Source organism: Janthinobacterium sp. EB271-G4-3-2 (assembly GCF_020858035.1).
GTDB classification, from domain to species: domain Bacteria; phylum Pseudomonadota; class Gammaproteobacteria; order Burkholderiales; family Burkholderiaceae_D; genus Janthinobacterium; species Janthinobacterium aestuarii.
Genome location: NZ_JACYMG010000008.1, coordinates 227,016 through 281,986, shown reverse-complemented (window position 1 = coordinate 281,986; position 54,971 = coordinate 227,016). Strand labels below are relative to the sequence as shown.

The following is a 54,971-nucleotide window of genomic DNA, read 5'->3' as shown; positions in this document are numbered from 1 at the left end:
GGTCTCCTCGATAGTCAGTGAACAGGTATCTGTGTGGAGTCAAGCTGTCGCTCATCGTACATCAGTTTGCGCGCCCGCCTGGACTTTTTCTGCACGTATTCAGCGCCGCGGCGGCTAGGGCCTCAGTGCCCCAGGGGGCCGACCTTGCCGTGCAGCTTGTCACGGCGCTGGCGTCGGATCACTGCGCCAAGCAAGCATATGCCCAAACCCATCATGGCGTAGGTGTGCGGCTCCGGGACCGGTGCTGGCCACATTTGATGCTGTTTCAGATCGACACCTTGGTGTGCCATGAAGCTGATGTCATTCAACCAGACACTTCTCGTATTGCTGAAGGTGAAGGAGAAGTTCTTTTCAAGCGTCCGGCTATCCTTCCACGTGCCGAGCTTGCTGCTAAGGAAATCAAAGCTATCGGCGGATCCGGATCCGGGGTAACCGCTTCTCAGGCTAATGCTGGTGGTAGCGCTAGCGTAGTCGCCGCTCATCGGGTGGCCGAACACGCCGCCATCGACATCGATGGAAAGCGATATATGCCCTGTGAAGGTGACTGAAGTGTGCGGTGCGAGCGAGAATGCGGTGTAGAACGAGGTGCCGCTGAACGTGGCGCCCGGAACCCCGAGGAAGGCGGCCGAACTACCTCCTCCCAGGGTGCCACCGGAGCGGTAGAATTGCGCTGTGCCCCTGTTCAGGCTGATGGCGCCTTCTGCGCCGTCGAGGCCGTCGTTACGCTGCGAGAACCCGCTTTCCTCGATCTCGGGAAACTTTTCATAGGATGCGATGTAGCTCCGGCTGTCGGTATAGGTCTTCGACAGGTCGAGACGCAATGCAGGCGTAATGCCATCATTCGGTGCGAGATCCTTGAGTTTGTATTCGATATTGCTGATCGAAGCAGTGGCGCTTTTGACGGTCGGGCTGACGGGGCTGGCTGCGGCAGGTTTGGCGTGGAGAGCGGCCAGGAGAAGGAAGACGGGCAGGTAAACTCGGAGCGGGGCGTGCATAGGAATCCTTGGGCGCTGCGGTGCTGGTCGAGGAAAAAGGCAGTCAGCGATGGTCATCGCTGAAATCCTGCCTGGGAAAGACGGCGGTTTTTTATCCGTCAATGTTATTTTACATCCATAAATATCTTTTTAAGTACTCTTTTTTATAACTAATCTGATGACTATTGACTCCATTGGCCAGTGTGATTTGATCGAGGCAGCTGGCGTATGAGCAAGACCATCCTGCTGGTGGAAGATGAGCAGGCGATTGCCGACAGCATCGCCTATGCGCTGCGCACGGATGGCTTCACGCCGCAGCACGTGATGCTGGGCGAGCAGGCGCTGGCCGCGCTGCGTCCCGGCTCTGGCGGCGCCGCAGCCATGCCTGTGCTGGTGGTGCTGGACGTGGGCTTGCCCGACATGAGTGGCCTGGAGGTGTGCCGCCGTCTGCGCCAGTTTTCCGACGTGCCGGTGATCTTCCTGACGGCCCGCAGCGATGAGATCGACCGCATCGTGGGCCTGGAAATCGGTGCTGACGATTACGTCACGAAGCCGTTCTCGCCGCGCGAACTGGTGGCGCGCATCCGCGTCATCCTGCGCCGCGCGGGTGCCGCGCCAGCGCCGCGCGCGACTGGCATGATGCTAGCCGCCCCAGCCGGCGAGTCAGCGCCGGCGCCGGCGCGCTTCGAGCTGCGCGCGCTCGAAGCGCGGGTACTGTTCCACGGCCAGCCGCTGGACCTGACCCGCTATGAATACCTGTTGCTGAAAACCCTGCTCGAGCATCCGGGTCACGTGCTGTCGCGCGCGCAGCTGATGGAGCGCGTGTGGAGCGGGGCGCCCGACACGCTCGAGCGCACCGTCGACGCGCACGTGAAATCGCTGCGCGCCAAGCTGCGTGCCGTCGATGCGCAGGTCGACCCCATCCACACCCACCGTGGCCTCGGCTACAGCCTGGCCGGCGCATGAAGATCGGCCTGCGTATCCTGCTCGGCTACTTCCTCATCGTCGGGCTGGCCGCGTGGTTCTTGCTCAATGTTTTCATGGAACAGGTCAAGCCCGGCGTGCGCTCGACCCTGGAAGACACCCTGGTCGACACCTCGCAACTGCTGGCCAGTCTGGTGGCGCCCGACGTGAAGGCGGGCACGCTGGCGCAGTCGCCCGTGGCCGAACGCATGCAGGATTACGCGCGCCATGGCGTGGACGTCAATATCAATGGCGTGCGCAAGCGCACGCTTGATTACCGCATCTATATCACGGACCGGCACGGCATCGTGCTGTTCGATTCCAGCGGACGCGACGTGGGGCGCGACTATTCGCGCTGGAATGACGTATATCTGACCTTGCAGGGCAAGTATGGCGCGCGCAGCACGCGCAGCCGGCCTGACGACGAGATGTCGACCGTGATGCACGTGGCCGCGCCGATTCGCGACGGCAATGAGGTGATCGGCGTGCTGACGGTGGCCAAGCCGAACGCCAGCGTGCAAGCGTTTGTCGAGCGCAGCCAGCGCAAGATCCTGCAGCGCGGCGCCGTGCTGTTGCTGCTGTCGCTGCTGATCGGCCTGGCGTTCGCCTGGTGGCTGCACCATGCGCTGGGCAAGCTGATGGACTATATCGGCGACGTGGAAGCGGGGCGCAAGGTGGCGCTGCCGGCGCTGGGCACGAACGAGATCGGTACGCTGGGCAGGGCGCTGGAGGCGATGCGCACGCGCCTGGAAGGCAAGGAATATGTGGAGCAGCTGATGCATACCCTGGCGCATGAATTGAAAAGCCCGATCGCGGCCATCCAGGCCTCGGCCGAACTGCTGCAGGAAGACATGCCGCCGGCCGAGCGGCGCCAGTTCCTCGCCAGTATCCTGGAGCAGAATGCGCGCCAGCGGCAGCTGATCGACAAGCTGCTGGCCCTCGTGCGCGTGGAAAAGCAGCAGCGCCTCGATCACCCCGAGCGTATCGCGCTGGGGCCGCTGCTGGCGCAAGTGGCGCAGGATGGCGCGGCCACTTTGGCGGCGCGCGGCGTGCGCGTGCATCTGCAACACGACGAGGCGAGCGTGGCCGGGGACGCCCTGCTGCTGCGCCAGGCGCTGGGCAACCTGCTCGACAACGCGGCCGGCTTTGCGCCGCCGGGCAGCTGCATCGACCTGACGGCACAGCGTCACGGCAGCCAGGTGGAAATTGTCGTGCGCGACCGCGGCGAGGGGATTCCCGCGTATGCGCTTGAACGTGTCTTCGAGCGCTTTTATTCGCTGCCGCGCCCGAGCGCCGGCAAGAGCACGGGCCTGGGCCTGCCCTTCGTGCGCGAGGTGGCCTCGCTGCATGGCGGCACGGTCGAGGTGCTCAATCACGCGGAGGGCGGCGCCTGCGCGCGCCTGTGCCTGCCGCTGCTGGCTTAGCGCACTTTATTTGCCGGCTTCACACAGACTGCATCGTCAGCGCATACAGCTTTTTTACACTGGCCGCCTTACTTCAAGGATGCGCCATGCAAAAAACCCTCTTAGTCAAAGCGTTGATCGTGTTCGGCCTGATGTTGCTGATCGGCCTGCCTTTGCTGATGATTCAGGAAACGATCAAGGAGCGGATGGAATTCCGCCAGGAAGCCGTCAACAGCATCGCCGCCGATTCGGTGCGCGAACAAACCATCATCGGCCCCATTCTGGTGATTCCCTACACGGAGCAGTACGAAGAGCGCGTGGAGGTGGCCAAGGGCGATGACAAGGAAGCGAAATCGCCGGTGCGCACCGAGTTGCTGCGTCGCCTGGTGCAGCGCCGCCTGATCGTGTATCCGAACGATCTGCAGATCAGCGGCAACATCGAGACGGACCGCCGTTACCGCGGCATCCACCAGGTGCTGGTCTACAGCGGCCAGCACGCGTTCAAGGGCGACTTCACGGTGCCGGCCAGCAGCCAGCTGCCGCGCAAAACGCCGGACTCGCGCGTGACCCTCGGTGCGCCATTCGTGGCCCTGTCCATCGAGGACGTGCGCGGCATCCGCAATATTCCGAAAATCGACTGGGGCGGCCAGAAGATCGAGTTCGAGCAGGGCACCGACCTGTTTGCCTTCCGCAGCGGCCTGCATGCGCCGCTGGGCGCCATGCCGCTGGCGGCGCCGCAGCAGGTGCGCTTCAGCTTTGACCTGGGCCTCGATGGCATCGAACGCCAGCATTTCGTGCCGGTGGCGAAAAACAGCCAGATCAGCATCAAGTCGAACTGGCCCCATCCGCAGTTTGGCGGGCGCTTCCTGCCGTCGCCGAAGAATCGCCAGATCGACGCCCAGGGTTTCAATGTGGCGTGGAATATCTCGTCGCTGGCCACCAATGCGCAAACCCAGCTGAGCACCATCGAGGGCGAATTCAAGGTGCCCGACAGTGCGCCGCTGGGCCAGATCGACCGCTTCAGCGTGGGCTTCATCGAACCAGTGAACGTGTATTCGCAATCGGACCGGGCCACCAAATATGGCTTGCTGTTCGTGGCGCTGACCTTTGCCGCCTTCTTCATCTTTGAAATCCTGAAGAGTCTGCCGATCCATCCGGTCCAGTATCTGCTGGTGGGTCTGTCGCTGGTGATCTTCTTCCTGCTGCTGGTGGGCCTGGCCGAGCACATCGCCTTCCTGTCCGCCTACCTGATCGCCAGCGCCGCCTGTATCGTGCTGACCAGCTTTTACCTGGTGCACGTGCTGCATAACGCGTGGCGCGGCATCGGCTTCGGCGTGGCGCTGACCATGCTGTATGGCGCGCTGTATGGCTTGCTCAGTTCGGAAAACAATGCGCTGGTGATGGGCAGCATCCTGCTGTTCGCCGTGCTGGCGGCCATCATGGTGGCGACGCGCAAGGTGGACTGGTATCAGATTGGCAAAGGAGCGCCGCAGGAATAGGAGCGGCCCGGGCGCCATGCGCCGTAACGCTCGCAGCCAGTCCGGACGGTGATCTGTCCGGGCTGGCTTTTTATTTGGCGCGGAAAGTGCGGCATCAATAATTGGTAGTTGGTTGGTATTGTTTACGGTATTCTATTGGCATTGCTTTTTAAGTAATGGCGGGCGTCGCGGCGCCTGCCCGGGGCGGTGCGAGGATGGCGTGTCGTTCTGGTTGTTCTTCCATCTGATAAACGGAGATGAAATATGATCAAGAAGTCGATGGCTTTCCTGTTTGCGCTGGGCTTGAGCGCCTCGTATGCGTTTGCCGCTGGCGATGTCACGCAGTGCTATAGCGAGTGCGGACAAAAAGTGGCCAATTGCCGCGCGCACCTCGGCGGCAGCCCCATCTGCGAAGATCTGTACCAGCATTGCCTGATCAACTGCCAGCAATAAGCTTTTTCAAGCGTCACGCCCGGGAGGGGCAGGGCAGGGCGCGCAAGCCATTGCGCGCCCTGTGTGTTTCTGCCATTGCCCGCCAGGGCGCATGGCGCCGTGCTTTGCGCCCGTCAAGTTGGCTCGCGGCGGCATTTTTCCGGCGCGCCGACAACTCCCGCAGGGGCGTCGCGCAACACTTTGACATACCTCGTGTTAACTTGTTGCGTCAAGGGTTTTTGTGCTATATACTAGCCGGCTTCGGTATGGATTCGTCTTTTTTGAGTCCTACGTTACTTTGTAGTTAAACAAGCCCCGCCCAATCGCAGGTGGGAATGGAGAAAAAATGAGCCTAGGCCTTCTCGGTCGCAAGGTTGGTATGATGCGCATTTTCACGGATGAAGGGGATTCGATTCCTGTCACCGTGTTGGACGTATCGAACAACCGTGTTGCGCAAATCAAAACCCCTGAAACAGATGGCTACTCCGCTGTTCAGGTCGCATTCGGTCAACGTCGCGCTTCCCGCGTGACCAAAGCTGTTGCTGGTCATCACGCTAAAGCTGGCGTTGAAGCCGGTACTCTGTTGAAAGAGTTCCGTGTCGACGCTGCCAAAGCCGCTGAGCTGAAAGCTGGCGATGTTGTCGCTGCTTCCCTGTTCGAAGTCGGTCAAAAGATCGACGTGCAAGGCGTTACCATCGGTAAAGGCTATGCAGGCGTTATCAAACGTTACCACTTCGCTTCTGGCCGTGCAACGCACGGTAACTCGCGTTCGCATAACGTTCCAGGTTCCATCGGTATGGCACAAGATCCAGGTCGCGTTTTCCCTGGTAAGCGCATGACCGGTCATCTGGGTGACGTTAACCGTACGATCCAGAACCTCGTGATCGCCCGTATCGATGCCGACCGTCAGCTGTTGCTGGTCAAAGGCGCGATTCCAGGTGCGAAAAATGGCCAGGTAGTTGTCTCGCCAGCCATCAAAACCAAAGCCAAGAAGGGAGCTTAAACGATGGAACTCAAGCTTCTGAATGCGCAAGGTCAAGCCGCCTCGAACGTTGCTGCAGCCGATACGATTTTCGGCCGTGACTACAATGAAGCGCTGATCCACCAAGTCGTCATCGCTTATCAAGCGAATGCACGTAGTGGTAACCGCAAGCAAAAAGACCGTGAAGAAGTTCACCACACGACGAAAAAGCCATGGCGCCAAAAAGGTACCGGCCGCGCTCGTGCTGGTATGTCGTCGTCGCCACTGTGGCGCGGCGGTGGTCGGATTTTCCCGAACTCGCCTGACGAAAACTTCACCCACAAAGTGAACAAAAAGATGTATCGCGCAGGTATCTGCTCGATCCTGTCGCAGCTGGCTCGCGAAGAGCGCCTGATCGTCATCGACGATCTGACGATCGACGCGCCAAAAACCAAGCTGCTGTCGCAAAAATTGAACGGCCTGGGCTTTGATTCGGTTCTGATCATCACCGACGTTCTGAACGAAAACCTGGAACTGGCATCGCGCAACCTGCCTAACGTACTCGTCGTTGAGCCACGTCACGCAGACCCGATGTCCCTGGTGTTCTACAAGAAGATCCTGGTCACCAAAGCTGCATTGGCCAAGATTGAGGAGATGCTGGCATGAGCGCGATTTTGAAACATAGCGAAGAACGCTTGATGAAGGTGCTGTTGGCGCCCGTGATTTCCGAAAAGGCCACCATGGTCGCGGAAAAGAACGAGCAAATTGTATTCCGCGTACTGCCGGATGCAACCAAGCCTGAAATCAAGGCAGCGGTCGAACTGCTGTTCAAGGTTGAAGTTCTGTCCGTGCAAACTGCAAACCGCGAAGGTAAGCAAAAGCGCACCGGCAAGTTCAACGGTCGTCGTAACCATACCAAGCGTGCTTTCGTGTGCCTGAAGCCTGGCCAGGAAATCAACTTCTCCGAGGAGGCTGCATAATGGCACTCGTTAAGATGAAACCAACCTCGCCAGGCCGTCGCGGCATGGTGAAGGTGGTGAATGCCGACCTGTACAAGGGTCGTCCATTCGCTGCTCTGGTTGAAAAGAAATCCAAGACCGCTGGTCGTAACAACAACGGTCACATCACCACCCGTCATATCGGTGGTGGTCATAAGCAACACTACCGCTTGATCGACTTCAAGCGCACCAAAGATGGTATTCCAGCGAAAGTGGAACGTATCGAATACGATCCAAACCGCACCGCGAATATCGCTCTGCTGTGCTACGCCGACGGCGAACGTCACTACATCATCGCAACCAAAGGCATGGCCGTTGGCGACAGCGTGATGAACGGTTCGGAAGCACCGATCAAATCGGGTAACTGCTTGCCAATCCGTAACATCCCAGTCGGTACCGTGATGCATTGCGTTGAAATGCTGCCAGGTAAAGGTGCCCAAATGGCACGTACCGCCGGCGCTGGCGTTGTGCTGATGGCCCGTGAAGGTACCTACGCTCAAGTGCGTCTGCGCTCGGGTGAAGTACGTCGCGTGCACATCGAGTGCCGTGCAACGGTTGGTGAAGTCGGCAATGCCGAGCACAGCCTGCGTAAAATCGGTAAAGCTGGTGCGATGCGCTGGCGCGGTGTTCGTCCTACCGTTCGCGGTGTGGTCATGAACCCGGTCGATCACCCGCACGGTGGTGGTGAAGGTAAAACAGCAGCTGGTCGTCATCCAGTTTCGCCTTGGGGCCAACAGACTAAGGGTAAGAAGACACGCAGCAACAAGCGTACTACTTCCATGATCGTCTCGCGCCGCGGCAAGAAATAAGGGGTAGCACATGACACGTTCATTGAAAAAAGGGCCGTTCTGTGACGCCCACCTGGTGAAAAAAGTTGAAGCCGCGCAAGCAGCCAAAGACAAAAAGCCAATCAAAACCTGGTCGCGTCGTTCGACAATCATGCCTGACTTCATCGGCCTGACGATCGCGGTTCATAACGGCAAGCTGCACGTGCCGGTTTATGTTTCCGAAAACATGGTTGGTCACAAGCTCGGCGAATTCGCACTGACCCGTACGTTCAAGGGCCATGCAGCTGACAAAAAGGCTAAGAAATAATGGAAACTAAAGCTATCCTCAAAGGTGTGCGCCTGTCGGACCAAAAGGGCCGCCTGGTTGCTGACCTGATCCGTGGCAAGAAAGTTGACGCTGCACTCAACATCTTGCAATTCAGCCCGAAAAAAGGTGCTGCGATCATCAAACGCGTTCTGGAATCGGCAATCGCCAATGCGGAACACAATGATGGCGCGGACATCGACGAATTGTTCGTGAAAACGATCTACGTCGAAAAGGGCCCGGTCCTGAAGCGCTTCACCGCGCGTGCAAAAGGCCGTGGCGACCGTATTTCGAAACAATCCTGTCACGTTTACGTGACTGTCGGTAACTAAGGAGCCACGATGGGTCAGAAAATTCATCCAACCGGTTTCCGTCTGGCGGTCACCCGTAACTGGGCTTCGCGCTGGTATGCAGGCAACGGTAATTTCGCTGCCATGCTGAACGAAGACTTGAAAGCACGTGCTTACCTGAAAAAGAAACTGAAGAACGCATCCGTTGGCCGCATCGTTATCGAGCGCCCAGCCAAGAACGCGCGCTTCACGATCTACAGCTCGCGCCCGGGCGTGGTCATTGGTAAAAAAGGCGAAGACATCGAAGTACTGAAGTCCGCTTTGACCAAGATCATGGGCGTGCCTGTTCACGTGAACATCGAAGAAATTCGCAAGCCTGAAATCGACTCGCAACTGATCGCCGATTCGATCTCGCAGCAGCTGGAAAAACGGATCATGTTCCGCCGCGCCATGAAGCGTGCAATGCAAAATGCAATGCGCCTGGGTGCACTCGGTATCAAGATCATGTCGTCCGGCCGTCTGAACGGTATCGAAATCGCACGTAAAGAATGGTACCGCGAAGGCCGCGTGCCTCTGCATACCCTGCGCGCAGATATCGACTACGGTACCAGCGAAGCGTCGACCACCTACGGCATCATCGGTGTCAAGGTGTGGGTATACAAAGGTGACCGCGCGCCTAACGGCGATGCACCAGTCATCGATACCCCAGCTGACGAGAAGAAAAGCCGCGGCCCACGCCGTGACGATGGCAAGCCAGCTGGCCGTCCACGTCCAGCCGGTGCCGGTGCGAAACCATCCACAGCACCAGGTGCACGTGTGCGTACCGCCGCTAAACCGGCCGCCGCAGCAGCACCAGCTGAGAAAGCAGGAGAATAATCATGCTGCAACCAGCACGCAGAAAGTATCGTAAAGAGCAGAAAGGCCGTAACACCGGTATTTCGCACAGCCGCGGCACCGCCGTGTCGTTTGGCGAATTCGGTCTGAAGGCAGTTGCGCGCGGTCGTATCACTGCGCGTCAAATTGAAGCGGCGCGTCGTGCAATGACGCGTCACATCAAGCGCGGTGGCCGTATCTGGATCCGTATTTTCCCGGACAAACCGATTTCGAACAAACCGGCTGAAGTCCGTATGGGTAACGGTAAAGGTAATCCTGAGTACTACGTCGCTGAAATTCAGCCAGGCAAAGTACTGTACGAAATGGATGGCGTTGATGAAGCGCTGGCACGGGAAGCATTCCGTCTTGCCGCCGCTAAACTGCCACTGGCGACGACGTTTGTCATCCGCCAAGTCGGCCAATAATTGGAGTTGTATATGAAAGCATCTGAACTCCGCGGCAAGGACCAGCCAGCTCTGCAAAAAGAGCTGAATGACCTGTTGAAGGCACAGTTCGGCCTGCGCATGCAAATCGCTACGCAGCAGCTGAGCAACACTTCGCAGCTCAAGAAGGTACGCCGCGATATCGCGCGTGTGAAGACGGTAATGAATCTGAAGGAAGCCAAATGAACGAACCAGTGAAACAGTCGCTCAAGCGCACGCTGATCGGTAAAGTGGTTTCGGACAAGATGGACAAGACCGTTACCGTTCTGATCGAGCGCCACGTAAAACATCCTTTGTATGGCAAGATCATCATGCGCTCGAACAAGTATCACGCGCATGACGAGACCAACCAAGTCAAGGCCGGTGACACGGTCGAGATCCAGGAAGGTCGCCCGATCTCCAAAACGAAGGCATGGACGGTGACACGTGTGGTTCAAGCCGCACCAACCGTTTAAATAAAAACCACCGTTTCGGCGGTGGGTTTTAATTAGTACTTGCAGGCCCGCAAATTGTATGTAATACTTGCGGGCTTCGTTCATGTAACGCCGCAAAGTGTCTGGCCACAGACAGTAGCATTCGCGGTCAGTTGATGTATGAAGGTCATGCACCCAAACAGTGAAGCCCAGCAGGGCGGCTCTGGCGGGACCAAGACTGACCGTGGGTCTACATTGTGTGGATTCTTCGGCTTAAGTTGGGAAAGAGAATACTATGATTCAAACTGAAAGCCGGCTCGAAGTGGCTGACAATACCGGTGCCAAAGAAGTAATGTGCATCAAGGTATTGGGCGGCTCCAAGCGCCGTTATGCTGGCATTGGCGATGTGATCAAGGTAACCGTTAAGGTTGCTGCGCCACGTGGCCGTGTCAAAAAAGGTGAAATTTATAACGCCGTGGTTGTGCGCACCGCTAAAGGTGTTCGCCGCCAAGACGGTTCCCTGGTGAAGTTCGACGGCAACGCCGCCGTTCTGTTGAACGCCAAGCTGGAACCGATCGGTACCCGTATTTTTGGACCTGTCACACGCGAACTGCGTACTGAGAAGTTCATGAAAATCGTGTCCCTGGCACCGGAAGTCCTGTAAGGAGTCGTAATGGATAAGATTCGTAAAAACGACGAAGTCATCGTTCTGACCGGGAAAGACAAGGGCAAACGTGGTGTGGTACAGCAGCGTATCGATGCTGAACATATCGTGGTTGACGGCATTAACATCGCTAAAAAAGCGACTAAGCCAAACCCGATGACTGGCGTAACTGGTGGTATCGTCGATAAGACCATGCCAATTCACGTGTCCAACGTTGCATTGTTTAATGCAGCGACTGGCAAGGCAGATCGCGTGGGTTTCAAAGAAGTGGACGGCAAGAAAGTTCGCATCTTTAAATCCTCCGGCGAAGTAGTGAAGGCTTAAGAAATCATGGCACGTCTCCAAGAATTCTATAAAGAAAAAGTCGTTGCCGACCTGACCAGCAAGTTTGGTTACAAGTCGGTAATGGAAGTTCCACGCCTGACCAAGATCACCCTGAACATGGGTGTTGGTGAGGCTATCGCGGATAAAAAAGTTCTCGAGCACGCAGTTGCTGACTTGACCAAGATCGCCGGCCAGAAGCCAGTGACCACCAAGTCCCGCAAAGCGATCGCAGGCTTCAAAATCCGTGAAGGTTACCCGATCGGTACGATGGTCACCCTGCGCGGCGCTCGCATGTACGAGTTCCTGGATCGCTTCATTACCGTGGCTCTGCCGCGCGTACGCGATTTCCGTGGTGTGAACGGCCGTGCATTTGATGGTCGTGGCAACTACAACATCGGTGTCAAGGAACAGATCATTTTCCCTGAAATCGAATACGACAAGATTGACGCGTTGCGCGGTATGAATATCAGCATCACGACAACCGCTAAGACCGATGACGAAGCCAAAGCTTTGCTCGCCGCCTTTAAATTCCCTTTCAGGAACTGATCATGGCCAAACTGTCACTGATTAATCGTGAGATCAAGCGTGCTGACCTGGTGGCGAAATTCGCCCCTAAGCGCGAAGCTCTCAAGGCCATCGTCGATGACCAATCGAAATCGGAAGAAGAGCGCTACGAAGCTCGCCTGAAACTGCAGGCGCTGCCACGTAACTCGAACCCGACGCGTCAACGTAACCGTTGCGCCATCACTGGTCGTCCGCGCGGCACATTCCGTAAATTCGGTCTGGGTCGTATCAAGCTCCGTGAATTCGCCATGCGTGGTGAAATTCCGGGTATGACAAAAGCAAGCTGGTAATAGGAGAATATGCAATGAGTATGAGCGATCCTATCGCCGATATGCTGACCCGCATTCGCAATGCACAAGGCGTGCAAAAGACGACCGTGGCCATGCCATCGTCGAAAGTCAAAATTGCGATTGCCAGCGTCCTGAAGGACGAGGGTTACATTGAAGATTTCGCTGTTGCCGAAGCTGGTGGCAAAGCGGAACTGAAAATCGGTTTGAAGTATTATGTTGGCCGTCCCGTCATTGAGCGCTTGGAGCGCGTGTCCCGTCCGGGTCTGCGCGTCTACAAGGGTAAAGACGAGATCCCTGTTGTGATGAATGGCTTGGGTGTGGCGATCGTGTCGACTCCGCAAGGCGTCATGACTGACCGCAAAGCACGCGCTACCGGTGTCGGCGGCGAAGTTATTTGCTACGTGGCTTAAGGAGTTACACATGTCTCGAGTAGCTAAAATGCCTATCGTAGTGCCAGCTGGCGCCGAAGTCGCCATCTCCGCACAAGCGATCACCGTAAAAGGCCCGCTGGGCGTACTTTCCCAGGCCCTCACCGGCCAGGTCAAAGTGGAAAACAATGCAGGAACCCTGAGTTTCGACGTGGCGAACGACAGCCGCGAAGCCAATGCCATGTCCGGCACGCTGCGCGCACTGGTCAACAACATGGTTGTTGGCGTCACCAAGGGTTTCGAGAAAAAGCTGAACCTGGTAGGCGTGGGTTACAAGGCGCAAGCTCAAGGCGACAAGTTGAATCTGTCCCTGGGTTTCTCGCACCCTGTAGTGCATGACATGCCAGCTGGCGTTACCTGCGCAACACCAACCCCGACCGAGATCCTGATTAAAGGTATCGACCGTCAACAGGTTGGCCAGGTAGCCGCTGAAGTTCGTGCTTACCGCGCTCCTGAGCCTTATAAAGGCAAGGGCGTTCGCTATGCGGACGAAGTGGTTAAGCTTAAAGAAACCAAGAAGAAGTAATTAGGGGCTGACGATGGATAAGAAAGAATCACGGCTTCGCCGCGGACGCCAAACCCGCATCAAGATTGCGGAATTGAAAGTAAATCGCTTGTCGGTGCATCGCACCAACCTGCACATTTACGCTAACCTGATCAGCCCGGACGCTAAAGTCCTGGTTTCGGCCTCGACGGCTGAAGCGGAAGTTCGCGCTGAACTGGCAGGCCAATCCGGCAAAGGCGGCAATGCCGCTGCTGCAGCCTTGATCGGCAAGCGCGTCGCTGAAAAAGCGTTGAAAGCAGGGATTACCGAAGTTGCGTTTGACCGCTCCGGTTTCCGTTACCACGGCCGTGTGAAAGCGTTGGCAGAAGCCGCACGCGAAGCCGGTCTGAAGTTCTAAGGATCAATCATGGCAAAAATGCAAGCAAAAATGCAAAGCGACAAGCCGGATGATGGCATGCGCGAAAAAATGATCGCGATCAACCGCGTGACCAAAGTGGTCAAGGGTGGTCGTATCATGGGTTTCGCCGCGCTGACCGTAGTTGGTGATGGCGATGGCCGCGTCGGCATGGGCAAGGGCAAATCGAAAGAAGTGCCAGTTGGCGTGCAGAAGGCAATGGAAGAAGCCCGTCGCAACCTGATCAAAGTACCGCTCAAAAACGGCACCTTGCATCACACGGTTGTTGGTCGTCACGGCGCCTCCAAGGTCCTGATGAACCCAGCTAAGCCTGGTACTGGCGTTATCGCTGGTGGCGCAATGCGCGCTATCTTCGAAGTGATGGGCGTGACGGACGTGGTGGCGAAATCCACCGGTTCGAACAACCCATACAACCTGGTACGCGCTACGCTGGACGGCCTGTCGAAAATGAGCACTGCTTCCGATATCGCTGCCAAACGCGGCAAGTCGGTCGAAGACATTCTGGCTTAAGGTGGACAAAATGACAAACACAGTCAAAGTGCAATTGGTCAAGGGCTTGATCGGTACGCGCGAATCGCATCGCGCTACCGTGCGCGGTCTGGGTCTGCGTCGTGTAAATTCGGTTTCCGAATTGCAAGACACCCCATCCGTACGCGGCATGATCAATAAAGTATCGTATCTCGTTAAAGTTGTCGGGTAAGCCTTCGGGCTTACACGAACGGAGCAAATCATGGAATTGAATACTATTGCACCAGCCGAAGGCGCTAAGCACTACAAGCGTCGCGTCGGTCGCGGTATCGGCTCCGGCCTGGGTAAAACCTCGGGTCGTGGTCACAAAGGTCAGAAATCGCGTTCGGGCGGCTTTCATAAAGTCGGTTTCGAAGGCGGTCAGATGCCTCTGCAACGCCGTCTGCCTAAGCGCGGTTTCAAATCGATGCACGCAACCTTCAAAGCTGAAGTGCGCCTGTCCGATCTGAACAACCTGGCTGTTGGCGATGTCGACATTCTGGTCTTGAAGCAAGCTGGCGTTCTGGGCGTGTTGGCCCGTGACGTGCGCGTGATCTTGTCCGGCGAAATCACCAAAGCGGTGAATTTGAAGGGCTTGAAAGTGTCCGCTGGCGCGAAAGCAGCCATCGAAGCAGCCGGCGGCTCGGTAGCCTGAGTTGACCGCTAACAGCTTGATCGGAGCGAAAATTGGCGACTAATCCACAACTTGCTAAAAGTGCAGCGGCCGGTTTCCCTTGGGGACGGCTCTGGTTTTTGCTTGGCGCATTGGTGGTTTATCGTATCGGTGCTCACGTCCCGGTTCCCGGGATTGACCCGACACAATTAGCCTCGCTGTTCAAGGAGCACGAAGGCGGCGTCCTGGGCATGTTCAACATGTTCTCGGGCGGTGCCTTGTCTCGTTTTACAGTGTTTGCGCTGGGTATCATGCCTTATATCTCGGCCTCGATCATCATGCAATTGCTGTCGATCGTGTCACCGCAGATGGAAGCGTTGAAAAAAGAAGGCGAAGCAGGTCGTCGCAAGATCACCCAGTACACCCGGTATTTCACGGTTGCCCTGGCACTGTTCCAAGCGTTAGGCATTGCAGTCGCACTGGAGTCGCAAGCTGGTCTGGTGTTGGAACCTGGTCTTGCATTCCGCTTCGTGACGGTCGTCACTTTGTTGACCGGAACAATGTTTTTGATGTGGTTGGGTGAGCAAATTACCGAGCGTGGCTTGGGGAATGGCATCTCGATCATCATTTTTGCCGGGATTGCAGCAGGTCTGCCGTCGGCATTGGGTGGCTTGTTCACTCAGGTGTCGAATGGTTCGATCGGCAGCTTCAGCGCGATTTTCATCGTGATCCTGGTAGCACTGGTAACGTACTTCGTTGTATTCGTCGAACGTGGTCAGCGCAAAATATTGGTCAATTACGCGAAGCGCCAGGTAGGCAACAAGATTTATGGCGGTCAAACCAGCCATTTGCCGTTGAAGCTGAACATGGCCGGCGTGATCCCGCCGATCTTTGCTTCTTCGATCATCTTGTTCCCGGCCACTATCGTGGACTGGTTTTCAAAGGGCGCCGACAACGCTAACCCTGCGGTGCGGTTCTTGAAAGATTTGGCAGCATCGATGGGGCCTGGTGAGCCTATCCATGCGCTGTTGTACGCAGTGGCGATCGTGTTTTTCTGTTTCTTCTATACAGCGCTGGTCTTTAACAGCAAGGAAACAGCGGATAACTTGAAGAAAAGCGGTGCGTTCATTCCCGGGATTCGTCCAGGCGAGCAGACAGCCCGTTACATCGACAAGATCCTGACACGCTTGACACTTGCCGGCGCAGTCTACATCACCCTGGTGTGTTTATTGCCGGAATTTATGCAAGCCCAGTGGAAAGTACCATTCTATTTCGGCGGTACTTCTTTATTGATTATTGTAGTTGTCACCATGGATTTCATGGCGCAAGTACAGAACTACGTGATGTCGCAGCAATATGATTCACTGCTGCGCAAAGCAAATTTCAAGGGCGGAATTCCGACGCGTTAAGCGCGGTAAACATACCGAATGGCAAAAGACGACGTCATACAGATGCAGGGCGAGATTCTTGAGAATCTCCCAAATGCAACATTTCGAGTGAAGCTGGAGAACGGACACGTGGTGCTCGGGCATATTTCAGGTAAAATGCGGATGAACTATATTCGCATTCTCCCTGGAGACAAGGTGACGGTGGAGTTAACGCCGTACGACCTGAGCCGAGCCCGCATTGTGTTCCGTACCAAGTAACACACTGAATCAAACCAAAGAAGCGAAAGAAAGAGCCCAAAAATGAAAGTTCTCGCATCAGTCAAGCGGATCTGCCGCAACTGCAAGATCATCAAGCGCAAAGGCGTAGTCCGCGTTATCTGCGTGGAACCACGTCACAAGCAGCGTCAAGGTTAATCGAGGAATAACAAATGGCACGTATTGCAGGGGTTAATATCCCAAATCATCAGCATACCGTTATCGGCCTGACGGCCATCTACGGTGTGGGCCGTCCACGCGCAGAGAAAATCTGTGCATCGACCGGTGTAGCAACCAACAAAAAGATCAAAGATCTGGATGACAGCGAACTGGAAAAGCTGCGCGATGAAGTAGGTAAATTCATCGTCGAAGGCGATCTGCGTCGTGAACTGTCCATGAACATCAAGCGTTTGATGGATCTGGGTTGCTACCGCGGCATGCGTCATCGTAAGGGTCTGCCTTGCCGTGGCCAGCGTACGCGTACGAACGCACGTACCCGCAAGGGACCGCGTAAAGCCGCTCAATCGCTGAAAAAATAATCCGCTAGGGAATAATTATGGCTAAGTCGCAAAATAACGCCGCATCAGCACGCGTGCGTAAAAAAGTTAAAAAGAACGTCGCTGAAGGCATCGCACATGTCCACGCATCGTTCAATAACACCATCATTACCATCACCGATCGTCAAGGCAATGCCTTGTCGTGGGCTACCTCCGGCGGTGCAGGCTTCAAGGGTTCGCGTAAATCGACCCCATTCGCAGCGCAGGTCGCCGCGGAAGCCGCTGGTAAAGTGGCTGTTGAGTGTGGCGTGAAGAACCTGGAAGTACGTATCAAGGGCCCAGGTCCTGGTCGTGAATCCGCCGTTCGCGCGCTGAACAACCTGGGCATCAAGATCACCGAGATCCAGGACGTGACGCCGGTACCGCACAACGGTTGCCGTCCACCGAAACGTCGTCGTATCTAAGATAGTGTTGCAGAGGGCGCTTCGGCGCCAGCTGCTTTGCTGTCTGTTGTAACTCAGTACAGTTGTGTGAAAACGCTGGAGCAGGGAGCCGGAAACGGTTATACTGCCCGGCTGTTCTTGCCTGTCAAATTCTGTTTGGCGGGTTTTTCGTTTTCAGCCACCGTCTGATTGAAACCAAATCAGACTAGCGCCTAACCGCATCAGTGTGTTTGATCATGCATGTGGCTGGGGCGTTATCATTTAAAAAAAGGAAGTATCGTGGCACGTTATATCGGACCTAAAGCAAAACTTTCCCGCCGTGAAGGTACAGACCTGTTCCTGAAGAGCGCCCGTCGCTCGCTGGACAGCAAGTGCAAACTGGACGTCAAGCCAGGCCAGCACGGTGTCAAATCCGGCGCCCGCACCTCGGACTACGGTAACCAACTGCGCGAAAAGCAAAAAGTCAAGCGCATGTACGGCGTGCTGGAACGTCAATTCCGCCGCTACTTCGCTGAAGCAGACCGTCGTAAAGGCAACACCGGCGAAACGCTGTTGAAGTTGCTGGAAACGCGTCTGGACAACGTTTGCTACCGCATGGGCTTTGGCTCGACCCGCGCTGAAGCGCGTCAATTGGTCAGCCACAAAGCGTTCACCGTGAACGGTATCGTTGTGAACATCGCTTCGTACGCAGTCAAAGTTGGCGACATCGTTGCTGTTCGTGAAAAATCGAAAAAGCAAGTGCGTATCGTTGAAGCACTGTCGCTGGCTGAACAAGTTGGTATGCCTAGCTGGGTTTCGGTTGATGCCAAGAAAATGGAAGGTACCTTCAAGTCCCTGCCAGAGCGTAACGAAATCGCTAACGACGTCAACGAATCGCTGATCGTCGAGCTGTACTCGCGTTAATAGCAGTCAGTAGCAAGATCTCCGCCCACTTTGCTTTTGTAAAGTGGGCGTTTCACTAATGCCATCAGCCTTATCGGTGTAATGAGCCGAGGGTATTGAAAAGGACATTTCATGCAAAACAGTTTGTTGAAGCCACGTATTATCGATGTTGAAGCTCTCGGTGCAGGTCACGCCAAAGTCGTGATGGAACCGTTCGAGCGCGGCTATGGCCACACATTGGGTAACGCGTTGCGCCGCGTTCTGCTGTCGTCGATGGTGGGCTACGCGCCGACCGAAGTGACGATCGCCGGCGTCGTCCACGAATACTCCTCCCTCGATGGCGTGCAAGAAGACGTCGTCGATCTGTTGCTGAACTTGAAGGGTGTGGTTTTCAAAGTCCACAACCGCGATTCGGTAACCCTGACCCTGAAAAAAGAAGGCGAAGGCGCGATCCTGGCCTCCGACATCGACCTGCCGCATGACGTCGAACTGATCAACCCTGACCACGTGATCGCCCACCTGACCGCTGGTGGCAAGCTGGACATGCAGATCAAGGTTGAAAAAGGCCGCGGCTACGTTCCTGGTAACGTGCGTCGCCTGTCGGAAGACACGAACAAGACCATCGGCCGCATCATCCTGGATGCGTCGTTCTCGCCAGTGCGCCGTGTATCGTACTTCGTTGAATCGGCCCGCGTTGAACAGCGTACCGACCTGGACAAGCTGATCATCAACATCGAAACCAACGGCGTGATCTCGCCGGAAGAAGCGATCCGCCAGTCGGCCCGCGTTCTGGTGGACCAGTTGAATGTGTTTGCTGCCCTGGAAGGCACGGAAGCCGCCGCCGAAGCGCCATCGCGCGCTCCGCTGGTCGATCCTATCTTGTTGCGTCCAGTCGACGACCTGGAGTTGACCGTGCGTTCGGCGAACTGCCTGAAAGCGGAAAACATCTACTACATCGGCGACCTGATCCAACGTTCGGAAAACGAACTGTTGAAAACGCCAAATCTGGGCCGCAAGTCCCTGAACGAAATCAAGGAAGTGCTGGCATCGCGCGGCTTGACGTTGGGCATGAAGCTGGAAAACTGGCCGCCTGCCGGCCTGGAAAAGTAATTCGAAGTTTGTAGCAAACTGCCTGGGACAGGTGTCCCAGGCTTTTATTTTTGAAGTACCAAACCGGTCCGCGATGAAACCCTGGTTTCATTGATCGAAGAACTGGATTTAAACTCACTACCGAAAGGATTTACCATGCGTCACGGTCACGGCCTCCGTAAACTGAATCGTACCTCGTCCCACCGTCTGGCAATGCTGCGCAACATGACAGTATCGCTGCTGCGTCACGAAGCGATCAAAACCACCCTGCCAAAAGCAAAAGAACTGCGCCGCGTTGTCGAGCCAATTCTGACCCTGGGCAAAACCGACTCCCTGGCAAACAAGCGTCTGGCCTTCAACCGCCTGCGCGACCGTGAAATGGTCGTCAAACTGTTCGCTGAACTGGGCCCACGTTTCGCCAACCGTAACGGTGGTTATGTGCGTATCCTGAAAATGGGTTTCCGCGTCGGCGATAACGCTCCTATGGCGTTCGTTGAACTGATGGATCGTCCAGATACGACCGAAGCAGTTGAAGTTGCTGGCGAGTAATCCCAGTAGCCGCTTCAAGAAAAGCCAGGCCTAGCCTGGCTTTTTTGTTTTCTGCTGCAGCTATCCTTGCTGCGGTGTACTATTCTTCTTTCGCGCCGGCCCTGCAGCCACTGCACGCCCCGCGCGTCTCTTGTTGAATGGCACAGCTGATGCCGCAGAAAAAGGTCGTTCATGTCCCGTTTCCCCTCCAGCGCCACCGCGCGCGCCGCCCCCTTACGTCAACTGTTGCTGTGGTTTGCCACCTGTTTGCTGCTGGCCATGGCCGTCTTTGGCGCCAATCATGCCCGTGCCGACGATGAATTCCTCGATCCCGAGCTGGCCTTCAAGTTTTCCGCCCGCATGCAGGATCCGTCCACCATCGCCGTCACCTATGTGATCGCCGATGGCTACTATATGTACCATGAGCGCTTCAAGTTCGAGGCCGTGGGCGCCAAGCTGGGCACGCCCGTGTATCCGGCTGGCAAGGTCAAGTTTGACGATACTTTCCAGAAGAATGTGGAAACGTTCCGCAAGACGCTCACCATCACGATTCCCGTGGAAGCGGCCGGCGCGTTCACCTTGAAGGCCACGGGCCAGGGCTGCTCCGACAAGGGCTTGTGTTATGCGCCGCAGGACGCCACGGCCCAGCTGGTGGGCGGTGGCGGCGGCCAGAGCATGGCGCCCGGCGCGGGCCTGCCGTCGAAATTCGCCTTGCCGGCAGCGCCCGCCGTCGACACGGCGGCCGTCAATGGTCCGCAGGCGCAAGCGTCGCCTGGCGTGTCCGTGATGAGCATTCCCCAGGCGGACATCACCAGCACGCCCGAGCCGGTCGCGGCGGCCCCCGTGGCGGCAAGCGCCGCGCCCGCGCAAAGCGAAATGGGCAAGATCGAAGCTGCACTGAAGGGCGGCAAGCTGCTCGTCATCGTGCCCCTGTTCATGTTGCTGGGCCTGGGCCTGGCCTTTACGCCGTGCGTGCTGCCGATGGTGCCGATCTTGTCGTCGATCATCATCGGCGATGGCGCCAAGGTCAGCCGCTCGCGCGGCTTGCTGCTTTCGCTGACCTACGCGCTGGGCATGGCCATCGTCTACACGGCGCTGGGCGTGGCGGCCGGCCTGGCGGGCGAAGGCCTGGCGGCGCAACTGCAAAACCCGTGGGTGCTTGGTTTCTTTGCCTTGCTGATGGCGGGCCTGGCCCTGTCGATGTTCGGTTTTTATGAGTTGCAAGTGCCGGCTTTCCTGCAAGGCAAGCTGACGTCCGTGTCGAACCAGCAATCGTCGGGCCGCCTGGCGGGCGTATTCGTCATGGGTGCCATTTCCGCCCTGATCGTGGGCCCATGTGTGGCCGCGCCGCTGGCCGGCGCCTTGCTGTACATCAGCCAGACGCGCGACGTCGTCATCGGCGGCAGCGCTCTGTTCGCCATGGCGGTGGGCATGAGCGTGCCGCTGCTGCTGGTGGGCGTGTCGGCCGGCACCTTGTTGCCGCGCGCCGGCGCGTGGATGGATGCCGTCAAGCGCTTCTTTGGCGTGCTGCAGCTGGGCGTGGCCTGGTGGCTGGTCTCGCCCGTGTTGCCGGGCGCCGTGCAGATGCTGGGCTGGACGGTCTTGTTCGTCGGCTACGGCATGTATCTGCTGGTGGGCAAGAGCGGCGCGAAGAACGCCTGGGTGGCCAAGGCCTTCGGCCTCGTGTTCGCCGTGCTGGGTGCGATGCAGCTGGTGGGCGTGGCCAGCGGTGGCCGCGACCCGCTGGCGCCGCTGGCGCATCTCGGTGGCGGCCAGGTACACGCGCAACCATTTACGCGTGTAAAGACCGTGGCGCAGCTCGATGCGGCGCTGGCCCAGCTGGGTGGCAAGCCGGCCTTGCTGGACTTTTATGCCGACTGGTGCGTGTCGTGCATCGAGATGGAAAAACTGACCTTCGTCGACCCCGCCGTGCGCGAGAAGATGGGGCAAGCCGTGCTGCTGCAAGTGGACGTGACGGCCAATGATGCGGACGACAAGGCCATGCTGAAACGTTTTCAGCTGTTCGGCCCGCCGGGCATCATCATGTTCAACCCGCAGGGACAGGAAATCGCCCAGTCGCGCGTGATCGGCTTCCAGAACGCGGCCACTTTCCTGACCTCGTTGCGCAAGCTAGAGCAGTAGGAGGGGCAGGTCGGGTAGGTCGGGTCAGCCCGTCAGGGCGTAACCCGACACCACCACATACATCAACGATGTTGTCGGATTACGCGGCGTTGCCGCTAATCCGACCTACGTTCAGCCTGCTTTATGGTGCGCGCCATGACCTCGGTGGTGGCCGCGCATTCCTCCATCTTTGCCGCCAGGCACACTGTCGTCAAACACTTTCTTTTGCTCCGGCGTCAGCACGGCGTAGAAGGTTTTCAGCGAGGCCAGGCGGCTTTCCTGGTCGGCGATGCGTTCCTTTGACATGGCGATCCATTGTTCCATGCGTTCCGGCGCCGACAGCTTGGCCATCGCTTCGCGCTTGGCTTTCCAGTCTCCCATCGGCTTTTTCGGTGCGTTGGCGGCCGTGAACGTGGCCCAGGCCGGTTCCTGGGCGGCCGTCAGCTTCAGCTTGTCGTGCAGGCGGGCCTGGTACTTGGCCATGCGTTCGGCGGGATTGCCTCCGCGGTGCTGGCCGCGCTGGCCTTCATGTTGCATCTTGGTGCTGGCCGCAGGCGCGCTGGCGGCCGCTTCCTGGGCGTGAACGGTCAGCGATGCCGCACCCATGCCGAGTACGCTCATGGCGATGATCAAATTCTTGCGTAAAGTCTTCATTGAGGCGTTCATCTGGATTCCTTTGTAAAGTGAGGGATGTACATGTTGCTGCACATGAATCCATGTTGGACGCGCCATGTTTCCCCGAAGTGTCCGCTGCCAGACAGTTTGTATCTATATGTTTCTTCGGGTCTTCTATATACAAGACGATACAAATGCGTTGTGCAAGGCCGGGGGAAGTGGGGATAATTCGTACCATGGAACCCACTTCTACAATTCTCATCGTCGACGATGACCGCGATATCCGCAGCTTGCTGGCGGACTACCTGGAAACGAACGCCTACCGCACCCTGGGCGCGGCAGATGGCACGGCCATGTGGAAAATCCTCGATGAAACGCGGCCCGACCTGATCGTGCTCGACTTGAACCTGCCCGGTGACGACGGCCTGACCTTGTGCCGCAAGCTGCGTGCGCAGTCAACCGTGCCGGTGATCATGCTGACGGCGCGCAATGAGCCGCTGGACCGCATCCTGGGCCTGGAAATGGGCGCCGACGATTACTTGCCGAAGCCGTTCGAGCCGCGCGAACTGCTGGCGCGCATACGCAGCGTGCTGCGCCGCAGCCATGCCATGCCATCGAACGTGCCATCGGACAAGGCGCAGCAAATCCGCTTTTCCGGCTGGACCCTGGACCTCACGGCGCGCCACCTGCTCAATCCCAGCGGCCTGGTGATCATGCTGTCGGGCGCGGAATTCCGCCTGCTGCGCGTCTTCCTGGAGCACCCGAACCGCGTGCTCAACCGCGACCAGCTGCTGAACCTGACGCAGGGCCGCGACGCGGACCCGTTCGACCGCTCGATCGATATCCAGATCAGCCGCTTGCGGCAAAAGCTCGGCGAAGATGCGCGCTTGCCGCAAATCATCAAGACCGTGCGCAACGGCGGCTACGTGCTGGCCGGCCAGGTCAATGTGGAGCCGCACGCGTGAAGGCCTTCCTGGGCTCGATGACGGGCAGAGTCTTCGTGTTTTTGCTGATCGGCATCGTCGCTTCGGCCGCGCTGACGCAGTGGCTGGCCGTGGGCGAACGCCAGCGCGCCATCGAACAATACCGCGATTACCACGCCGTCGAGCGGGCCGAGCAGCTGGTGATGGCGGCCGACGTGGTGCCGCTGGCCTCGCGCGCCGCCTACCTGAAGGTGGCCAACAAGGGCAGCGTGCGCCTGGAATTGCGTCCCGACGTCGAGCATGTACCGGGCAAGCCGACGGAATTTTCCACCGCCCTGCAAGCCAAGCTGGGTGAAGGCTTCAAGGTCAGCGCGCTGGCCGAACGCCCGGCCGCCTGCATCAAGCCGCGCCAGTCGCCGGGCATGTTTGCCGCCAAGCCATGGGGCGGCACTTGCGAAAACCTCGATGTGCGCATGCAGGATGGCCACGTGCTGCGCCTGATGGTCTTGCCGCCGCGCCAGCAGCCGCCGTTCAATGAGCACAATGACTGGATGACCTTGCTGCCTTTCCTGATCAGCATCGCCATCCTCGCCTACCTGGTCACGCGCATGACCATGCGCCCGCTCAAGCAGCTGGCGCAGGCGGCGAAAGACCTGGGCAACGACATCAACCATCCGCCGCTGACCCTGTCGGGCGCCAGCGAGATCCGCCAGGCCAGCGCCGCCTTCAATGCCATGCAGGCGCGCATCCGCCAGCACATTTCCCAGCGTACACAGATGCTGGCCGCCATCACGCATGACTTGCAGACGCCGCTCACGCGCTTGCGCTTGCGTCTGGAAAAAGTGGCCGATACGGAATTGTATGACCGCCTCGTGGGCGACCTGTCGGCCATGCAAAGCATGGTCAAGGAAGGGCTGGACCTGGCCCGCTCGATGGACAGCACGGAAGCGATGCAGGCGCTCGATCTCGATTCCCTGTTGGATAGCGTCTGCTCCGACGCGGCCGATGCCGGCCAAAATGTCACCTTGGCCGGGCAAGCCAGCATGGCCTTGATGGCGCGCCCGATCGCCATGCGGCGCTGCCTGGTGAACTTGATCGACAATGCCGTCAAATATGGCCAGTACGCGCAGGTGACCGTCGAGCGCATCCCCGGTGCCGCGCGCATCCGCATCCGCGATGGCGGGCCCGGTATTGCGCCAGATCAGCTGGCCAAGGTGTTCGAACCGTTTTACCGTATCGAGACCTCGCGTTCGCGCGAGTCGGGCGGCACGGGCTTGGGCCTGACCATCGCGCGCAATATCGCCGAGCAGCACGGCGCCACGGTTTTGCTGTCCAATCACGTCGACGGTGGACTGGAAGTCACCCTCATCGTGCCAGAGTATTACGCAGGAAAGTGAGCATTTCCGTGCGACAATATTGTGCTTTATGCCTCCTGGCAACTACTACATTCAACCTGCAGCCCTGCGCTGCGACAGCGTGACAGAACAATGAAAAAGACTAGTCTGGCAATCCTCGTGGGTGCGGCCCTGTGTATCGGTGGCGGCATCTGGTATTTCACGCATCCGTCCGGCGCGGCGACCGGTGGGCAGGATGGCAAAGGGGGCAAGGGCGGACAGGCGCCGACGACGGTGAGCGTGGTCGCGCCGGTGCGCCAGGATGTGCCGATGGTGCTGCAAGCCAATGGCAGCGTGATGCCGATCAGCAGCGTCGACTTGCACCCGCAGACGACCAGCACGATTAGCAAGGTGCATATCCGCGAAGGCCAGTTCGTCAAGCAGGGCGAACTGATGTTTACGCTGGATGCGCGCAGCGAGCACGCGAATGTCGACAAGGCGCAGGCGCAGGTCTTGCGCGACCGCGCCTCGGTGCAGGACTTCGAGCGCCAGCTCAAGCGCAACCAGGATTTGCTGAGCAAGAATTTCATTGCCCAGGGTGCCGTCGACACCCTGCAAAGCCAGCTCGACGCGGCACGCGCCTTGCTGGCCGCCGACCAGGCAGCCTTGCGCGCGGCCCAGGTCGATTCCAGCTACACCGTCCTGCGCGCGCCGCAGAGCGGCCGTGTGGGCGCCATCAATGTCTACGCGGGCAGCCTGGTGCAGCCGACCACGTCGCTGACCAGCATCACCCAGCTCGACCCGATCGACGTGGCCTTCACCTTGCCGGAAAGCAGCTTGTCCGGCTTGCTGGCGGCGCAAAAGGCGGGCGAGGTGCCTGTCACGGCGCTGTTGTCGGATGCGGGCGGCAAGCAGCTTGATGGCAAACTGAACTTTATCGACAATGCCGTCGATCCCGCCACGGGCGTGATCAAGATCAAGGCCCGTTTCAATAATGGCGGCACCGATTTGTGGCCAGGCCAGTACGTGAATACGCAGCTGACCGTGCGCACCCTCAAGGATGCGCTGGTGATCCCGCAAAACGCCATCATCACGAGTACCGCCGGCACCTTCGTGTACTCGATGGAAGCGGACAGCACGGCCAAGATGCGCAAGATTGCCCGCGTGTATGCATTTGGACCGAACGCCGTCGTCACCGGCCTGGCCGGCGATGAAAAAGTCATCGTCGATGGCAAGCAGAACTTGCGTCCGGGTAGCAAGGTGCGCCTGGCGGAAAAACACAAGGCTGCCGATGGCGCCGCCGCAGCACAGGGCAAGCCAGCATGAACCTGTCCGAGCTGAGCATCCGCCGCCCCGTCATGGTGGTGCTGCTGTCCCTCTCCATCATCCTGGCCGGCGTGCTGGCCTACCTGCAAATTCCCGTCGCGGCCTTGCCGAGCTACAACACGCCCGTCATCAACGTGAGCGCCGACCTGGCCGGTGCCAGCCCGGAAACCATGGCTTCGTCGGTGGCCTTGCCGCTGGAAAAACAGTTTTCCACCATTTCCGGCCTCAGTCTGATCACGTCCACGAGTACCTTGGGCAATACGTCGCTGACCCTGGAGTTTGACGCCAGCATCAATGTCAACGAGGCGGCCGTCGACGTGCAGGCGGCCCTGCTGCGCGCGCAGCGCCAGTTGCCGACGGAAATGACGGACTTGCCGTCCTACCGCAAGGTCAATCCGGCCGATGCGCCGGTGCTGTTCATCCAGATGACGTCGCCCTCGCTGAACTTGTCTGACCTCAACGATTATGCGGAAAACCTGATCGCGCCGAGCCTGTCGACCTTGCCCGGCGTCGCCCAGGTCATCGTCAATGGCCAGAAACGCTTTGCCGTGCGCGTGCGCGCCCGTGCCGACCTGATGAATGCGCGCAACCTGACGATGGACGAGCTGGCCATTGCCTTGCGCACCTCGAACACGAACTCCCCGCTGGGCATCCTTGACGGCCCCAGCCAGACCCTGACCATCCAGGGCAATCCGCAAATGATGAAAGCGGCCGATTTTGCCGAACTGATCGTCGCCAGCCGCAACGGCCAGCCCGTGCGCCTGAAAGACGTGGCCGAGGTGGAAGACAGCTTTCAATCGATCAAGGCCGTCGGCAGTTTCAATGGCGAGCGCTCGATCAGCCTGATGGTGCAGCGCCAGCCGGACGCCAACACCGTGCAAGTGGTCGATGGCGTGCGCCGATTGCTGCCGGGCTTCAAGGAGCAATTGCCGCAGTCGATACAAATCAGCCTGGTCAACGACCGTTCGCTATCGATCCGCGAAGCCATCCACGACGTGAATCTGACCCTGGCCCTGACGGTGGTGCTGGTCGTGCTGGTGATCTTTTTGTTCCTGCACCGCGCGGCCGCCACTTTCATTCCGGCCGTCACCATGCCGATCTCGCTGCTCGGCGCCCTGGCCCTGCTGTACTGGCTCGGCTACAGCCTCGACAACGTTTCCCTGCTGGGCATTACCCTGGCCGTCGGCCTTGTCGTCGACGATGCCATCGTGGTGCTGGAAAACATCGTGCGCCATATCGAGATGGGCAAGAAACCGATACGCGCGGCACTGGAAGGGGCGAAAGAGATGGGCTTTACCATCATTTCGATTTCCGTTTCGCTGGTGGCCGTGTTCATCCCCATCTTCTTCATGCCGGGCGTGATCGGCTTGCTGTTCCATGAGTTCGCCGTCGTCGTCTCGCTGGCCGTGCTGGTGTCCGCCATTGTGTCGCTGACCCTGGTGCCGATGCTGGCCAGCCGCTTCCTGCCGGCCGACTCGCGCGAGCACAATGACAGCGACCCCAGCCATGGCGAAAAAACCTTTATCGGCCGCCATTTCGAGGCCGGTTTCACGGCATTGCGCAACGGCTATGTGCATCTGCTCGACAAGGCCCTGGCGCACCGCAACGTGGTGCTGTTTGTTGCCATGTGTACTTTCGCGCTGACGGTGCTGCTGTACGCGACCATTCCGAAAGGTTTTTTCCCCGAGGAAGACCTGGGCCAGATCCAGGTGAATACGGAAGCGTCGGAAGACATCTCATCTGCGGCGCTGCAGGATTTGCAAGCGCGCGTGGCGGCTGTGCTCAAGGCGGACCCGAGCGTGCAGGACGTGACGTCGTTCGTCGGCGGCGGCAACACGGGCCGTATGTTCATGGTCTTGAAACCGCGCAGCGAGCGGCCGAAAATGCCCGTGGTGCTGGAAAACCTGCGCCGCGCGGCGGGCACCGTGCCGGGCATGGCCGTGTATTTCCGGCCCGTGCAAAACTTGCAGCTGGGCGGACGCCAGAGCAAGAGCCGCTACCAGTACACCCTGCAAAGCGTCAGTCCCGACGCCTTGAATGACTGGGCGGAAAAGTTTATCGCCGGCATGCGCACGGATCCCGCCTTCCGCGACGTCACCAGCGATTCGCAGATCAAGGGCTTGCAGGCGTCCCTCAGGATCGACCGCGACAAGGCCAATCTGCTGGGCGTGCAAATGTCCGATATCCGCACGGCACTGTACAGCGCCTTTGGCGAGCGGCAAGTGTCGACCATCTATTCGTCGGCAGCCAGCTATTACGTGATCCTGGAAGCGGCCACGGCCGACCGCCAGTATGACGATGCGCTCACGCGCGTGTCCGTGCGCAGCAAGACGGGCGAACTGGTGAAACTGTCGAGTATCGCCTACGTGGAACGCACGATCGGGCCCACGTCCGTCAACCACCAGGGGCAGTTGCAGGCCGTCACTATCGCCTTCAACCTGGCGCCGGACGTGCCGCTGGGCATCGCCACGGGCAAGATCGACGCGATGGCCAAGGACATGAGCTTGCCGGCCTCCATCATCACGCGCTATGGCGGCGACGCGGCCGTGTTCCAGAGCTCGCAGGCTAGCCAGATCATCCTCATCATCGCCGCGCTTGTCGTGATCTATGTGCTGCTCGGCGTGCTGTATGAAAGCTATATCCACCCGCTGACCATCCTGGCCGGCTTGCCATCGGCGGCCGTGGGCGCGCTGCTGACCCTGCGCCTGTTCGGCATGGACCTGACCATGATCGCCATCATCGGTATCCTGATGCTGATCGGTATCGTCAAGAAAAACGCCATCATGATGATCGACTTCGCCCTGCATGCGCAGCGCAACGAAGGCATGAGCCCACCTGAGGCCATCCGTCAGGCGTGCATCTTGCGTTTCCGTCCCATCATGATGACGACGGCGGCAGCCCTGATGGGCGCCTTGCCGATCGCCCTGGGCCTGGGCGCCGGCGCCGAGCTGCGCCAGCCGCTGGGCCTGGCCGTGGTCGGCGGATTGCTGTTCTCGCAAGTGATTACCCTGTTCATCACTCCCGTCATTTATTTGTTCCTGGACAAGTACAGCGGCACGGGGCCGATGACGGACGAGCAACTGGTGGCGCTCGACAACAAGGCTTGAGCGCCTGCCTGACTGATGACCCGTGACCGGTGCCCCCTTCCTGCGTGAATGGGGCGCCGGTTTTGTATGGGCAGTGATACATACGGTAACAACCGTCAAGGGAGGGCTCGGGTACTCTGGTCAGCGCTGCAAGGAATGTCGCTATCCTGTACGCTTCGGGTTGGAAAGGCCGAGGAAGTGTTCCCAAAAGCAAGGGACTCTGGCACTATGGCTGCCCTGTAATGTTATTTCTTCGCTACACAGAAAGCACGATTCATTTTGCATGACACGACCCATTTGTTGGCTGCCGATTCCGATGTTTGCCCCACCTGCGGGCAAGTGATCCAGCCACTGCCGGCCTACGGGTCCAGGACCAGCACGACGCGCAAGGTGGCGCTCGGCGTGTCCGTCTTGCTGCACGTGCTGCTGGCGGCGTACGTCCTGTTGCGCAGCGACAAGATCGAAAAGATTCCGCCGCCGAAGAAGGAAAGCGCGATGGTCTACATCGCGCCGCTGAAAGACAAGCCGCAACCGAAGCCGCAGCCAAAGCCCACGCCGAAACCGAAGGACACGAAAGTGGCCAAGGTGAAACCGCCGCCGGCCCCGAGCAAGCGCGTGGTCACAAAAGACGTGCCGCGCGACAAGCCGAAACTGGAAACCTACACGCCGCCGCTGGTGTCGAAAGTGCCTTTGCCGCCGCCGCCCGCTGAAGACATGAGCTCGATGATCGAGCAGCGCCGCAAGCAGCGCGAGGCGCAGAACCCCACGCCGCCGGCCGAGGAAAGCGAAAACGACCGCGCCATGCGCGTGGCCAAGGCGAATATCGCCGGCGCCCAGGGACGCAATTCGGGCAGCGACCGCGAGGATTCGGGCGGCGTGTTTTCCATCGTCAACCAGACCTCGTTCAGCGCGGAAGTCAAATTCAAGGGCTGGAATGGCAACTTCAAGCGCAATTGGCTGAAGCAGGAAAAAGTCGAGCTGGGCAATGAACCCGATATCGAATCGGCCATCATCAAGAAGATGATCCAGCTGATCCGTGCCGAAAAACCTGGTGATTTCGTCTGGGAATCGCGGCGCCTGGGGCGCAACGTCAACCTTAGCGCCCGCGTGGAAGACACGGCCGAGCTGACGGCGTTCCTGCGCCAGGAATTCTTTTCCGAGAAGCGCTCAGGGCCGGGACGGCGCTAGGCGCCAGGACTCGCTGCAATAAAAAAAGGCTGCGCCGTCTGAACGGGCAGCCTTTTTTTACGCAGCGTTGATCTCGATCAAGCCGGTTTGTCGGTTCCCGCTTCCGGCTCGACGTCGTCTTCCATCTCGATCAGGTCGACCAGCTGGGCCGCGCCGTCTTCGCTGATGCCGGCCAGTTCCATGATCTTGTCGTTGGCTTCGTCGATGCCGACTCGTTTCAAGGCGGAGAACAGTTGCACGGTGAACGGGAAGCCAACGCCGTCTTCATCCACGTAGCTGTCGAGCTTGGCTTTCGCCTGGCGCAAGGCATTCACCGATTCGTTGCGGTTCAGCTTATCGACTTTCGTCAGGATGCAGTGGATCGGCTTACCCGTCGGGGCGAACCATTCCAGCATCTGGATGTCCAGATCGGTGAACGGGCGGCGCGAATCCATGATCAGGATCAGGCCGGCCAATTGTTCGCGGCGCTGCACGTAGTCACCCAGCAGGCGCTGCCAGTGCAATTTGGCCGAGCCCGATACTTCCGCGTAGCCGTAGCCCGGCAAGTCGACCAGCAGGCATTCGATCTCTTCGACGATGGTGGCATCCTTGCGGTGCTGCGCCACATGGGCGCCGCCGATGGAGAAGTAGTTGATGTGCTGGGTACGGCCAGGTGTCTTGGAGGCGAACGCCAAGCCTTTCTGATTACACAAGATGTTGATGGCGGTCGATTTACCGGCATTGGAGCGGCCGGCAAAGGCGATTTCCGGCACCGTGGTATCGGGCAGGTCACGCAATTGGTTGACGGTCGTAAAGAAGCGGGCTTGCCAGAGTTTTGACATGGGAGTAGTAAAGCAACAAAAGGGAGCGATAAGGGAGCGATAACGCCAAGAAGCTATTGTACAATAAGGGGTTGTTTATTGTTGCCGGCGTAGCAGCGATGCGGCTTGCGGCCCTGAAAATAAAGCAAAAATCCACAGGGCGCGGCAATGTCCACCACTAATTTCTCACTGTCTCAGGGTGCCTGAATGAATCGTGCGTTTTCACCGTTGTTCAAATCCATGCTGCTCGCTTTGCTGGCTGTATCGGCAACTGCCTCCGCGGTCGAAGCACCGAAACCGGCCATCAAGGCTGACGCTGCCAAGGGCGCTACCCTGTACGCCGATGGCGATGCCGCGCGCGGCTTGCCTGCCTGCGTCTCCTGCCATGGCGCGGCCGGCAATTCGACCATCGCGGTCAATCCGAAGCTGGCCGGCCAGCACGAAAGCTATATCTACAAGCAATTGGTCGATTTCACGACGCCGCAGCGCAACCAGCCCGTCATGACGACGTACGCGAAGATGCTGAGCGACGCCGACAAGAAGAATATCGCCGCCTACCTGGGCGCGCAGCTGTCCAAGCCGGGCGCCGCGAAAAACAAGGACACGATCGACCTGGGCAAGAAAATCTACCGTGGCGGCATTGCATCTAAGCAAGTTGCCGCCTGCGCCAGCTGTCATGGCGCGACGGGCAATGGCATTCCCGTCCAGTATCCGCGCATCGCCGGCCAGCACCAGGATTACACGGTGGCCCAGTTGACGCTGTTCCGCAGCACCAAGGCCGATGCCCGCAAGAACAGTGCGGAAATGCACGCCATCGCCGCCCGCATGTCGGATGACGAGATCGCCGCCGTGGCCGACTATATCGCCGGCCTGAAGTAAGTTTTCATAGTGGCAAGAGATTGCCAGGCGCACCAGCGCGCGTGAACAAGGGCGGCCGTCTCAACGGGCTGCCCTTTTTCATGGCAGGGGCCAAACAGGAGTATGCTGCCGCCTTGCGCGGAGAAACACTCTGCTCCATGCCTACATTTTCTTGAAGATTGCATATCCCGTATGAGTATCCACGTATGAGCACAGGCACGACCGGAATCGAGTTAAAGACCCAACGCCGCAGCCTGGCTGAATTCGTCGAGCTGGTCTCGTCGATGCGCTTTGCGATCAGCCTGCTGACCCTGATCGCCGTCGCATCGATCATCGGCACCGTGCTCAAGCAAAACGAGCCCATGCCCAATTATGTGAACCAGTTCGGTCCGTTCTGGTTCGCCGTTTTCGACAAGCTGAGCCTGTATTCCGTGTATTCGGCCTGGTGGTTCCTCGTGATCATGGGCTTCCTCGTCGCCTCGACCTCGCTGTGCATCGTGCGCAATGCGCCGAAGATGCTCAAGGACATGCGCAGCTGGCGCGAAACCGTGCGCGAGCAATCGTTGCGCAATTTCCACCACAAGCTGGAATGGCAGGCGCCGCTGCCGCGCGCCGTGCTGGCCCAGCAGATGGTGATGCGCCTGAAAGACGCCGGCTATGCGGCCAAGGTGGTCGAGAAGGACAACGCCACCCTGGTCGCGGCCAAGCGTGGCGCGGCCAATAAATGGGGCTATATCTTTGCCCACGGCGCCATCGTCATCATCTGCGTGGGCGGCTTGCTCGATTCGGAAATGCCGATCCGCGTACAGCAATGGTTCTTCGGCAAGACGCCATTTGCCGGCAGCGGCGTGATCGCCGACATTCCCGCCCAGCACCGTTTGAGCCTGTCGAATCCTACGTTCCGCGGCAATACCATGATTCCGGAAGGTTCGTCGAGCAACACGGCCATCATTCCCCAGGCCGACGGCGTGCTGATCCAGGATCTGCCCGTCACCATCCTGCTGAAAAAATTCCATATCGATTTCTACAGCACGGGCATGCCCAAGCTGTTCGCCAGCGATGTCGTGGTGACCGATCATGAAACAGGGAAAAGTTTCCCCGCTACTATCAAAGTCAACCAGCCACTGCTGTACAAGGGCCTGGCCCTGTACCAGTCCAGCTTTGAGGATGGCGGCAGCAAGCTCAAGTTGACGGGTTTTCCCATGACGGGCAAGACGACGAAACGCTTCGATATCGGCGGCGAAGTGGGCGGCAGCACGCCGCTCGAGCGCAGCGATGGCAATTCCTACACGGTGGAATGGTCGGGTTTCCGTCCGTTCAACGTGGAAAACCTCAGCGCGGGCCAGGATGTGCGCGCCGTCAGCAAGGCGGAAAGTTTCAACGAGAAGTTCTCCGTCGGCCTGGACAAGCGCCTCGGTTCGGCCGCGAAGAACGCGAACAACAAGGATCTCAAGAACGTCGGTCCCTCGGTGCAATACAAATTGCGCGACAAGACGGGCCAGGCGCGCGAGTACCAGAACTACATGCAGCCGGTCACCGTGGATGGCACGACGGTGTTCCTGGCCGGCATGCGCGTCAACCCCAGCGACCCGTTCAGCTATCTGCGCATTCCCGCCGATGACAATTACAGCGTGAACGAATGGATGCGCTTGCGTGCCGCGCTGCAAGATCCGGCGCTGCGCCAGCAGGCCGCCACGCGCTATGCGGCGCGCGCCATGCCGCAGGCGGGCGCGGAAGCCTTGCGCGGCCAGTTGCAGGAATCGGCGGCGAAAAGCCTGGGCATCTTTGCCGGCAATGGACAAGAGGGCGGTTTCCTCGCCATCTCACGTTTCCTGGAGAAAATTCCTGCCGCCGAGCAAGAAAAAGCGGCCGATATCTTCATGAAAATCTTGAATGGCAGCCTGTGGGACTTGTGGCAGGCGGCGCGCGCCCAGGATGGCTTGAAAGCCATCGAGGCCGATGACAAGCACGGCCGCTTCCTGCAGCTGGCCACGAACGCGCTGTCCGACAGCTTCTTCTATGGCGCGCCCGTGTATCTGCAGCTCGACGACTTTACGGAAATCAAGGCGTCCGTGCTGCAGGTGACGCGTTCGCCGGGCAAGAGCGTGGTCTACCTCGGTTGTCTGTTCCTCGTGATCGGCGTATTTTCCATGTTCTATATCCGCGAACGCCGCCTGTGGGTGTGGATCAAGGATGGCGAAGGCGGCAGCGAAGCCTTGATGGCCATGAGCACGCAACGCAAGACCCTGGATTTTGAAAAAGAATTTGAGAACTTGAAGGCAAAGCTGCCGCAATCGGCGTAAGCTGCGCTGAGTTGGATTAGCTGAGTTTCGGAACGCTGCAGCGCCGCCGGGAATGGAGAAAATGATGGAATTGGCAAACAAGCAAATATATACGCAGGAACCAGGATTTTTCAAGCGCCTGAGCCTGATCGATTGGCTGTACGGCGCCGGCTTGCTGGCCGCCTCCCTGTTCGGCCTGATGCGCTTTGGCGAATTCATGGATATTTATGAAAAAGCCATCCTGCTGGCCGCGGCGCCCACGTTCGCGTGGCTGGGATGGTACTGGAAGCCCGTGCGCTGGCTGATCCCCGTGGCTGCCGTGCTGTCGCTGTTCGCCATCGAGCTGTACGCGGGCCACCTGGAGATGGCAAACCAGAAATTCTTCCTGAAATACATCTTGTCGAGCCAGTCCGCCATCCTGTGGATGGGTACGCTTTTCGTGCTGTCGACCCTGTTCTACTGGATCGGCCTGGTGGCGCGCTCGGAATTCGGCTCGTCCGTCGGCTCCCTGCTGTGCTGGGCCGGCGTCGTGCTGGGCCTGACGGGCATGCTGGTGCGCTGGTACGAGTCTTACCTGATCGGCGCCGACGTGGGCCACATCCCCGTATCGAACCTGTATGAAGTGTTCATCCTGTTTTCCCTGATCACGGCCATGTTCTACCTGTACTACGAGCAGCACTACGCGACGCGCCAGCTGGGCGCCTTCGTCATGCTGGTCATTTCAGCGGCCGTCGTGTTCCTGATGTGGTACACGGTCACGCGCGACGCGGCGGAAATCCAGCCGCTGGTGCCGGCCCTGCAAAGCTGGTGGATGAAGATTCACGTGCCGGCCAACTTCATCGGCTACGGCACGTTCGCCCTGTCGGCCATGGTGGCGGCCGCCTACCTGCTCAAGTCGAGCGGCTATCTGGTCGACCGCCTGCCGTCGCTGGAAGTGCTCGACGACGTCATGTACAAGGCTATTTCCGTCGGCTTCGCTTTCTTTACGGTAGCGACCATCCTGGGCGCCCTGTGGGCGGCCGAAGCATGGGGCGGCTACTGGTCGTGGGACCCGAAAGAAACGTGGGCGCTGATCGTCTGGCTCAACTATGCAGCCTGGCTGCACATGCGCCTGATGACGGGCTTGCGCGGCCGCGTCGCCTCGTGGTGGGCGCTGGTGGGCTTGCTGGTGACGACCTTCGCCTTCTTGGGCGTGAACATGTTCCTTTCAGGCCTGCATTCTTACGGCAAACTTTAATGACAGAAGCGTCATGAACGGCCCGGAAAAACTGGTGTAAGGTATATCCAATCACCTTTTTCCGGAGCCGCCATGTTGATCAAGCGCAGTCCCAACGGCATTGAGTTGCCGTATTCTTCCGAAATCACGCCGCGCGCCGTATTCGAATCGCGCCGCAGCTTCATCAGGCAAGTGGCGCTGGGCTCCGTGTCCAGCGCGGCCTTGCTGGAAATGGCCAGCCGCGAAGCGTTCGCGCAAGGCATCAATCCCAAGCTGGCTGCCAAGCTCAATCCCGCCTATTCGGCGCTGGACAAGCAGACGGCGTATAAAGACGCCACCAGCTACAACAATTTCTACGAATTCGGCACGGACAAGAGCGATCCGGCGCAAAACGCGGGCACCCTGCGCACGCGGCCGTGGACGGTCAGCATCGAAGGCGAAGTCAAGAAGCCGATGACCCTGGACCTCGACGCGCTGCTGAAGCTGGCGCCGCTGGAAGAGCGCGTCTACCGGCTGCGCTGCGTGGAAGGCTGGTCGATGGTCATCCCTTGGGTTGGCTATTCCTTCTCGGAAATCATCAAGAAGGTCGAGCCGACGGGCAATGCCAAGTACGTGGAATTCATCACCCTGGCCGACAAGAAGCAGATGCCGGGCGTGGGCAGCCGCGTGCTGCAGTGGCCCTATACGGAAGGCTTGCGCATCGATGAGGCGAACCATCCGCTGGCGCTGCTGACCTTGGGCATGTATGGCGAAACCTTGCCGAACCAGAATGGTGCGCCCGTGCGCATGGTCTTGCCGTGGAAATATGGTTTCAAGTCAGCCAAATCCATCGTCAAGATCCGTTTCGTCAAGGAACAGCCACGCACGTCCTGGAACCTGTCGGCGCCGTCCGAATACGGTTTTTACTCGAACGTGAATCCGAACGTCGATCATCCGCGCTGGTCGCAGGCGTCCGAGCGGCGCATCGGCGAAGACGGTTTTCTCGCGCGCAAACGCAAGACCCTGATGTTCAACGGCTACAACGATGTCGCTTCCTTGTACGCGGGCATGGACCTGAAGAAGTTCTTTTAAGGAAAGACCATGGCCCTCAATCCCACGAGCAGGCAGTTGTCGCTGCTGAAAAGTCTGATCTTTTTGCTGGCGCTGCTGCCGTTTGCACGCATGGTCTGGCTGACGTACACGGGGCAGTTGGTGGAGCCGCTGGAATTCATCACGCGCGGCACGGGCGACTGGACCCTGTATTTCCTGTGCCTCAGCCTGGCGGTGACGCCCTTGCGCCGCATCACGCAGTGGAATTGGCTGATCAAGCTGCGGCGCATGCTGGGCCTGTTCGCCTTTTTCTACGCGGCGCTGCATTTCACCACCTTTTTATGGTTCGATCACTTTTTCGATGTGCAGGAAATGTGGAAGGACGTGCTCAAGCGCCCGTTCATCACGGTAGGCTTTATCGCTTTCGTGCTGCTCATTCCGCTGGCCGTGACGAGCACGAACGGCATGGTCAGGCGACTGGGTGGCAAGCGCTGGCAGTGGTTGCACCGGCTGATCTACATCATCGCGCCGCTGGGCATCTTGCACTTCTGGTGGATGAAGGCGGGCAAGAATAATTTCGCGCAACCGATCCTGTTCGGCAGCATCGTCGCGCTACTGCTGTTAATCCGCGTTTATTTCGCCTGGAGCAAGCGGGAGAAAAGCGCCAGGGCGGCCAAGGCTGCCACCCCGGTACGCTCGACCTAGGTTGCCGGCACGATCACCGGTGGCGGCGGCACGGGCGCCGGTTCGACGGGGCCTTTGGCTGGCGTGCCTTTGGCCGCGGGTGGCTTGGGCAGGTACAGGGGGCCGGTCTGGCCGCAGCTGGCCAGGACGCTAGAAACCACAATGGCGGTGCCGATATAAAACGCTGAGGATGACTTCACGATTAGAATCACGGTTTGATTAAGATCTTTGGAGTGTAGCATGAGCGAATCGGAATTCCTGGCCCTGGCCGAAGCCACCCTGACCCAGATCGAGGCGGCGCTGGACCGGCTGAACGATGAAGACGTGCTCGACGTCGAATGCAGCCGCAGCGGCAATGTGCTGGAAATCGAGTTCATCGACAACGGCACGAAAATCATCGTCAACAGCCAGGCCCCCATGCGTGAAATGTGGGTAGCCGCCCGTTCCGGCGGTTTCCACTACAAGCGCGTGGGCGACGAGTGGATCAACACGCGCGACGGCTCGGAACTGTTCGCGGCCCTGTCGGCCATGGCCAGCGAGCAGGCGGGCGCCCCTGTCGTGCTGAATTAATTGTTTTAGCCGCGCGCAATAAAAAAGGGCAGCCTCTTCAGGCTGCCCTTTTTGCATGATTACCGTTTAAAACAATTCATTTTTCACGGCTTCTTTCGCCTTTTCTTCCTCCGGCGTGCCGCGCGCCGCGCCTTCCAGGCTACCTACGCCCGTGCCCGGTGGATTTTCCGCATAGTAGTACTCGTCGCCCACGTGGATCAGGCCTTCCGGCACGGCGCGTTCCTCGACGGGAATGCTTTTCAGAGCTTTCGCCATGTAGCTGATCCAGATCGGCAAGGCCAGGCCGCCGCCCGTTTCCCGGTTGCCCAGGTTGCGCGGCTGGTCGTAGCCGATCCAGGCGATACCGACCAGCTTGGCTTGGTAGCCGGCGAACCACGCGTCGATGGAATCGTTGGTCGTGCCCGTCTTGCCGGCCAGGTCGGGACGCTTCAAGGCCATGGCTTTATTGGCCGTGCCGAAGCGCACGACGTCGTTGAGCATGCTGTTCATCATGAAGGCATTGCGCTCGTCGATGACCCGGTTGGCTTCCTCGCCCGCCAGGTCCGGCTTGGCTTGCGACAAGACATTGCCATCGCTATCGGTGACCTTGGCGATCAGGTAGGGGTTGATCTTGTAGCCGCCATTGGCGAACACGGCGTAGGCGCCCGCCATCTGCAGCGGCGTCACGTTGCCGGCGCCCAGAGCCAGGGTCAGGTATGGCGGGTTCTTGTCCGCGTCGAAGCCGAAGCGCGTCGCGTATTCCTGGCCATACTTGGCGCCGATCTTGTGCAGGATGCGGATGGAAATCATGTTTTTCGATTTCATCAAACCCTTGCGCATGGTCATCGGGCCATCGTATTTGCTGTCGTAGTTCTTCGGTTCCCACGCCTGGCCGCCCGTCTGGCCCGCGTCGAACGAGATCGGCGCATCGTTGATGATGGTGGCCGGCGACAGGCCCCGCTCCAGCGAAGCGGAATAGATGAAGGGCTTGAAGGCCGAACCGGGCTGGCGCCACGCCTGCGTGACGTGGTTGAACTTGTTGCGGTTGTAATCGAAGCCGCCCACCATGGCGCGGATGGCGCCATCGGTGGTGCTGGCCGAGACGAACGCCGATTGCACTTCCGGCATCTGCGTCAAGACCCAGGCGTTGCTTTCTTGCATGACGCGGATCACGGCGCCGCGCTTGATGCGGCGGTTCGGCGCCGCTTTTTCCGACAGCCAGGCCGCGCCGAAGGTCAGGCCGGGGCCGGTAATGGTGATTTCCTCGCCGGCCGAGGTGACTGCCTGGATGGATTTTGGCGAGGCCTGCAGCACCATGGCGGCGATGATGTCGTCGCTGTCCGGGTGGTCGGCCAGTTCCGTCTCAATCGCGTCATCGGCTTCGGCCTTGGTTTTCGGAATTTCGATATACGCTTCCGGGCCGCGGTAGCCGTGGCGTTTTTCGTAATCCATCACGCCCTTGCGCAAGGCGATGTAGGCGGCGTCCTGGTCGGCCTTGGTGATGGTGGTGTAGACGTTCAGGCCGCGCGTATACGTGTCTTCCTTGAATTGTTCGTAGACGAGCTGGCGCGCCATTTCCGACACGTATTCCGCGTGCACGCCGAAGGCGCTGCTGTCCGTTTTCACTTTCAGCTCTTCATTCTTGGCTTCCGTGTACTGCTCCGGCGTGATGTAGCCCAGCTGCGCCATGCGCTGCAGGATGTATTGCTGGCGCATGCGCGCGCGCTTCGGATTGACGACGGGGTTGTAGGCCGACGGCGCTTTCGGCAAGCCGGCCAGCATGGCCGCTTCGGCCACGGTGAGGTCCTGGATATTCTTGCCGAAATAGATTTGCGCGGCCGAGGCGAAGCCGTAGGCGCGCTGACCCAGATAAATCTGGTTCATATACACTTCGAGAATCTGGTCCTTGCTGAGGTTTTTCTCGATCTTCCAGGCCAGTAAGACTTCATACGCCTTGCGTTTCAAGGTCTGTTCACTGGACAGGAAGAAATTGCGCGCCACCTGCTGCGTGATGGTCGAGGCGCCTTGCTTGGCGCCGCCCGTCAGGTTGTGCAGGGCCGCGCGGGTGATGCCCAGGTAATCGACGCCGCCATGCTCATAGAAGCGGTCATCTTCGATGGCCAGCACGGCTTTCTTCATGACATCGGGAATATCCTTGATGTGCACCATGTTGCGGCGCTCTTCGCCGAACTCGCCGATCAGCACGCTGTCGGAGGTGAAAATGCGTAGCGGCATTTTCGGCTTGTAATCGGTCAGGGTATCGAGCGCCGGCAGGTTCGGATACGCCATGGCCAGGCCGAATACCACCAGCAGCACGCCGACGATGCCCAGGCCCAGCAGCGATGCCAGTGCCATCAGCAGGAAACGTTTGGGTTTGCTGCCCTTGGTAGGCGGCTTCGAGCCAGCGGGGCCAGCGGATTTTGAAGATGTCATGCGTCGTATGTCTTTCGGTTAATTATGCCGGCCAATTATAAGCGAGCTTGCCGGGGTGGCAGCGCGCTGTGGCGCTTGCCGGGGCGCAGTCGAAACTTGCCGATACTCTATATAAGCGTGTATTGGCCCGCTGGCAACCAGGATTTGGTAACAATTATCCTGCGCCAGATCACGGCCCCGCCAGATAGGCGCCGCGCACCGCAGAGACCAGCGTGAAATCCATTTACAAGCCAGCGCTGCCGGGACTAGGCTTTCGGATGGCAGGACCTCCTTCCACGCTGATTTTTCTCTATGAAAAACATCTCCATCAGCAGTTTTCTTGGCACCGGCTTGCTGGGCGTCGACATGGCGGACGATGCCGTGCGCGTGGTCGAGTTGGGACGTCGGCGGGGGCAACTGTCGTGCCGGCATTGCGGCAGCGCCGCGCTGGCCGCAGGAGTGATGCTTGAAGGCAATGTCGAAGATCTGCAAGGCGTGGCCGATGCCGTGCGCCAGGCCCATCGCGACAGTGGCAGCACCTGCACCCGCGTGGCGTTGGCCATGCCGGCCACGGCCTTGATCACGCATGCGATCCGCCTGCCTGCCGGATTGCCTGAGGAACAGCTGGAAATCCTCGTGGAACTGGAAGCGGCGCAATACATGCCGTTTGCGCTGGAAGACGCCAGTCTGGATTTTGTCATGCTCGGCCCCGCGCCGCCGCTTGCCGGCCAGACCGGCAGCGAGATCGACGTGCTGCTGGTGGCGGCACGGCGCGCCAGCGTGCAGCGCCGTCTCGATGCGGCCGAGGCGGCCGGGTTGACGCCCGTCATCATGGATAGCGAGGCGCTGGCCTTGCAGGCGGCGCTCGCGCAGGGTGGCTGGCAAGCCTTGTCCGACGGTGGCGTGGCGTACCAGTTGGCCTGGGGCCTGGCCATGCACCGGTACGCCCGATGAAGACCGTGGCGGAAGTGCCCTGCATCAACCTTTTACCGTATCGCCAGGCGGCGCGCCGCAGGCGCATTCAGCTGCTGCTGTGGCAACTGGCCGGCGGGGCGCTGCTGGGATTGCTGCTGGCCCTGGCGGCGGGTGCCTGGCTGCAGCAGCAGCTCGGCGCGCAGCTGCGCCGCCAGGAGGACTGGCAACATCGCATGCAGCAAGTCAATGCCGTCCTCGCCGCAGGCAAGCGGGTGCAGGGCGAGACGGCGCCGCTGCTGCAGCGCCAGCAGGCCATTGCCAGTTTGCAAGAGCAACGCCATGCCTGGGTGCGCATGCTGGCGGCCCTGGCCCGGGCGATGCCGGCCGGTGTCGCCTTGCACAGTGTGCGCCAGGAAACGGCGATGGTGCGGCTGCAAGGGCAGGCCGTGTCGCAGGAAAAGGTCGCGGCATTGTTGCTGGCGCTCGAACAGGCCGCGCCCTGGTCCCGCCCGGAAGTGCTGGAAGTGCGCGGCGCGGCCGATGGCGCCGTGGAATGGACGATACGGCTGGCTTTGGCACCCGCTGGACAATCTTAGTCGTGGAGGTTGATCATGCTGAGCTTGAAGACCGCGTCGCTGTGGCCGCTACCGGCGCGCCTCGCTTGCGCCGCTCTGGCCGGTGCGCTGCTGGCTGCGCTGCTGCACGTTGTGTGGCTCGATGGCTTGATGGCCGCCGTGCAGGTGGCGCAAGGCGAGGAGGGGCGCTTGCGCACTGATTATCTGGCGGCGCAGGCCAGGGCGAGCCAGTTGCCGCAGTGGCGCGCGCAGCAGCGCCAGGCCGGCGCCGAGCTGGCCCTGCTGGAACAGCAATTGCCCGACGAGCAAGCGATGGCGGCACTGTTGACGGACATTAACGCCGCAGGCCAGGCGCGCGGTCTGCAATTTTCACTGTTCAAGCCCGGTGCTGCGCGGCCGCAAGCGCCCTATGTCGCCTTGCCGATCGCCATACAGTTGCGTGGCGGCTACCACGCCATGGGCGCGCTGCTGGCGGACCTGGCGCGCTTGCCGCGCATCGTCACCGTGCATGCGCTGGCCCTGACCCTTGGCAAGGATCGCTTGCTGACCCTCGATGCCGTGTTGCAAGCGTATCGCTTGCCCGAAGCGGGGGAGCTGGCGGCGCAAGCGGCATTGCCGCCCAAGGCGGGCGCGCCCGCAGTGATGCCAACTTGGCGTCCGCTTGCCGCTGTCGCGCCGCATCCCTACGAAGCCGCTGCCCTGGCCGATCCATTTAATGCCTTGCCGCCGGTGTCCGTGTCCGGTCAGCAGGGCGGCGTGGCGGGGCCTGACCTGCGGCGGATGCGCGAGCCGCTGGAAAGCGTGGCCTTGCCGGACATCAGCATGGTTGGCAGCGTGCAACAGGATGGGCGTCTGAGCGCATTGCTGCTGGCGGGCCATCGCGTGTACCGGGTGGCGGTGGGCCAGTATCTGGGGCCGGACCACGGCCAGGTCACGCAAATCAGCGAACAGGCGCTGCAGTACAAGGAGTTGCTGCAGGACGCGGGAGGCGGGTGGCGCGAGCGGCGCGGCAGGCTGGCCTTGCAGGTAGCGGGGGCTGCTCCGAAGGCCAGTCTGCCCGAGGCGGCGCCATGAGGCCGCGTCGCATGCTCCTGGCCAGCATGCTGTGCCTGCATGCCAGCGCCCTTGCCCAGGACGCCGTGGTGCAGGTGACGGCGCCGCGCCTGTATGCGGGCGACAAAATCTCCGTCGATTTCCAGAACGTGGGCGTGCGCGCGGCCCTGCACATCCTGGCCGATGCGTCGGGGCAAAACATCATCGCCAGCGACAGCGTGGCGGGCAATGTGACCGTGCGCCTGCGCGACTTGCCGTGGGACCAGGCGCTCGACGTGCTGCTGCAGGCCAAGGGCCTGGACATGCGGCGCAACGGCAACGTGCTGTGGATCGCGCCGCGCGAAGAAATCCTCGCGCGCGAAAAGCTGGAACTGGAACAGCGCGCGCAGATCGCGGAACTCGAACCGTTGCAGTCAGCCATCTTCCAGCTCAATTACCAGAAGGCCGAAGCGTTCCGCACCGTGTTCGGCCTCGATGCGGGGGAAGGGCGCAGCCGGCTGCTGTCGCGCCGTGGCAGCGTGCTGATCGAGCCGCGCACGAATCAGCTGTTCGTCACCGACGTGCCGGCGCGGCTGGAGCAGATCCGCCAGCTGATCGCCAAGACGGATATTCCAACACGCCAAGTGATGATCGAGGCGCGCATCGTCGAGGCGAACGACAGTTTCAGCCGCAACCTGGGCGCGCGCCTGGGTTTTACAGACCAGCGCCTGGCTGCGGGCCAGTTGCCCGGTTTTTCCCTGGGCGGCAGCGGGCGCCGCGCGGCCATCGGCGGCAGCTACCAGGGCGTGGGCGAGGCGACGGGGCAAACGGTGGCAGGCAGCGGCGCCTTCGTGCCGAACACGCAATTCGTCAACTTGCCGGCCGCCAGCATCAATGGCTTGCAGCCGGCCAGCTTCGCTCTGAGCCTGTTTTCGGCGGCCGCCAACCGCTTCCTGAACCTGGAATTGTCGGCGCTGGAAGCGGACGGCCGGGGCAAGATCATTTCCAGCCCCCGCGTGGTGACGGCCGACAAGGTGCTGGCGCTGATCGAACAGGGCATCGAACTGCCGTACCAGGTGGCCACCAGCAGCGGCGCCACGTCGATCACGTTCCGCAAGGCGAATCTGCGCCTGGAAGTGACGCCGCAAATCACGCCGGACGGCAACGTGGTGCTGGAAGTGGACGTCAACAAGGATAGCGTGGGCCAGGAAACCCGTTCCGGTTTCGCCATCGACACCAAGCACGTGCGCACGCAAGTGATGGTGGAAGATGGCGGCACGGTGGTGCTGGGCGGTATTTATCAGCAATCCGAACGGGGCACGGACAGCAAGGTGCCGATTCTTGGCGACATTCCCGTGCTCGGTGTTTTTTTCCGCAGCACGGGCCGCAGTCAAGAAAAAACGGAACTAATGGTGTTTATTACGCCGAAAATAGTGGCAGATCAGCCAGCAACACGTTAATGTCACATCTTTACGTTTAAGTAACAATGCAAACGAAAGCGGACTGATGGCGACTATGCGGAATTTTTCTTTAGGCAATACTTCTTGGAGTGGGGTATCGAACTGGCTGGTCTTGCTGCTCATGAGCGCTGTACTGGCCGCCTGTGGCGGCGGTGGCGGCGATCCGACCCTGGGTGTCAAGGATGGCGCGAATGCCGGTGTCGGCAGTGTGGTATTGGTGGCTGGTGCAACAACGATTGTTGCCTCGGGCGCGGACGGCACGGAAGTCGTGCTGACGGCAGTGGTGAAAAATCCCGGCAATAATGCCATGGCAGGCCAGACGGTGACCTTTACCGCCAGTTCCGGCACCATCAGCAACACCAACCGCGTGACGGACGCGAATGGCACGGTGACGGAAAAACTCAGCGTGAAAGGCGATGCGAGCTTGCGCGACATTACCATCAAGGCCAGCAGCAGCGGCGTTGAATCGGCGCCCGTGGTGGTGAAAGTGGTGCCTGTCACGTCCGGCATTGCCAGCTTGCTGCTGACGTCTTCCGGTGGCACCCTGGCATCGTCGGGCGGTACCGCCGTCAACATGATCGCCTTTGTCAAAGATGCCAACAATGCCGTCGTGCCCAATGCCAGCGTGACATTCAGTGCCGATTCGGGCGCGCTGGGTGCGACGAAGGTCAATACCAATGCGCAGGGACAGGCACTGGTCAGTCTGAATACGGGGGGCGACGCCAGCTTGCGCACGATCAAGGTCACGGCCAGCGCAGGTGAGCAGACGGCCAGCACGGACATCGGCGTCAGCGGCACCCGGCTGGTCATCAGTGCCTTTTCGACGGTGAATCTGAAGACGAGCACCGACATGGTGGTCAAGCTGGTCGATTCGAGCGGCAATCCCCTCGTTGGCAAGCCGGTGACCTTCAGTGCCCGCAGCAATGCCATCACGGTCAAGGGCGGCGGCGCCAGTCCCGCGCTGACGGACAACAACGGCCAGCTGGTGTTGAGCTACAACGCCCAGGCGGGCACCAGCGACAGCATCAGCGTCAAGGCGCAAGGTGACAGCGTCGTGTTGCCAATTGCAATTAATGCATCGAACTTCACGATCAATGCCGTGTCGGGAGGTAATGTTGCCTTGGCGACCTTGAACACGAACACCTGCTATGCGGTGACGGTGCATAGCGATGTGGCTGGCGTGCCACAAACGGGCAATGTGCGTTTCAGCACGTCGCGCGGCGCCATCTACCAGGACGCGGCTTGCGGCACGCTGTTGCAGGCGCCGCTGGCGCTGGTGGGTGGCAATGCCATCGCTTACGTACAGGCCAGCGGCGCCGGCCTGACCGCCCTCACGGCGAAGTATGAAGACAGCGGCGCCTCGGTGCAGTCGGAAGTGGAGTTCGTTGCGCCACTGACGGCCCAGGCCACGATCAGCCTGCAAGCCGACCCGGCGGTCATCGGCGCCAATACGGCCGGCAGCACGGCGCAGCGCAGCGCCTTGCGCGCCATCGTGCGCGATGGCACGGCGGAAAACAACCTGGTCAAGAATGCACAGGTGAGCTTCTCGATCCAGACCGACGCCAGCAATGGTTCCCTGAGTTCGCCTTCGCTGGTCTCCACCGACAGCGATGGCGTGGCCACGGTCAGCTACATCGCGGGGCAGGGCACCACCGGTGTCGACGGCGTCGTTGTCAAGGCGCAGCTGCAGGGCGTGTCGAGCAATGCGGCCACGGTCAAGCTGACGGTGACGAAAAAATCGCTGTTCATCAGCGCCGGCAGCGGCAATGCGCTCGACGCCTCCGACAGCAGCACCTACCGCAAGACGTATAGCGTGTTTGTGACGGATGCCGCCGGTAACCCCGTGCCGGACGTGATCATCACGGCTGCGGCCTGGCCACGCTATTATTACAAGGGCTATCTGCAATATTCCCAGGCTGCCCAGTCGTGGGTAGTGGCGGCCGCGCTGAAGTGCGACAATGAAGACCGGGACCGCAGCGGCACCTTCAATCCGAATAACGACCTCAATCTGAATGGCCGTCTGGACCCGGGCATTCCGCTCAATCTGTCGACCGGCGGCAAGACCGACAGCTCGGGAACGGCGATCATCACCCTGACTTATCCGCGCGACAGGGCGAACTGGCTGGACGTCGAATTGACGATTCGCGGCAATAGTTCCGGGACGGAGGCAACTTATGTCGGTTACACTTTGCTTCCGGGGCTGGCGACGGACTTTAACCGCGTGGATGTTTCCCCTCCAGGCGTCATTAGTCCGTATGGACAAGCCACTGATTGTCGTAATCCAAATTAACTGTCGCAGCACATGCAAAATCTGTTTTTAGTAGGCCTCATGGGCGCAGGCAAAACCACGATCGGGCGCATCCTGGCCCGCAAGCTGGGCTTGCGCTTTGTCGATTCCGACCACGAAATCGAAGCACGCACGGGAGCGACCATCCCGTGGATCTTTGAAATCGAGGGCGAGGCCAGCTTTCGCCGGCGCGAAGCCGAGGTCATCCGTGACCTGAGCGCCCAGGAAGGCATCGTCATGGCCACCGGTGGCGGGGCCATCCTCAACGCCGACAGCCGCGCCTACCTGAAGGAGCGGGGCACGGTCGTGTACCTGCGCGCCAGCGTCAGCAACATCCTGGCGCGCACCAGCCACGACAAGAACCGCCCCCTGCTGCAGACGGCCGACCCGCGCCGCAAGCTGGAAGAATTGACGGCGCAGCGCGAGCCCCATTACATGGAAGTGGCCGACATTGTGATCGACACGGGCCGTCCTAACGTACAATCGATGGTTCAGACCATCCTGATGCAGCTGGCCAGCCTCGAATGCGAGGCCTCGCCCAACTGCGTCATTCATGCAGAGCCTTCGATGAACGAGCAATCCAAAATGTTGTTGAGCGTAGACCTCGACGAACGCAGTTATCCGATCGCCATCGGTCCTGGTCTCTTGGCCGACGCCGATGCGCTGCTGCGCCATATCAGCGGCCACAAGGTGGCCATCGTCACCAATACCACCGTCGCGCCGCTGTACCTGGGCCGCCTGCAGGCGGCGCTGGCCAGCGATGGCCGCGAAGTGATCAGCATCGTCCTGCCGGACGGCGAAGAATATAAAAACTGGGCCAGCCTGATGCAGATCTTCGACGCGCTGCTGGCCAACAAATGCGACCGCAAGACCACCCTGGTGGCGCTGGGCGGCGGCGTGATCGGCGACCTGACCGGCTATGCGGCAGCGAGCTACATGCGCGGTATCGGTTTCGTGCAGGTGCCCACGACCTTGCTGGCGCAGGTCGATTCCTCCGTCGGCGGCAAGACGGGCATCAACCACCCGCTGGGCAAGAACATGATCGGCGCCTTCTACCAGCCGCGCGCCGTGATCGCCGATACCTCGACCCTGGAAACCCTGCCGGCGCGCGAGCTGTCGGCGGGCCTGGCCGAAGTGATCAAGCATGGCGCGATCATCGACGCCGCGTTTTTCGACTGGATCGAGGCGAACATGGGCAAGCTGATGGCGCGCGACAAGGGCGCCCTCGCGTATGCGATCGCCCGCTCGTGCGAAATCAAGGCCGACGTGGTGCGCCAGGACGAGCGCGAAGGCGGCTTGCGCGCCATCCTGAATTTCGGCCACACCTTCGGCCACGCCATCGAGGCGGGCCTGGGCTACGGCCACTGGCTGCACGGCGAAGCCGTCGGCTGCGGCATGGTGATGGCGGCCGACCTGTCGTGCCGCATGGGCTATATCGACCAGGCGGCCGTCGAGCGCGTGCGCAAGCTCGTCGCCGCCGCAGGACTGCCCGTCAAGGCGCCGGACCTCGGTGTCGAGCGCTGGCTGGAATTGATGGAAGTGGACAAGAAGAACGAGGGCGGCGCCATCAAGTTCATCCTCTTGCAACCGCTGGGCAGCCCGAACATCACGTCCGCGCCCCACGAACTGGTGCTGGCCACCCTGGCCGCCGGAGTGCAATAACATGCTGCCCGAAGACTTCCTCGCTCCGTACGCGGCCCATTCGGCACAGGGGCAGGGACGTCGCTTTGCCGAGGCGCCGCACGCCTCGCGCAGCCAGTTCCAGCGCGACCGCGACCGCATCATCCATTCCTCGGCCTTCCGCCGTCTCGAATACAAGACGCAGGTTTTCCTCAACCACGAGGGAGACCTGTTCCGCACGCGCCTGACGCACAGCCTGGAAGTGGCGCAAGTGGGCCGCTCGATCGCGCGCAACCTGCGCCTCAATGAAGACCTGGTGGAAGCCATCGCGCTCGCGCATGACCTGGGCCACACGCCGTTCGGCCACGTGGGCCAGGACGTGCTCAATGAATGCATGCAGGAACACGGCGGCTTCGAGCACAACCTGCAAAGCCTGCGCGTGGTCGACACCCTGGAAGAGCACTACGGCGCCTTCGACGGCTTGAACCTGATGTTCGAGACGCGCGAAGGCATCCTGAAACACTGCTCGCTGACGCATGCGCGCGAACTCGGTCCCGTGGCGCAGCGCTTCATCGACCGCACGCAACCGACCCTGGAAGCGCAGCTGACCAACCTGGCCGATGAAATCGCCTACAACAGCCATGATATCGACGATGGCTTGCGTTCCGGCCTGATCACCATCGCCCAGCTGGAAGAGGTGGAATTCTTCGGCCGCCTGTGGCGCGACGTGCAGCAGGCGTTTCCCGGCCTGTCGGGCCGGCGCGCCATCTATGAAACCCTGCGCCGCCTGATCACGGCCCTGGCCGACGATCTGATCGTCACCTCGACCGGCCTGATTGCCGATGCCGCGCCGCGTGACGTGAACGAAGTGCGCGCCAGTGCCCCGCTGATCCGTTTTTCGGACGCCATGCGCAAGGATGCGACGGACCTGAAGCGCTTTTTACGGGCCAACCTGTACCGCCACTACCAGGTCAACCGCATGCGCGTAAAGGCCAGCCGCATCGTGCGCGAACTGTACGACAGCTTCATGGCCGAACCGGCCCTGCTGCCGCCCGATTATCAGGTCAACGGCGATGATGTGACAAAGCAGGCGCGCAAGATCGCCGACTACATCGCCGGCATGACGGACCGCTACGCGATCCGCGAGCACCGCCGGCTGTATTCGCTCGACGAGCTGTAACGGTCACTGCGGGCACTGACCTGCCCGCGCGACGCTGCGTGTCGGGTTACGCCGTGCCGGCTAACCCGACCTACCAATGCAAGCGGCCATGGGGAATCCGACGTAGGTCGGATTAGCGTAGCGTAATCCGACATGTCTGCGCGATACCACGACACTTTATGCCAACAATGTTGTCGGATTACGCGCTGGCGCGCCTCGGCGGCCCCGCTAATCCGACCTACTCCGCATTGTCGGTCCTGTCAATCGGCATGATCATCTAGGCCCCCGCACGATCACCCCAATATCCGTACGGCAACTTCTTTTCTATCATGGCAGCAAGTCAACAAGGGCTTGCCGCCCATAGTCAAGGAGAGTGTCATGATTGAATCGCGCCGCAGTTTCTTGCGCGCCTTGCCAGCCGTAACCATCGGGGCGGCCATCGCACCGCTGCCAGGCAAGGCGGCCACGAAGGGCGAAGGCGGCCAGCGCTGGGCGATGGTGGTCGATGTGCAGAAGTGCATCGGCTGCCAGGCTTGCACGGTCTCCTGCATCATGGAAAACGCCGTGCCGGAAAACAGCTTCCGCACCGTCGTCTCCACCTATGAAGTCAAGGAAGAGAACCGCTGCGGTACCTACATGCTGCCGCGCCTGTGCAACCACTGCGCCAATCCCCCCTGCATTCCCGTCTGTCCCGTGGGCGCCACCTTCCAGCGCAAGGATGGCGTCGTCGTCGTCGATGGCGACCGCTGCGTGGGCTGCGCCTACTGCGTGCAAGCGTGCCCGTACGACGCGCGCTTCATCAACCACGAGACGGGCAAGGCCGACAAATGCACGTTCTGCGCACACCGCGTCGACGAAGGCTTGCTGCCGGCCTGCGTGGAAACCTGCGTGGGCGGCGCGCGCATCTTCGGCGACCTCAATGACCCGGAAAGCCTGGTGCACCAGCTGCTCACCGAAAACAAGGTGAAGGTACTGAAACCCGAGCAGGGCACCCAGCCCCACGTGTTTTACCTGGGACTGGACACGCGCTTCGCCGGCCACGTCGAAGGCGAAGCGACTCTTTGGCAACCGAGCAAACACGGGAAATAAACCATGGACAGCCACATCACCGAAATTGTCAACGTCACGCGCGAAGCGGCATGGCTGCCGTGGGCGGTGCAGTATTTTTTCCTCATCGGCCTCAGTTACGGCAGCTTCATGCTGACCTTGCCGTACTTCGTCTTCGGCCGCAAGGCGTATGAACGCCTGGGGCGCATCGCGCTGCTGGCGTCCCTCGTGTGCGGCATGACGGCGCCCGTGGCGCTGCTGGCCGACCTGCATGGGCCGGGCCGCTTCTACCATTTCTATATCTACTTCCAGCCGCAATCGTGGATGTCGTGGGGCTCGTTCTTTATTCCCCTGTATCTGGGGTGCCTGATGCTGTACGCGTGGCTGGCGCTGCGCGTGGATTTTGCCGCGCGGGGACAGGGCCAGGACCGCCTCGCCTTTGCCTATCGATTGCTGGGGCGCGGTGGCGCCGCTTCCTTGCGCGCCATCCGCATCGCCGCCGCCTGCACCTTGCTGGCCGCCTTCGTGGTGGGCCTGTACACGGGCATGGAAGTGATGGTGGTGCGTGCCCGTCCCCTGTGGTTCACGCCCTTTCTGCCGGCGCAATTTGCCGCCACGGCCTTTGTCGGAGCGGTGGGCCTGGCGCTGCTGTTCAACCGCTTCCTGCCGGGCCGCGAGCAGGCGCTGGAAGTATCGCTGAACCGCGCGCTGGCCCTGTCGCTGGCGCTGGTGCTGGCCCTGGGCGGCGGCTGGCTGTTCGTGAGTCTCTCCGGCGTGAGCGCCAGCCACAGCATGGCGTTCGCCCAGGTGGCCGGCATGCCGCAATGGCAGTTCACGGCTGTCTGGGCCGTGCTGTCGGCCATCGTGCCGATGGCCCTGGCCATCTGGCGTCCGGCCACGAGTGGCCTGGTCAACGGCCTGATCGCGCTGCATAGCGCCTGGATGATGCGCTGGACGATTTTCATCGGCGGCCAGACGATCCCGAAAACGGGCGCGGGCCTGTACGACTACCACCTGCCGATGGGGAACGATGGCTTGATGGGGATTATCGGCACGGCCGGCCTGTGGATTGCGCTGCTGTTGCTGATGCTGGAATTTTTGCCATGGGCCGGACGCGTCGTCGCTGCACGCAACCGTCCCGCCATGGCCACGCACTGAGGAGCTAGAAATGAACGAACACACACACGACGACGTCCCTGAGGACGACAATGAAAAACGCCGCAAGCTGCTGCGCTATGGCGCCATCGGCGGTGGCCTGGCCGCGTTTGCCGCCAGCTTTTCCACCACGGCCGGCCGCATGGTCGACCACGCGCTGGGTAAAGATAAACCTGTGCAGAAACTGCACGGCAATTCCCTGCCGCCCGAGTTTTCCGTCGACACGGCCACGGGCAAGCTGACGGTCAATCCTGACCAGCAGGTCAGCTACACCATGTGCATGGGCTGCACCACGTTTTGCGGCGTGCGCGTGCGCCTCGATAAAAAAAGCGGCAAGGTCTTGCGCGTGGCGGGCAATCCGTATAGCCCCCTGTCGGCCGACCCTGCGCTGCCATATCAAACGTCGATACGCGACAGCTTTGTCTCCCTGTCGCGCTTCCAGGAAAAGGGCTTGAAAGGCCGTTCGACGGCTTGCGGCCGTGGTAACGGCGTGCTGGAACAGATGGAGTCGCCGTTCCGCGTGCTGGCGCCCATGAAACGCGTGGGGCCGCGCGGCGGCGGCCAGTGGGAACCGATCGCCTTCGATCAACTGGTCAAGGAAGTGACGGAAGGCGGCGACCTGTTTGGCGAAGGCCATGTGCAGGGCTTGCGCGCCTTGCGCGAGCTGGAAAAGCCGATCGATCCGGCGCAGCCGGAACTGGGTCCGCAAGTCAATCAGGTGGGCCTGATGTGCAGCACCGACGATGGCCGCCTGGCGTTCGGCACGCGTTTTTTCAAGCAATCGTACGGCAGTCTGAACCTGGTCAACCACGGCTCGTATTGCGGCGGCGCCTACCGCAGCGGCTCGGGCGCCATGTTCGGCGACATGAAGAAAATGCCGCACGCGAAAGTGGATTTGGAAAACACGGAGTTCTGCATTTTCGTCGGCACGGCGCCGGGCAATGCGGGCAACCCGTTCAAGCGCCAGGGCACCTTGATCGCGAAAGCCCGTTCGGGCAAGCGCGACTTCAGCTACGTCGTCGTCGACCCCGTGCTGACGAATGCCGACAGCCTGGCCGCGGGTGACCGCAGCCGCTGGGTGCCGATCAAGCCGGGTACGGACGGCGCGCTGGCCATGGCCATGATCCGCTGGATCATCGAGCACGAACGCTATGACCGCAACTTCCTCGTGCAGCCGAACCTGAAGGTGGCGGAAGCGGCGGGCGAGGCCGCCTGGTGCAACGCCACGCATCTGATCATCAACGAAAAGGGCCATCCGCGCGATGGCCGCTACCTGCGCGCGTCGGACATCGGTGCGGTGGAACTGGCGGAAGAAGAGCGCTACAAGGATGGTGACGCCTTCTGCGTGATCGACGCCGCCACGCAGGCCATCGTGCAGCACAACGCAGCCAAGGGCGAGGCGCGCCTGTTCTTCGACGGCCCGCTGGACGTGGCCGGCGCGCCGCTGCACCTGAAGACGGCGATGACGATGCTCAACGAGGAAGCGCAGCGCCACAGCATGGATGACTACGCGGCTGCTTGCGGCATCCCTCGCGACATCATCGAAGGCCTGGCGCAGGAATTGACCAGCCACGGCAAGCGCGCCGCCGTCAATGCGCATGGCGGCATGATGTCGGGCGCCGGCTTTTACAACGCGTATGCACTGGTCATGCTCAATACCCTGATCGGCAATTTGAACCGCAAGGGCGGCACCCTCGTCAATGGCGGCAGCTTCAAGGATGCGGGACCCGGTCCGCGCTATAACCTCGAGAGTTTTGACGGCGAGATCAAGGTGGCCGGCATGCCGATCGGGCGCAATGTGCCGTATGAAAAAACCTCGGAATTCAAGCTGAAGAAAGAAGCGGGCAAGGCGTATCCGGCCAGGGCGCCGTGGTATCCGAACGCGCCCGCGCTGGCCACCGAGTGGCTCACCAGCGCCATGAACGGCTACCCGTACACCTTGAAGGCGCTGATACTGTGGAGCTGCAATCCCGTCTACGGCATCACGGGCTTGCGCGCGCAGATCGGCAAGGAATTGGCCGATCCGAAGAAGATTCCTCTGATCGTCGCCATCGATCCCTTCATCAATGAAAGCTCGGCCTTTGCCGACTACCTGCTGCCCGATACCTTGCTGTATGAAAGCTGGGGCTGGGCCGGCGCCTGGGGCGGCATGCCCGTCAAAATGAGCACGGCGCGCTGGCCCGTGGTCGAGCCGCGCGTGCAAAAGACACCGGACGGCCAGAGCATCTGCATGGAATCGTTCTTCATCGCGCTGGCAAAAACGATGGCCTTGCCTGGCTTCGGCCCGGACGCCTTGCAAGACATGGATGGCCAGCGCTTCCCATTGCAGCGGGCGGAAGACTGGTATCTGCGCGGTGGCGCCAACATCGCCTGGCAAGGAAAAACGTCCGTGCCTGACGCGAGCGACGACGACATCGACCTGTCCGGCGTGGTGCGCATCCGTCCCGAGCTGGAGCGTACCCTGAAGCCGGAAGAGTGGCGCAAGGTGGCCTTCATGCTGGCGCGGGGAGGGCGCTACCAGAGCTATGGCGAGATGTTCGGCCTGCGCCTGCCGCCGCCCGCGAACCCCAAGGCGCCGGCAGTACCTGCACCCGTGACCGACGAGTCGCCGTATCCGCAGGACTGGTCCACGCACCGTTACCTGAAACCGATGATGCTGTACAACGAGGGCCTGGGCGTGAGCAAGAACAGCTTGAGCGGCAAGCGTTTTCCCGGCACGCCCGCGTGGCGAGTGGCGGCGTTTGCCGATGGCACGCCCGTGCGCAAGGCCTATCCGGCCAGCGAATGGCCGTTCGAACTGATCAGCTTTAAATCGGCGCTGCAAAATTCGTACAGCATCGGCGCGCGGCGCTTGCGCGGCATCCATCCGGACAACCCGGTCGCCGTGCACCCCGACGACGCGGCCCGCTTGAAGCTGCAAAATGGCGACGTGATTTACCTGGAAACGCCGGGCGGCAAGGCCAGGGCGACGGTGATGCTGCGCCACGGCGTGCAGCGCGGCGTGATCGCCATCGAGCATGGTTTCGGCCACAAGGAGCACGGCGCGCGCGCCCACCGCATCGGCAAGTCGCAGCAGCCCGACGAACCGACCATCGGCGCTGGCATCAACCTGAACGACCTGGGCTTGACGGATCCGAGCCGCGGCGACAAGAACGTGTTTGTCGATCCCGTTTCGGGCACGTCGGTGCGGCAGGGGCTGCCGGCGCGCATTGTGCGGACTTAGATTTGACCACCCGCCATCAGCAGCCGGGCTACCTCGGCTGCTGAATGCAGGCCCAGTTTTTCCATCGTGTTATGGCGGTGCACCTGCACCGTCTTGTCGCTGATGCCCAGTTCGCGGGCGATGACTTTCGACGCTTTGCCTTCGGCCATCAGCAGCGCCACTTCGCGCTCGCGCGCCGTCAATGTCGCCAATGCCGCCTGTGCCGTATTTGTGCTGGCGGCGCTGCGGCTTTCTTCCACGCTGCGGGCCACGGCGCGCGAGACGGCGTCCAGCAATACCTGGTCCTTGCATGGTTTTTCCAGAAAATCGCAGGCGCCCGCCTTCATCGTCTGCACGGCCATGGCCAGGTCGCCGTGGCCGCTG

At 60.4% G+C, this 54,971-nt stretch carries 59 protein-coding genes and 1 pseudogene (1 of these 60 only partly in view); 54 read left to right on the top strand and 6 right to left on the bottom strand.

Translation table 11 applies throughout. The features are described 5' to 3' along the window. Nucleotides 1-122: 122 nt before the first annotated feature. Entirely contained in the window at nt 123-995 is an 873-nt protein-coding gene (locus IGS55_RS18525) for a PEP-CTERM sorting domain-containing protein (protein WP_230516789.1), read from the bottom strand. Between the two features lie 207 nt (nt 996-1,202). On the opposite strand from IGS55_RS18525, the gene creB reads away from it, so the two are divergent. From creB to dsbD, 33 genes are all read left to right on the top strand, one after another. Then, nucleotides 1,203-1,940: a two-component system response regulator CreB gene (creB, locus tag IGS55_RS18520; protein ID WP_230516788.1), complete on the top strand. Its 738-nt coding sequence runs from the start codon at nt 1,203-1,205 to the stop codon at nt 1,938-1,940. Beyond that, nucleotides 1,937-3,361: a two-component system sensor histidine kinase CreC gene (gene creC, locus IGS55_RS18515; RefSeq protein WP_230516787.1), complete on the top strand. Its 1,425-nt coding sequence runs from the start codon at nt 1,937-1,939 to the stop codon at nt 3,359-3,361. Before creB ends, creC begins: the two co-directional genes overlap by 4 nt. An 86-nt stretch (nt 3,362-3,447) precedes the next feature. Beyond that, on the top strand, nt 3,448-4,839 hold the full coding sequence (gene creD / locus IGS55_RS18510; protein ID WP_230516786.1) for a cell envelope integrity protein CreD: 1,392 nt from the start codon (nt 3,448-3,450) through the stop codon (nt 4,837-4,839). 243 nt (nt 4,840-5,082) lie between these two features. Further along, nucleotides 5,083-5,271, top strand: coding sequence for a hypothetical protein (locus IGS55_RS18505; RefSeq protein ID WP_034753196.1), 189 nt, complete (start codon nt 5,083-5,085; stop codon nt 5,269-5,271). 325 nt (nt 5,272-5,596) lie between these two features. After that, a complete protein-coding gene (gene rplC, locus IGS55_RS18500) occupies nt 5,597-6,253 on the top strand; it encodes a 50S ribosomal protein L3 (RefSeq protein ID WP_010394393.1) in 657 nt (218 codons plus the stop codon). 3 nt (nt 6,254-6,256) lie between these two features. Then, on the top strand, nt 6,257-6,877 hold the full coding sequence (gene rplD, locus IGS55_RS18495; RefSeq protein ID WP_034753197.1) for a 50S ribosomal protein L4: 621 nt from the start codon (nt 6,257-6,259) through the stop codon (nt 6,875-6,877). Continuing rightward, on the top strand, nt 6,874-7,191 hold the full coding sequence (gene rplW, locus IGS55_RS18490) for a 50S ribosomal protein L23 (RefSeq protein WP_010394398.1): 318 nt from the start codon (nt 6,874-6,876) through the stop codon (nt 7,189-7,191). Before rplD ends, rplW begins: the two co-directional genes overlap by 4 nt. Beyond that, complete coding sequence (gene rplB / locus IGS55_RS18485; RefSeq protein ID WP_034753198.1) at nt 7,191-8,018, top strand: 50S ribosomal protein L2; 828 nt, start codon at nt 7,191-7,193, stop codon at nt 8,016-8,018. Before rplW ends, rplB begins: the two co-directional genes overlap by 1 nt. A gap of 10 nt (nt 8,019-8,028) precedes the next feature. Continuing rightward, entirely contained in the window at nt 8,029-8,304 is a 276-nt protein-coding gene (gene rpsS / locus IGS55_RS18480) for a 30S ribosomal protein S19 (RefSeq protein ID WP_008444295.1), read from the top strand. Beyond that, nucleotides 8,301-8,633: a 50S ribosomal protein L22 gene (gene rplV, locus IGS55_RS18475; RefSeq protein WP_170840583.1), complete on the top strand. Its 333-nt coding sequence runs from the start codon at nt 8,301-8,303 to the stop codon at nt 8,631-8,633. The genes rpsS and rplV overlap by 4 nt, the downstream gene beginning before the upstream one ends. A gap of 9 nt (nt 8,634-8,642) precedes the next feature. Then, nucleotides 8,643-9,467, top strand: a complete 825-nt coding sequence (gene rpsC, locus IGS55_RS18470; protein ID WP_092718261.1) for a 30S ribosomal protein S3 — start codon at nt 8,643-8,645, stop codon at nt 9,465-9,467. Nucleotides 9,468-9,469: 2 nt separating this feature from the next. Further along, nucleotides 9,470-9,889, top strand: a complete 420-nt coding sequence (gene rplP / locus IGS55_RS18465; RefSeq protein WP_034753201.1) for a 50S ribosomal protein L16 — start codon at nt 9,470-9,472, stop codon at nt 9,887-9,889. A 12-nt stretch (nt 9,890-9,901) separates the two neighbouring features. Continuing rightward, nucleotides 9,902-10,093 (top strand): 50S ribosomal protein L29, encoded by a 192-nt coding sequence (gene rpmC, locus IGS55_RS18460; RefSeq protein WP_010394412.1) that lies wholly within the window; start codon nt 9,902-9,904, stop codon nt 10,091-10,093. Beyond that, on the top strand, nt 10,090-10,362 hold the full coding sequence (gene rpsQ / locus IGS55_RS18455; protein ID WP_010394415.1) for a 30S ribosomal protein S17: 273 nt from the start codon (nt 10,090-10,092) through the stop codon (nt 10,360-10,362). The genes rpmC and rpsQ overlap by 4 nt, the downstream gene beginning before the upstream one ends. Nucleotides 10,363-10,615: 253 nt before the next feature. After that, nucleotides 10,616-10,984 (top strand): 50S ribosomal protein L14, encoded by a 369-nt coding sequence (gene rplN, locus IGS55_RS18450; protein ID WP_008444317.1) that lies wholly within the window; start codon nt 10,616-10,618, stop codon nt 10,982-10,984. Nucleotides 10,985-10,993: 9 nt separating this feature from the next. After that, nucleotides 10,994-11,308, top strand: a complete 315-nt coding sequence (gene rplX / locus IGS55_RS18445) for a 50S ribosomal protein L24 (protein WP_034753204.1) — start codon at nt 10,994-10,996, stop codon at nt 11,306-11,308. A 6-nt stretch (nt 11,309-11,314) separates the two neighbouring features. After that, complete coding sequence (gene rplE / locus IGS55_RS18440) at nt 11,315-11,854, top strand: 50S ribosomal protein L5 (RefSeq protein ID WP_010394421.1); 540 nt, start codon at nt 11,315-11,317, stop codon at nt 11,852-11,854. A gap of 2 nt (nt 11,855-11,856) precedes the next feature. Continuing rightward, a complete protein-coding gene (gene rpsN, locus IGS55_RS18435) occupies nt 11,857-12,162 on the top strand; it encodes a 30S ribosomal protein S14 (RefSeq protein WP_010394423.1) in 306 nt (101 codons plus the stop codon). A gap of 14 nt (nt 12,163-12,176) precedes the next feature. Further along, nucleotides 12,177-12,572 carry a 30S ribosomal protein S8 gene (rpsH, locus tag IGS55_RS18430; RefSeq protein WP_034753208.1) on the top strand — a complete coding sequence of 132 codons (396 nt, stop codon included), beginning with the start codon at nt 12,177-12,179 and terminating at the stop codon, nt 12,570-12,572. A 10-nt stretch (nt 12,573-12,582) separates the two neighbouring features. Then, entirely contained in the window at nt 12,583-13,116 is a 534-nt protein-coding gene (gene rplF / locus IGS55_RS18425) for a 50S ribosomal protein L6 (protein ID WP_034778281.1), read from the top strand. 13 nt (nt 13,117-13,129) lie between these two features. Beyond that, on the top strand, nt 13,130-13,492 hold the full coding sequence (gene rplR, locus IGS55_RS18420) for a 50S ribosomal protein L18 (RefSeq protein ID WP_010394431.1): 363 nt from the start codon (nt 13,130-13,132) through the stop codon (nt 13,490-13,492). Nucleotides 13,493-13,501: 9 nt separating this feature from the next. Continuing rightward, nucleotides 13,502-14,020 (top strand): 30S ribosomal protein S5, encoded by a 519-nt coding sequence (rpsE, locus tag IGS55_RS18415; RefSeq protein WP_010394433.1) that lies wholly within the window; start codon nt 13,502-13,504, stop codon nt 14,018-14,020. A gap of 10 nt (nt 14,021-14,030) precedes the next feature. After that, nucleotides 14,031-14,210: a 50S ribosomal protein L30 gene (gene rpmD / locus IGS55_RS18410; RefSeq protein ID WP_010394435.1), complete on the top strand. Its 180-nt coding sequence runs from the start codon at nt 14,031-14,033 to the stop codon at nt 14,208-14,210. Between the two features lie 30 nt (nt 14,211-14,240). After that, nucleotides 14,241-14,672, top strand: a complete 432-nt coding sequence (gene rplO, locus IGS55_RS18405) for a 50S ribosomal protein L15 (RefSeq protein ID WP_034753211.1) — start codon at nt 14,241-14,243, stop codon at nt 14,670-14,672. Between the two features lie 32 nt (nt 14,673-14,704). After that, nucleotides 14,705-16,039 carry a preprotein translocase subunit SecY gene (gene secY / locus IGS55_RS18400; RefSeq protein ID WP_010394438.1) on the top strand — a complete coding sequence of 445 codons (1,335 nt, stop codon included), beginning with the start codon at nt 14,705-14,707 and terminating at the stop codon, nt 16,037-16,039. Nucleotides 16,040-16,057: 18 nt separating this feature from the next. Continuing rightward, nucleotides 16,058-16,276, top strand: coding sequence for a translation initiation factor IF-1 (infA, locus tag IGS55_RS18395; RefSeq protein WP_005663428.1), 219 nt, complete (start codon nt 16,058-16,060; stop codon nt 16,274-16,276). Between the two features lie 42 nt (nt 16,277-16,318). Beyond that, nucleotides 16,319-16,432: a 50S ribosomal protein L36 gene (gene rpmJ / locus IGS55_RS18390; protein WP_010394471.1), complete on the top strand. Its 114-nt coding sequence runs from the start codon at nt 16,319-16,321 to the stop codon at nt 16,430-16,432. A 14-nt stretch (nt 16,433-16,446) separates the two neighbouring features. Beyond that, nucleotides 16,447-16,812 carry a 30S ribosomal protein S13 gene (rpsM, locus tag IGS55_RS18385; protein ID WP_046681666.1) on the top strand — a complete coding sequence of 122 codons (366 nt, stop codon included), beginning with the start codon at nt 16,447-16,449 and terminating at the stop codon, nt 16,810-16,812. Nucleotides 16,813-16,829: 17 nt separating this feature from the next. Continuing rightward, nucleotides 16,830-17,234, top strand: coding sequence for a 30S ribosomal protein S11 (gene rpsK, locus IGS55_RS18380; protein WP_010394475.1), 405 nt, complete (start codon nt 16,830-16,832; stop codon nt 17,232-17,234). A gap of 258 nt (nt 17,235-17,492) precedes the next feature. Then, on the top strand, nt 17,493-18,116 hold the full coding sequence (rpsD, locus tag IGS55_RS18375; RefSeq protein WP_010394478.1) for a 30S ribosomal protein S4: 624 nt from the start codon (nt 17,493-17,495) through the stop codon (nt 18,114-18,116). A gap of 111 nt (nt 18,117-18,227) precedes the next feature. Further along, the gene (locus IGS55_RS18370) at nt 18,228-19,205 is read left to right on the top strand and encodes a DNA-directed RNA polymerase subunit alpha (RefSeq protein ID WP_008444343.1); all 978 of its coding nucleotides are present in this window, start codon (nt 18,228-18,230) and stop codon (nt 19,203-19,205) included. Nucleotides 19,206-19,340: 135 nt separating this feature from the next. Then, complete coding sequence (rplQ, locus tag IGS55_RS18365) at nt 19,341-19,733, top strand: 50S ribosomal protein L17 (RefSeq protein ID WP_034753219.1); 393 nt, start codon at nt 19,341-19,343, stop codon at nt 19,731-19,733. 171 nt (nt 19,734-19,904) lie between these two features. Then, nucleotides 19,905-21,854, top strand: coding sequence for a protein-disulfide reductase DsbD (gene dsbD, locus IGS55_RS18360; protein ID WP_230516785.1), 1,950 nt, complete (start codon nt 19,905-19,907; stop codon nt 21,852-21,854). A 111-nt stretch (nt 21,855-21,965) separates the two neighbouring features. On the opposite strand, the gene IGS55_RS18355 is transcribed toward dsbD, so the two are convergent. After that, complete coding sequence (locus IGS55_RS18355) at nt 21,966-22,499, bottom strand: Spy/CpxP family protein refolding chaperone (protein ID WP_161781502.1); 534 nt, start codon at nt 22,497-22,499, stop codon at nt 21,966-21,968. A 185-nt stretch (nt 22,500-22,684) separates the two neighbouring features. Here IGS55_RS18355 and IGS55_RS18350 point away from each other — a divergent pair, with 185 nt between their 5' ends. The 5 genes from IGS55_RS18350 (at nt 22,685) to IGS55_RS18330 (ending at nt 30,305) form a co-directional block, all read left to right on the top strand. After that, nucleotides 22,685-23,413, top strand: a complete 729-nt coding sequence (locus IGS55_RS18350; RefSeq protein ID WP_034753223.1) for a response regulator — start codon at nt 22,685-22,687, stop codon at nt 23,411-23,413. After that, complete coding sequence (locus IGS55_RS18345) at nt 23,410-24,768, top strand: ATP-binding protein (RefSeq protein ID WP_230516784.1); 1,359 nt, start codon at nt 23,410-23,412, stop codon at nt 24,766-24,768. The genes IGS55_RS18350 and IGS55_RS18345 overlap by 4 nt, the downstream gene beginning before the upstream one ends. A gap of 90 nt (nt 24,769-24,858) precedes the next feature. Beyond that, the gene (locus IGS55_RS18340; RefSeq protein WP_230516783.1) at nt 24,859-26,031 is read left to right on the top strand and encodes an efflux RND transporter periplasmic adaptor subunit; all 1,173 of its coding nucleotides are present in this window, start codon (nt 24,859-24,861) and stop codon (nt 26,029-26,031) included. Continuing rightward, nucleotides 26,028-29,138, top strand: a complete 3,111-nt coding sequence (locus IGS55_RS18335; RefSeq protein ID WP_230516782.1) for an efflux RND transporter permease subunit — start codon at nt 26,028-26,030, stop codon at nt 29,136-29,138. The genes IGS55_RS18340 and IGS55_RS18335 overlap by 4 nt, the downstream gene beginning before the upstream one ends. Nucleotides 29,139-29,456: 318 nt before the next feature. Then, nucleotides 29,457-30,305 carry a hypothetical protein gene (locus IGS55_RS18330; protein WP_230516781.1) on the top strand — a complete coding sequence of 283 codons (849 nt, stop codon included), beginning with the start codon at nt 29,457-29,459 and terminating at the stop codon, nt 30,303-30,305. Between the two features lie 77 nt (nt 30,306-30,382). Here the strand turns inward: IGS55_RS18330 and yihA are convergent, their stop codons facing one another. Beyond that, nucleotides 30,383-31,126, bottom strand: a complete 744-nt coding sequence (gene yihA / locus IGS55_RS18325) for a ribosome biogenesis GTP-binding protein YihA/YsxC (RefSeq protein WP_230516780.1) — start codon at nt 31,124-31,126, stop codon at nt 30,383-30,385. Nucleotides 31,127-31,312: 186 nt separating this feature from the next. Between yihA and IGS55_RS18320 the strand changes: the two genes are divergently transcribed. From IGS55_RS18320 to IGS55_RS18300, 5 genes are all read left to right on the top strand, one after another. Next, nucleotides 31,313-31,984: a c-type cytochrome gene (locus IGS55_RS18320; RefSeq protein ID WP_230516779.1), complete on the top strand. Its 672-nt coding sequence runs from the start codon at nt 31,313-31,315 to the stop codon at nt 31,982-31,984. A 185-nt stretch (nt 31,985-32,169) separates the two neighbouring features. Further along, nucleotides 32,170-34,266 (top strand): cytochrome c biogenesis protein ResB, encoded by a 2,097-nt coding sequence (locus IGS55_RS18315; protein WP_230516778.1) that lies wholly within the window; start codon nt 32,170-32,172, stop codon nt 34,264-34,266. A gap of 64 nt (nt 34,267-34,330) precedes the next feature. Beyond that, nucleotides 34,331-35,482: a c-type cytochrome biogenesis protein CcsB gene (gene ccsB / locus IGS55_RS18310; protein WP_070305283.1), complete on the top strand. Its 1,152-nt coding sequence runs from the start codon at nt 34,331-34,333 to the stop codon at nt 35,480-35,482. A 72-nt stretch (nt 35,483-35,554) separates the two neighbouring features. Further along, nucleotides 35,555-36,532 (top strand): protein-methionine-sulfoxide reductase catalytic subunit MsrP, encoded by a 978-nt coding sequence (gene msrP / locus IGS55_RS18305; protein WP_230516777.1) that lies wholly within the window; start codon nt 35,555-35,557, stop codon nt 36,530-36,532. A 9-nt stretch (nt 36,533-36,541) separates the two neighbouring features. Beyond that, nucleotides 36,542-37,195, top strand: a complete 654-nt coding sequence (locus IGS55_RS18300; protein ID WP_230516776.1) for a sulfite oxidase heme-binding subunit YedZ — start codon at nt 36,542-36,544, stop codon at nt 37,193-37,195. On the opposite strand, the gene lptM is transcribed toward IGS55_RS18300, so the two are convergent. Next, on the bottom strand, nt 37,192-37,416 hold the full coding sequence (gene lptM, locus IGS55_RS27915; RefSeq protein WP_268991888.1) for an LPS translocon maturation chaperone LptM: 225 nt from the start codon (nt 37,414-37,416) through the stop codon (nt 37,192-37,194). The two genes, IGS55_RS18300 and lptM, sit on opposite strands and share 4 nt — an antisense overlap. Here lptM and cyaY point away from each other — a divergent pair. Further along, nucleotides 37,415-37,744 carry an iron donor protein CyaY gene (gene cyaY, locus IGS55_RS18290; RefSeq protein ID WP_166445908.1) on the top strand — a complete coding sequence of 110 codons (330 nt, stop codon included), beginning with the start codon at nt 37,415-37,417 and terminating at the stop codon, nt 37,742-37,744. The two genes, lptM and cyaY, sit on opposite strands and share 2 nt — an antisense overlap. Nucleotides 37,745-37,810: 66 nt before the next feature. Here cyaY and IGS55_RS18285 read toward each other — a convergent pair whose 3' ends face one another. After that, nucleotides 37,811-40,156: a penicillin-binding protein 1A gene (locus tag IGS55_RS18285; protein WP_230516774.1), complete on the bottom strand. Its 2,346-nt coding sequence runs from the start codon at nt 40,154-40,156 to the stop codon at nt 37,811-37,813. A gap of 291 nt (nt 40,157-40,447) precedes the next feature. Between IGS55_RS18285 and pilM the strand changes: the two genes are divergently transcribed. The 10 genes and pseudogenes from pilM to IGS55_RS18235 all read left to right on the top strand — a co-directional run bounded on the left by pilM (nt 40,448) and on the right by IGS55_RS18235 (nt 54,608). Further along, entirely contained in the window at nt 40,448-41,089 is a 642-nt protein-coding gene (gene pilM, locus IGS55_RS18280) for a pilus assembly protein PilM (protein ID WP_230516773.1), read from the top strand. Then, nucleotides 41,086-41,646, top strand: coding sequence for a PilN domain-containing protein (locus IGS55_RS18275; RefSeq protein WP_230516772.1), 561 nt, complete (start codon nt 41,086-41,088; stop codon nt 41,644-41,646). The genes pilM and IGS55_RS18275 overlap by 4 nt, the downstream gene beginning before the upstream one ends. 15 nt (nt 41,647-41,661) lie before the next feature. Beyond that, nucleotides 41,662-42,699 (top strand): pilus assembly protein PilP, encoded by a 1,038-nt coding sequence (locus tag IGS55_RS18270; protein ID WP_230516771.1) that lies wholly within the window; start codon nt 41,662-41,664, stop codon nt 42,697-42,699. Between the two features lie 92 nt (nt 42,700-42,791). Further along, nucleotides 42,792-44,117 (top strand): annotated as a pseudogene (locus IGS55_RS18265) (type IV pilus secretin PilQ); the annotation flags it as partial. Between the two features lie 121 nt (nt 44,118-44,238). Then, complete coding sequence (locus IGS55_RS18260; protein ID WP_230516770.1) at nt 44,239-46,407, top strand: Ig-like domain-containing protein; 2,169 nt, start codon at nt 44,239-44,241, stop codon at nt 46,405-46,407. 39 nt (nt 46,408-46,446) lie between these two features. Beyond that, a complete protein-coding gene (gene aroKB, locus IGS55_RS18255; RefSeq protein WP_442908178.1) occupies nt 46,447-48,066 on the top strand; it encodes a bifunctional shikimate kinase/3-dehydroquinate synthase AroKB in 1,620 nt (539 codons plus the stop codon). 1 nt (nt 48,067) lies between these two features. Then, on the top strand, nt 48,068-49,204 hold the full coding sequence (locus tag IGS55_RS18250; RefSeq protein ID WP_230516768.1) for a deoxyguanosinetriphosphate triphosphohydrolase: 1,137 nt from the start codon (nt 48,068-48,070) through the stop codon (nt 49,202-49,204). 357 nt (nt 49,205-49,561) lie between these two features. Beyond that, complete coding sequence (gene dsrO / locus IGS55_RS18245; protein ID WP_058049488.1) at nt 49,562-50,272, top strand: sulfate reduction electron transfer complex DsrMKJOP subunit DsrO; 711 nt, start codon at nt 49,562-49,564, stop codon at nt 50,270-50,272. A 3-nt stretch (nt 50,273-50,275) separates the two neighbouring features. Further along, nucleotides 50,276-51,388 (top strand): NrfD/PsrC family molybdoenzyme membrane anchor subunit, encoded by a 1,113-nt coding sequence (nrfD, locus tag IGS55_RS18240; protein WP_230516767.1) that lies wholly within the window; start codon nt 50,276-50,278, stop codon nt 51,386-51,388. Between the two features lie 10 nt (nt 51,389-51,398). After that, complete coding sequence (locus IGS55_RS18235; protein WP_230516766.1) at nt 51,399-54,608, top strand: molybdopterin dinucleotide binding domain-containing protein; 3,210 nt, start codon at nt 51,399-51,401, stop codon at nt 54,606-54,608. On the opposite strand, the gene IGS55_RS18230 is transcribed toward IGS55_RS18235, so the two are convergent. After that, nucleotides 54,605-54,971, bottom strand: partial view of a response regulator transcription factor gene (locus IGS55_RS18230; RefSeq protein ID WP_230516765.1) — the 3' portion only. It continues 248 nt past the right edge of the window; the window shows 367 of its 615 coding nt (coding positions 249-615); its start codon lies beyond the right edge, outside the window — the gene reads right to left on this strand; it ends in the stop codon at nt 54,605-54,607. The genes IGS55_RS18235 and IGS55_RS18230 overlap by 4 nt on opposite strands.

Excerpts from the sequence above, each read along its gene's own strand:
- rplX (WP_034753204.1), top strand. The coding sequence starts at position 10,994 with ATGGATAAGATTCGTAAAAACGACGAAGTCATCGTTCTGACCGGGAAA.
- creC (WP_230516787.1), top strand. The coding sequence starts at position 1,937 with ATGAAGATCGGCCTGCGTATCCTGCTCGGCTACTTCCTCATCGTCGGG.
- rpmC (WP_010394412.1), top strand. The coding sequence starts at position 9,902 with ATGAAAGCATCTGAACTCCGCGGCAAGGACCAGCCAGCTCTGCAAAAA.
- IGS55_RS18505 (WP_034753196.1), top strand. The coding sequence starts at position 5,083 with ATGATCAAGAAGTCGATGGCTTTCCTGTTTGCGCTGGGCTTGAGCGCC.
- ccsB (WP_070305283.1), top strand. The coding sequence starts at position 34,331 with ATGGAATTGGCAAACAAGCAAATATATACGCAGGAACCAGGATTTTTC.
- rpsC (WP_092718261.1), top strand. The coding sequence starts at position 8,643 with ATGGGTCAGAAAATTCATCCAACCGGTTTCCGTCTGGCGGTCACCCGT.
- IGS55_RS18270 (WP_230516771.1), top strand. The coding sequence starts at position 41,662 with ATGCTGAGCTTGAAGACCGCGTCGCTGTGGCCGCTACCGGCGCGCCTC.
- pilM (WP_230516773.1), top strand. The coding sequence starts at position 40,448 with ATGAAAAACATCTCCATCAGCAGTTTTCTTGGCACCGGCTTGCTGGGC.
- rplR (WP_010394431.1), top strand. The coding sequence starts at position 13,130 with ATGGATAAGAAAGAATCACGGCTTCGCCGCGGACGCCAAACCCGCATC.
- IGS55_RS18370 (WP_008444343.1), top strand. The coding sequence starts at position 18,228 with ATGCAAAACAGTTTGTTGAAGCCACGTATTATCGATGTTGAAGCTCTC.
- msrP (WP_230516777.1), top strand. The coding sequence starts at position 35,555 with ATGTTGATCAAGCGCAGTCCCAACGGCATTGAGTTGCCGTATTCTTCC.
- rplC (WP_010394393.1), top strand. The coding sequence starts at position 5,597 with ATGAGCCTAGGCCTTCTCGGTCGCAAGGTTGGTATGATGCGCATTTTC.
- IGS55_RS18525 (WP_230516789.1), bottom strand. The coding sequence starts at position 995 with ATGCACGCCCCGCTCCGAGTTTACCTGCCCGTCTTCCTTCTCCTGGCC.
- IGS55_RS18355 (WP_161781502.1), bottom strand. The coding sequence starts at position 22,499 with ATGAACGCCTCAATGAAGACTTTACGCAAGAATTTGATCATCGCCATG.
- IGS55_RS18320 (WP_230516779.1), top strand. The coding sequence starts at position 31,313 with ATGAATCGTGCGTTTTCACCGTTGTTCAAATCCATGCTGCTCGCTTTG.
- lptM (WP_268991888.1), bottom strand. The coding sequence starts at position 37,416 with ATGCTACACTCCAAAGATCTTAATCAAACCGTGATTCTAATCGTGAAG.
- dsrO (WP_058049488.1), top strand. The coding sequence starts at position 49,562 with ATGATTGAATCGCGCCGCAGTTTCTTGCGCGCCTTGCCAGCCGTAACC.
- IGS55_RS18350 (WP_034753223.1), top strand. The coding sequence starts at position 22,685 with ATGGAACCCACTTCTACAATTCTCATCGTCGACGATGACCGCGATATC.
- IGS55_RS18260 (WP_230516770.1), top strand. The coding sequence starts at position 44,239 with ATGAGCGCTGTACTGGCCGCCTGTGGCGGCGGTGGCGGCGATCCGACC.
- rpsH (WP_034753208.1), top strand. The coding sequence starts at position 12,177 with ATGAGTATGAGCGATCCTATCGCCGATATGCTGACCCGCATTCGCAAT.
- cyaY (WP_166445908.1), top strand. The coding sequence starts at position 37,415 with ATGAGCGAATCGGAATTCCTGGCCCTGGCCGAAGCCACCCTGACCCAG.
- rplW (WP_010394398.1), top strand. The coding sequence starts at position 6,874 with ATGAGCGCGATTTTGAAACATAGCGAAGAACGCTTGATGAAGGTGCTG.
- IGS55_RS18315 (WP_230516778.1), top strand. The coding sequence starts at position 32,170 with ATGAGCACAGGCACGACCGGAATCGAGTTAAAGACCCAACGCCGCAGC.
- rpmD (WP_010394435.1), top strand. The coding sequence starts at position 14,031 with ATGACAAACACAGTCAAAGTGCAATTGGTCAAGGGCTTGATCGGTACG.
- rplP (WP_034753201.1), top strand. The coding sequence starts at position 9,470 with ATGCTGCAACCAGCACGCAGAAAGTATCGTAAAGAGCAGAAAGGCCGT.
- IGS55_RS18340 (WP_230516783.1), top strand. The coding sequence starts at position 24,859 with ATGAAAAAGACTAGTCTGGCAATCCTCGTGGGTGCGGCCCTGTGTATC.
- aroKB (WP_442908178.1), top strand. The coding sequence starts at position 46,447 with ATGGGCGCAGGCAAAACCACGATCGGGCGCATCCTGGCCCGCAAGCTG.
- creB (WP_230516788.1), top strand. The coding sequence starts at position 1,203 with ATGAGCAAGACCATCCTGCTGGTGGAAGATGAGCAGGCGATTGCCGAC.
- IGS55_RS18300 (WP_230516776.1), top strand. The coding sequence starts at position 36,542 with ATGGCCCTCAATCCCACGAGCAGGCAGTTGTCGCTGCTGAAAAGTCTG.
- rplF (WP_034778281.1), top strand. The coding sequence starts at position 12,583 with ATGTCTCGAGTAGCTAAAATGCCTATCGTAGTGCCAGCTGGCGCCGAA.
- rpsK (WP_010394475.1), top strand. The coding sequence starts at position 16,830 with ATGGCTAAGTCGCAAAATAACGCCGCATCAGCACGCGTGCGTAAAAAA.
- IGS55_RS18275 (WP_230516772.1), top strand. The coding sequence starts at position 41,086 with ATGAAGACCGTGGCGGAAGTGCCCTGCATCAACCTTTTACCGTATCGC.
- rplQ (WP_034753219.1), top strand. The coding sequence starts at position 19,341 with ATGCGTCACGGTCACGGCCTCCGTAAACTGAATCGTACCTCGTCCCAC.
- rpsM (WP_046681666.1), top strand. The coding sequence starts at position 16,447 with ATGGCACGTATTGCAGGGGTTAATATCCCAAATCATCAGCATACCGTT.
- rpsS (WP_008444295.1), top strand. The coding sequence starts at position 8,029 with ATGACACGTTCATTGAAAAAAGGGCCGTTCTGTGACGCCCACCTGGTG.
- dsbD (WP_230516785.1), top strand. The coding sequence starts at position 19,905 with ATGTCCCGTTTCCCCTCCAGCGCCACCGCGCGCGCCGCCCCCTTACGT.
- yihA (WP_230516780.1), bottom strand. The coding sequence starts at position 31,126 with ATGTCAAAACTCTGGCAAGCCCGCTTCTTTACGACCGTCAACCAATTG.
- rpsQ (WP_010394415.1), top strand. The coding sequence starts at position 10,090 with ATGAACGAACCAGTGAAACAGTCGCTCAAGCGCACGCTGATCGGTAAA.
- rplE (WP_010394421.1), top strand. The coding sequence starts at position 11,315 with ATGGCACGTCTCCAAGAATTCTATAAAGAAAAAGTCGTTGCCGACCTG.
- rpsE (WP_010394433.1), top strand. The coding sequence starts at position 13,502 with ATGGCAAAAATGCAAGCAAAAATGCAAAGCGACAAGCCGGATGATGGC.
- IGS55_RS18285 (WP_230516774.1), bottom strand. The coding sequence starts at position 40,156 with ATGACATCTTCAAAATCCGCTGGCCCCGCTGGCTCGAAGCCGCCTACC.
- rplB (WP_034753198.1), top strand. The coding sequence starts at position 7,191 with ATGGCACTCGTTAAGATGAAACCAACCTCGCCAGGCCGTCGCGGCATG.
- rplO (WP_034753211.1), top strand. The coding sequence starts at position 14,241 with ATGGAATTGAATACTATTGCACCAGCCGAAGGCGCTAAGCACTACAAG.
- nrfD (WP_230516767.1), top strand. The coding sequence starts at position 50,276 with ATGGACAGCCACATCACCGAAATTGTCAACGTCACGCGCGAAGCGGCA.
- rpsN (WP_010394423.1), top strand. The coding sequence starts at position 11,857 with ATGGCCAAACTGTCACTGATTAATCGTGAGATCAAGCGTGCTGACCTG.
- rpmJ (WP_010394471.1), top strand. The coding sequence starts at position 16,319 with ATGAAAGTTCTCGCATCAGTCAAGCGGATCTGCCGCAACTGCAAGATC.
- creD (WP_230516786.1), top strand. The coding sequence starts at position 3,448 with ATGCAAAAAACCCTCTTAGTCAAAGCGTTGATCGTGTTCGGCCTGATG.
- rplN (WP_008444317.1), top strand. The coding sequence starts at position 10,616 with ATGATTCAAACTGAAAGCCGGCTCGAAGTGGCTGACAATACCGGTGCC.
- rplD (WP_034753197.1), top strand. The coding sequence starts at position 6,257 with ATGGAACTCAAGCTTCTGAATGCGCAAGGTCAAGCCGCCTCGAACGTT.
- IGS55_RS18250 (WP_230516768.1), top strand. The coding sequence starts at position 48,068 with ATGCTGCCCGAAGACTTCCTCGCTCCGTACGCGGCCCATTCGGCACAG.
- infA (WP_005663428.1), top strand. The coding sequence starts at position 16,058 with ATGGCAAAAGACGACGTCATACAGATGCAGGGCGAGATTCTTGAGAAT.
- IGS55_RS18335 (WP_230516782.1), top strand. The coding sequence starts at position 26,028 with ATGAACCTGTCCGAGCTGAGCATCCGCCGCCCCGTCATGGTGGTGCTG.
- IGS55_RS18235 (WP_230516766.1), top strand. The coding sequence starts at position 51,399 with ATGAACGAACACACACACGACGACGTCCCTGAGGACGACAATGAAAAA.